The sequence below is a fragment of the Brevundimonas sp. VNH65 genome (genome assembly GCF_049445955.1).
Lineage (GTDB): Bacteria > Pseudomonadota > Alphaproteobacteria > Caulobacterales > Caulobacteraceae > Brevundimonas.
On record NZ_JBMSDX010000002.1, the window covers coordinates 563513 to 620750 of the forward strand.

53 protein-coding genes are annotated in these 57238 nt (G+C 63.9%); 33 read left to right on the forward strand and 20 right to left on the reverse strand.

Features of this window, described 5'->3' with window-relative positions; genetic code table 11:
- Positions 1-38: 38 nt before the first annotated feature.
- Positions 39-290, reverse strand: a complete 252-nt coding sequence (locus ACO2Q1_RS06580; protein WP_423328742.1) for a hypothetical protein — start codon at positions 288-290, stop codon at positions 39-41.
- Positions 291-494: 204 nt separating this feature from the next.
- Here ACO2Q1_RS06580 and ACO2Q1_RS06585 point away from each other — a divergent pair, with 204 nt between their 5' ends.
- The 14 genes from ACO2Q1_RS06585 to ACO2Q1_RS06650 all read left to right on the forward strand — a co-directional run bounded on the left by ACO2Q1_RS06585 (position 495) and on the right by ACO2Q1_RS06650 (position 18313).
- Complete coding sequence (locus tag ACO2Q1_RS06585; protein WP_423328743.1) at positions 495-1469, forward strand: ABC transporter ATP-binding protein; 975 nt, start codon at positions 495-497, stop codon at positions 1467-1469.
- A gap of 272 nt (positions 1470-1741) precedes the next feature.
- Positions 1742-3103: a tyrosine-type recombinase/integrase gene (locus tag ACO2Q1_RS06590; protein ID WP_086490795.1), complete on the forward strand. Its 1362-nt coding sequence runs from the start codon at positions 1742-1744 to the stop codon at positions 3101-3103.
- Positions 3104-3216: 113 nt separating this feature from the next.
- Positions 3217-3810 (forward strand): DUF6088 family protein, encoded by a 594-nt coding sequence (locus ACO2Q1_RS06595; RefSeq protein WP_086490970.1) that lies wholly within the window; start codon positions 3217-3219, stop codon positions 3808-3810.
- Positions 3803-4840, forward strand: coding sequence for a nucleotidyl transferase AbiEii/AbiGii toxin family protein (locus ACO2Q1_RS06600; protein ID WP_086490796.1), 1038 nt, complete (start codon positions 3803-3805; stop codon positions 4838-4840). Before ACO2Q1_RS06595 ends, ACO2Q1_RS06600 begins: the two co-directional genes overlap by 8 nt.
- Before the next feature lie 101 nt (positions 4841-4941).
- On the forward strand, positions 4942-5748 hold the full coding sequence (locus ACO2Q1_RS06605) for a restriction endonuclease (protein ID WP_086490797.1): 807 nt from the start codon (positions 4942-4944) through the stop codon (positions 5746-5748).
- A 14-nt stretch (positions 5749-5762) separates the two neighbouring features.
- Positions 5763-6542 carry a Hachiman antiphage defense system protein HamA gene (locus ACO2Q1_RS06610; protein ID WP_086490798.1) on the forward strand — a complete coding sequence of 260 codons (780 nt, stop codon included), beginning with the start codon at positions 5763-5765 and terminating at the stop codon, positions 6540-6542.
- Positions 6526-10038, forward strand: coding sequence for a DEAD/DEAH box helicase (locus ACO2Q1_RS06615; protein WP_086490799.1), 3513 nt, complete (start codon positions 6526-6528; stop codon positions 10036-10038). The genes ACO2Q1_RS06610 and ACO2Q1_RS06615 overlap by 17 nt, the downstream gene beginning before the upstream one ends.
- A gap of 99 nt (positions 10039-10137) precedes the next feature.
- Entirely contained in the window at positions 10138-11895 is a 1758-nt protein-coding gene (locus ACO2Q1_RS06620) for an SIR2 family protein (RefSeq protein WP_167381815.1), read from the forward strand.
- Positions 11892-12527 carry a hypothetical protein gene (locus ACO2Q1_RS06625; protein ID WP_086490801.1) on the forward strand — a complete coding sequence of 212 codons (636 nt, stop codon included), beginning with the start codon at positions 11892-11894 and terminating at the stop codon, positions 12525-12527. The genes ACO2Q1_RS06620 and ACO2Q1_RS06625 overlap by 4 nt, the downstream gene beginning before the upstream one ends.
- On the forward strand, positions 12524-14944 hold the full coding sequence (locus ACO2Q1_RS06630; protein ID WP_086490802.1) for an AAA family ATPase: 2421 nt from the start codon (positions 12524-12526) through the stop codon (positions 14942-14944). Before ACO2Q1_RS06625 ends, ACO2Q1_RS06630 begins: the two co-directional genes overlap by 4 nt.
- A gap of 148 nt (positions 14945-15092) precedes the next feature.
- Entirely contained in the window at positions 15093-15275 is a 183-nt protein-coding gene (locus ACO2Q1_RS06635; RefSeq protein WP_086490803.1) for a hypothetical protein, read from the forward strand.
- Positions 15276-15421: 146 nt separating this feature from the next.
- Positions 15422-16687, forward strand: a complete 1266-nt coding sequence (gene dcm / locus ACO2Q1_RS06640; protein WP_086490804.1) for a DNA (cytosine-5-)-methyltransferase — start codon at positions 15422-15424, stop codon at positions 16685-16687.
- A 31-nt stretch (positions 16688-16718) separates the two neighbouring features.
- Positions 16719-16916, forward strand: coding sequence for a hypothetical protein (locus ACO2Q1_RS06645; protein WP_423328772.1), 198 nt, complete (start codon positions 16719-16721; stop codon positions 16914-16916).
- Between the two features lie 89 nt (positions 16917-17005).
- Positions 17006-18313: a tyrosine-type recombinase/integrase gene (locus tag ACO2Q1_RS06650; RefSeq protein ID WP_112999662.1), complete on the forward strand. Its 1308-nt coding sequence runs from the start codon at positions 17006-17008 to the stop codon at positions 18311-18313.
- Between the two features lie 42 nt (positions 18314-18355).
- Here ACO2Q1_RS06650 and ACO2Q1_RS06655 read toward each other — a convergent pair whose 3' ends face one another.
- Both ACO2Q1_RS06655 and ACO2Q1_RS06660 read right to left on the reverse strand, forming a co-directional pair.
- On the reverse strand, positions 18356-19105 hold the full coding sequence (locus tag ACO2Q1_RS06655) for a hypothetical protein (RefSeq protein ID WP_146763775.1): 750 nt from the start codon (positions 19103-19105) through the stop codon (positions 18356-18358).
- Positions 19106-19213: 108 nt separating this feature from the next.
- Positions 19214-19732 (reverse strand): hypothetical protein, encoded by a 519-nt coding sequence (locus ACO2Q1_RS06660; protein WP_112999660.1) that lies wholly within the window; start codon positions 19730-19732, stop codon positions 19214-19216.
- A gap of 51 nt (positions 19733-19783) precedes the next feature.
- Between ACO2Q1_RS06660 and ACO2Q1_RS06665 the strand changes: the two genes are divergently transcribed.
- Entirely contained in the window at positions 19784-20068 is a 285-nt protein-coding gene (locus ACO2Q1_RS06665) for a helix-turn-helix domain-containing protein (RefSeq protein WP_258526264.1), read from the forward strand.
- A gap of 17 nt (positions 20069-20085) precedes the next feature.
- On the opposite strand, the gene ACO2Q1_RS06670 is transcribed toward ACO2Q1_RS06665, so the two are convergent.
- From ACO2Q1_RS06670 to ACO2Q1_RS06690, 5 genes are all read right to left on the reverse strand, one after another.
- Positions 20086-20301 (reverse strand): hypothetical protein, encoded by a 216-nt coding sequence (locus tag ACO2Q1_RS06670; protein WP_146763774.1) that lies wholly within the window; start codon positions 20299-20301, stop codon positions 20086-20088.
- 19 nt (positions 20302-20320) lie between these two features.
- Positions 20321-21445, reverse strand: a complete 1125-nt coding sequence (locus ACO2Q1_RS06675) for a helix-turn-helix domain-containing protein (RefSeq protein ID WP_112999658.1) — start codon at positions 21443-21445, stop codon at positions 20321-20323.
- A gap of 48 nt (positions 21446-21493) precedes the next feature.
- Positions 21494-22090, reverse strand: coding sequence for a hypothetical protein (locus ACO2Q1_RS06680; protein WP_112999657.1), 597 nt, complete (start codon positions 22088-22090; stop codon positions 21494-21496).
- 137 nt (positions 22091-22227) lie between these two features.
- Entirely contained in the window at positions 22228-23427 is a 1200-nt protein-coding gene (gene chrA, locus ACO2Q1_RS06685) for a chromate efflux transporter (protein ID WP_112999656.1), read from the reverse strand.
- A 150-nt stretch (positions 23428-23577) separates the two neighbouring features.
- The gene (locus tag ACO2Q1_RS06690) at positions 23578-23853 is read right to left on the reverse strand and encodes a metal-sensing transcriptional repressor (protein ID WP_112999655.1); all 276 of its coding nucleotides are present in this window, start codon (positions 23851-23853) and stop codon (positions 23578-23580) included.
- 66 nt (positions 23854-23919) lie between these two features.
- On the opposite strand from ACO2Q1_RS06690, the gene ACO2Q1_RS06695 reads away from it, so the two are divergent.
- Positions 23920-25251, forward strand: coding sequence for an MFS transporter (locus tag ACO2Q1_RS06695; protein ID WP_112999654.1), 1332 nt, complete (start codon positions 23920-23922; stop codon positions 25249-25251).
- A gap of 67 nt (positions 25252-25318) precedes the next feature.
- Here the strand turns inward: ACO2Q1_RS06695 and ACO2Q1_RS06700 are convergent, their stop codons facing one another.
- The 7 genes from ACO2Q1_RS06700 to ACO2Q1_RS06730 all read right to left on the reverse strand — a co-directional run bounded on the left by ACO2Q1_RS06700 (position 25319) and on the right by ACO2Q1_RS06730 (position 33389).
- Positions 25319-25963 (reverse strand): transmembrane anchor protein, encoded by a 645-nt coding sequence (locus tag ACO2Q1_RS06700; protein ID WP_112999653.1) that lies wholly within the window; start codon positions 25961-25963, stop codon positions 25319-25321.
- 14 nt (positions 25964-25977) lie between these two features.
- Positions 25978-26709: a HupE/UreJ family protein gene (locus ACO2Q1_RS06705; protein WP_112999652.1), complete on the reverse strand. Its 732-nt coding sequence runs from the start codon at positions 26707-26709 to the stop codon at positions 25978-25980.
- A 110-nt stretch (positions 26710-26819) separates the two neighbouring features.
- Positions 26820-30005: an efflux RND transporter permease subunit gene (locus tag ACO2Q1_RS06710; protein WP_112999651.1), complete on the reverse strand. Its 3186-nt coding sequence runs from the start codon at positions 30003-30005 to the stop codon at positions 26820-26822.
- A gap of 14 nt (positions 30006-30019) precedes the next feature.
- On the reverse strand, positions 30020-31273 hold the full coding sequence (locus ACO2Q1_RS06715) for an efflux RND transporter periplasmic adaptor subunit (protein WP_112999715.1): 1254 nt from the start codon (positions 31271-31273) through the stop codon (positions 30020-30022).
- Between the two features lie 2 nt (positions 31274-31275).
- The gene (locus ACO2Q1_RS06720) at positions 31276-32598 is read right to left on the reverse strand and encodes a TolC family protein (RefSeq protein WP_112999650.1); all 1323 of its coding nucleotides are present in this window, start codon (positions 32596-32598) and stop codon (positions 31276-31278) included.
- A gap of 61 nt (positions 32599-32659) precedes the next feature.
- Complete coding sequence (locus ACO2Q1_RS06725) at positions 32660-33073, reverse strand: hypothetical protein (RefSeq protein WP_423328744.1); 414 nt, start codon at positions 33071-33073, stop codon at positions 32660-32662.
- An 88-nt stretch (positions 33074-33161) separates the two neighbouring features.
- Entirely contained in the window at positions 33162-33389 is a 228-nt protein-coding gene (locus ACO2Q1_RS06730) for a hypothetical protein (protein ID WP_258526262.1), read from the reverse strand.
- A gap of 146 nt (positions 33390-33535) precedes the next feature.
- Here ACO2Q1_RS06730 and ACO2Q1_RS06735 point away from each other — a divergent pair, with 146 nt between their 5' ends.
- The 4 genes from ACO2Q1_RS06735 to ACO2Q1_RS06750 all read left to right on the forward strand — a co-directional run bounded on the left by ACO2Q1_RS06735 (position 33536) and on the right by ACO2Q1_RS06750 (position 36492).
- Entirely contained in the window at positions 33536-34108 is a 573-nt protein-coding gene (locus ACO2Q1_RS06735; protein ID WP_220119300.1) for a hypothetical protein, read from the forward strand.
- Positions 34109-34272: 164 nt separating this feature from the next.
- A complete protein-coding gene (locus tag ACO2Q1_RS06740) occupies positions 34273-34584 on the forward strand; it encodes a helix-turn-helix domain-containing protein (RefSeq protein ID WP_112999647.1) in 312 nt (103 codons plus the stop codon).
- Between the two features lie 274 nt (positions 34585-34858).
- Positions 34859-35266 (forward strand): very short patch repair endonuclease, encoded by a 408-nt coding sequence (locus ACO2Q1_RS06745; protein ID WP_423328745.1) that lies wholly within the window; start codon positions 34859-34861, stop codon positions 35264-35266.
- Positions 35263-36492, forward strand: coding sequence for a type II restriction endonuclease (locus ACO2Q1_RS06750; RefSeq protein WP_086490806.1), 1230 nt, complete (start codon positions 35263-35265; stop codon positions 36490-36492). Before ACO2Q1_RS06745 ends, ACO2Q1_RS06750 begins: the two co-directional genes overlap by 4 nt.
- On the opposite strand, the gene ACO2Q1_RS06755 is transcribed toward ACO2Q1_RS06750, so the two are convergent.
- From ACO2Q1_RS06755 to ACO2Q1_RS06770, 4 genes are read right to left on the reverse strand one after another with little or no spacing between them, the layout of a single operon-like run.
- Complete coding sequence (locus tag ACO2Q1_RS06755; RefSeq protein WP_086490807.1) at positions 36450-37298, reverse strand: HNH endonuclease; 849 nt, start codon at positions 37296-37298, stop codon at positions 36450-36452. The two genes, ACO2Q1_RS06750 and ACO2Q1_RS06755, sit on opposite strands and share 43 nt — an antisense overlap.
- A complete protein-coding gene (locus ACO2Q1_RS06760; RefSeq protein ID WP_086490808.1) occupies positions 37288-38895 on the reverse strand; it encodes an ATP-binding protein in 1608 nt (535 codons plus the stop codon). The genes ACO2Q1_RS06755 and ACO2Q1_RS06760 overlap by 11 nt, the downstream gene beginning before the upstream one ends.
- 9 nt (positions 38896-38904) lie before the next feature.
- Entirely contained in the window at positions 38905-39321 is a 417-nt protein-coding gene (locus ACO2Q1_RS06765; protein ID WP_086490809.1) for an EcoRII N-terminal effector-binding domain-containing protein, read from the reverse strand.
- Positions 39322-41214 (reverse strand): DEAD/DEAH box helicase, encoded by a 1893-nt coding sequence (locus ACO2Q1_RS06770; protein ID WP_086490810.1) that lies wholly within the window; start codon positions 41212-41214, stop codon positions 39322-39324. It abuts the gene before it with no gap.
- Between the two features lie 1318 nt (positions 41215-42532).
- Here ACO2Q1_RS06770 and ACO2Q1_RS06775 point away from each other — a divergent pair.
- From ACO2Q1_RS06775 to ACO2Q1_RS06805, 7 genes are all read left to right on the forward strand, one after another.
- Positions 42533-43471, forward strand: coding sequence for an ArdC family protein (locus ACO2Q1_RS06775; RefSeq protein WP_086490812.1), 939 nt, complete (start codon positions 42533-42535; stop codon positions 43469-43471).
- A gap of 177 nt (positions 43472-43648) precedes the next feature.
- A complete protein-coding gene (locus ACO2Q1_RS06780; RefSeq protein WP_086490813.1) occupies positions 43649-45775 on the forward strand; it encodes a ParB/RepB/Spo0J family partition protein in 2127 nt (708 codons plus the stop codon).
- 102 nt (positions 45776-45877) lie between these two features.
- Positions 45878-46291, forward strand: a complete 414-nt coding sequence (locus ACO2Q1_RS06785; protein ID WP_086490814.1) for a hypothetical protein — start codon at positions 45878-45880, stop codon at positions 46289-46291.
- Positions 46288-46512: a DUF6117 family protein gene (locus ACO2Q1_RS06790; RefSeq protein WP_086490815.1), complete on the forward strand. Its 225-nt coding sequence runs from the start codon at positions 46288-46290 to the stop codon at positions 46510-46512. The genes ACO2Q1_RS06785 and ACO2Q1_RS06790 overlap by 4 nt, the downstream gene beginning before the upstream one ends.
- 453 nt (positions 46513-46965) lie before the next feature.
- Positions 46966-51282, forward strand: a complete 4317-nt coding sequence (locus ACO2Q1_RS06795) for a strawberry notch-like NTP hydrolase domain-containing protein (RefSeq protein WP_423328746.1) — start codon at positions 46966-46968, stop codon at positions 51280-51282.
- The gene (locus tag ACO2Q1_RS06800; RefSeq protein ID WP_086490817.1) at positions 51282-52319 is read left to right on the forward strand and encodes a DUF7146 domain-containing protein; all 1038 of its coding nucleotides are present in this window, start codon (positions 51282-51284) and stop codon (positions 52317-52319) included. Before ACO2Q1_RS06795 ends, ACO2Q1_RS06800 begins: the two co-directional genes overlap by 1 nt.
- Positions 52320-52615: 296 nt before the next feature.
- Positions 52616-53539, forward strand: a complete 924-nt coding sequence (locus ACO2Q1_RS06805; RefSeq protein WP_086490971.1) for a DUF2493 domain-containing protein — start codon at positions 52616-52618, stop codon at positions 53537-53539.
- A 257-nt stretch (positions 53540-53796) separates the two neighbouring features.
- Here ACO2Q1_RS06805 and ACO2Q1_RS06810 read toward each other — a convergent pair whose 3' ends face one another.
- Positions 53797-54006, reverse strand: coding sequence for a hypothetical protein (locus ACO2Q1_RS06810; RefSeq protein WP_086490972.1), 210 nt, complete (start codon positions 54004-54006; stop codon positions 53797-53799).
- A gap of 310 nt (positions 54007-54316) precedes the next feature.
- On the opposite strand from ACO2Q1_RS06810, the gene ACO2Q1_RS06815 reads away from it, so the two are divergent.
- The 6 genes from ACO2Q1_RS06815 to ACO2Q1_RS06840 all read left to right on the forward strand — a co-directional run bounded on the left by ACO2Q1_RS06815 (position 54317) and on the right by ACO2Q1_RS06840 (position 57183).
- On the forward strand, positions 54317-54484 hold the full coding sequence (locus tag ACO2Q1_RS06815; protein WP_167381816.1) for a hypothetical protein: 168 nt from the start codon (positions 54317-54319) through the stop codon (positions 54482-54484).
- A gap of 139 nt (positions 54485-54623) precedes the next feature.
- Complete coding sequence (locus tag ACO2Q1_RS06820) at positions 54624-55067, forward strand: hypothetical protein (RefSeq protein ID WP_086490820.1); 444 nt, start codon at positions 54624-54626, stop codon at positions 55065-55067.
- A 568-nt stretch (positions 55068-55635) separates the two neighbouring features.
- Positions 55636-55962, forward strand: a complete 327-nt coding sequence (locus ACO2Q1_RS06825; RefSeq protein WP_086490821.1) for a DUF736 domain-containing protein — start codon at positions 55636-55638, stop codon at positions 55960-55962.
- Positions 55963-56150: 188 nt separating this feature from the next.
- Complete coding sequence (locus tag ACO2Q1_RS06830; RefSeq protein ID WP_086490822.1) at positions 56151-56393, forward strand: helix-turn-helix domain-containing protein; 243 nt, start codon at positions 56151-56153, stop codon at positions 56391-56393.
- Positions 56394-56513: 120 nt separating this feature from the next.
- Positions 56514-56777: a DUF2285 domain-containing protein gene (locus ACO2Q1_RS06835; RefSeq protein ID WP_206046140.1), complete on the forward strand. Its 264-nt coding sequence runs from the start codon at positions 56514-56516 to the stop codon at positions 56775-56777.
- Between the two features lie 118 nt (positions 56778-56895).
- Positions 56896-57183: a transcriptional regulator domain-containing protein gene (locus ACO2Q1_RS06840; protein WP_423328747.1), complete on the forward strand. Its 288-nt coding sequence runs from the start codon at positions 56896-56898 to the stop codon at positions 57181-57183.
- Positions 57184-57238 lie beyond the last annotated feature (55 nt).

Below are 57238 nucleotides of genomic sequence, written 5' to 3' on the forward strand. Positions count from 1 at the left end.
CGCCCACGACTGAACGCCGCCCGGGATTTTTCGACGGTTCAGGCCAGGCGACGACGGCGGAACACCCGGTCGAACATCGCCTTGCGGCCCTTGAACAGGTTCCAGCCCAGGCATCCGGCGGCCACCCACAGGCCGATCTCGCCGACGATGGCGGCCGGGGCGCCGAACAGCAGCGCCTGTTTCAGCGTCAGCACATCCATCTTGGATGCGACGATGAAGGCGGCGAAGGCGCCGTAGCCGATCAGGCAGAAGGCGAAGGCGGTCCATCCGACAAGGCGCGAGCGGGGCATGACGTTATCTCCGTAAAACATGCTGTTCACAATGGAAAGGAAGCTAGACATGCTATGTCGGTATGTCAAGCGTCATTGTCATAATGGAAAGCAGGCGTTTCCTGGAAGGGCGTTCGCGGGTCGCCCGCCCTTGGCGGAAGCGTGGGCGACGCCTAACTAACCGGCGGCACCTGAGCCCTCTCCTCTGACACGCGCATCGCCTTCATGACCGCTTCCACCGCCCTGCCCGCCAACGCCATCGAGGTCCGGGGGCTGGAAAAGACTTATGCAGGCAACAAGAAGTCGGGGCCGAAGACGGCGCTGCACGGTGTTGATCTGGTGGTGCCGCGCGGCTCGATGTTCGGCCTGCTGGGACCGAACGGGGCCGGCAAGTCGACGCTGATCAACATCCTGGCCGGGGTGGTGAACAAGACCGGCGGAACCGCCGCCGTCTGGGGGCGTGACATCGACGCCGATCCGCGCGGCGCACGCGCCGCCCTGGGTGTGGTGCCGCAGGAGATCGTGGCCGACGTCTTTTTCACCCCACGCGAGGCGCTGGAGGTTCAGGCCGGCTTCTACGGCGTGCCGTCGAACGAGCGGCGCTCGGACGAATTGCTGGCGGCCCTCGGCCTGTCCGACAAGGCCAACGCCTATGTCCGGGCGCTCAGCGGCGGCATGAAGCGACGGCTGATGGTGGCCAAGGCCCTGGTTCATGCGCCGCCGGTTCTGATCCTGGACGAGCCGACGGCCGGGGTGGACGTCGAACTGCGTCGCCAGCTGTGGGAGTATGTCCGCAAGATCAACGCCGAGGGCGTGACCATCCTTCTGACCACCCACTATCTGGAGGAGGCCCAGGAGCTGTGCGACACGATCGCCATCGTCAATCGCGGCCGGGTGGTGGCCTGTGAACCGACGCCGCAGCTGCTGCGCCGCCTCGATACGCGCAACGTCGTGGTCACGCCTGAAAGCGAACTGACCGCCCTGCCGAAGCTCAAGGGTTTCGAGGCCGTCGCCCGCCCGAACGGCGCCTTCGCCGTCAGCTACAAGAAGGGCCAGTCCTCGGTCGAACAGGTTCTGGCCGCCGTCCGCGCCGCGGGGGTGACTATCGCCGACATCACCACCGAGGATCCGGACCTGGAAGACGTCTTCCTGGCCCTGACCTACGGCGATCCCGACCAGCCGGAGCCGACGCGCGACTGAGCGCGGCGCGGCCGTTGCCGCATCAGGTCTGGAAGAAGATCAGGAAGTGGCGCACCCGACACGATTCGAACGTGTGACCTTTGCCTTCGGAGGGAATATCGCTGGCTCCGCCAAAAAGCGCAAGGAGCCGCCGATGACCGCCTATCATACTGTAAACAATAAAGAATTTGCATTCTTCCTCCGCCGAACTTACTCTTCTGTCCGCCACGGTTTTCGCCCAAGTGCTTACGTGGTGCTTACGCGAGAGGAAGCTGTAGGGTCGGAGGAAGCCCATGTCTAAGCTCACAAAGCGCGTCGTCGACGCCGCAGAAAGTCGCGCAAAAGATTACGTCATATGGGACGACGACCTGCCCGGCTTCGGCCTCCGCGTTTTCGCGTCCGGCAAGCGCAGCTACGTGATCCAGTATCGGCTCGGCAAGCGGTCGCGTCGCTTCACAATCGGATTGCACGGCGTCTGGACGCCTGAGCGCGCGCGCCAGGAGGCAAAGGTGCAGTTGGGACGGATCGCGCAGGGCGAAGATCCGGCTGAGGAGAAGCAGCTCGACAGCAAGGCGATCACCGTCAAGGAGCTGTGTGAGCTCTACGTTGCCGATCTGAAAGCCGGCCTCATCCTCGGCAAGGGAGGCCGCCCCAAGAAAGCCAGCACCATCTTGTCCGACACGGGGCGTATCGAGCGTCACATCATTCCCTTGCTTGGTACGCGCAGGGTCAAGGATTTGGTGAAGGCGGATATCGCGAAGGCCCTGAAGGACATCATGGCCGGCAAGACTCGTTGCAGCGTCAAGACGAAGAAGCTTCGCGGCCGCGCCATCGTGCGTGGTGGAGCGGGTACGGCGACGCGCACGATAGGGCTCTTCGGCGGAATACTGACCTACGCAGTCGAGGCTGGCATCATCGATCTGAATCCGGCGCACGGTGTCAGGCGGCCGAAGGACAACGTCCGGGCGCGGCGTCTGACCGAAGCAGAATATCGGTTGCTCGGCGAGATATTGGATAAGGCGGTCAAAACAGAGAAATACGAGCTATCAGTTGAGATCATACGCCAGCTCGCGCTCACCGGATGCCGGCGGACTGAGATGGTGACGCTCGCGTGGGCGGAGGCGGACACGAGCGCGAGTTGCTTGCGTCTGGTTGACAGTAAGGAGGGAAGCTCCATCCGCCCGATCGGACTCCCTGTCGTCGAGTATCTCGAAGCAAGTCGGAAAGCTCGCACAGGCACGTACGTGTTTCCCGGACACGGAGACGACAACGCGTTCGGAAGCCTTCCGAACCATTGGGAGCAGATATTCAGAGACACGCCGCTGGCCGACATCACGCCCCATGTCTTGCGACACAGCTTTGCCAGCATCGCAAACGATCTCGGCTTCACAGAGGTGACGATCGCTGCTCTCGTGGGCCACTCAAAGGGCTCAGTCACCAGCAACTACATACACACGCTCGATACAGCGCTTATCATGGCCGCCGACACGATCGCCGGTTACATCCAAGGCTTGCTCGACGGCATCGAGTTCAAGCAAACGGCCTACGCCGTGGACCGCGACTCTCGCCGCGCTGCGCTCGCTCGCTTCCTTCAACAAGCCTCGGCGCCGGATGCGGCTGAGGCGGCAAGCGAGCAGCAACGCGCCGCTGCATAGCAGACAAGTTAGCGGCGCTACCAACGTAGACACGCCGCTACTTGCAAGTCAGAAAAACATGCCCTATTTTCTGACATATGAAGAGGGTAAGCGCCTCCGTTCCGGATCGGGTCATGAAACGCGTTCGCGCTAGCGGACGCGGCAGTGTCTTCACGCCCAGCGACTTCCTCTCTCTCGCCACTCGCTCGTCGGTCGATCAGGCCCTTTCGCGGTTGGTAAAGGGCGGACAGCTCCGTCGACTTGCGCGCGGGCTCTACGACTTTCCAAAGCTGCATCCGAAGCTCGGGCCACTGTCGCCTGCGCCAGACGATGTAGCACATGCGCTTGCTAGGGAGACCGGCTCCCAGGTGCAGATCGCCGGCGCGCGGGCAGCGAACGCGCTCGGCCTTTCGACGCAGGTCCCGGCCCAAAGCACCTATCTCACCGATGGTCCGTCGCGTCGTGTCGTGCTGGGAAAGCGCGTCGTGGATCTTCGCCACGCTTCGCCCAAGCATCTGATCGCGCCGGGTAGCCCCGCCGGAACGGTGGTTCAGGCCCTTCGCCATGTCGGCCCCGTGCGGGCGGCTGACGTCGCGCAGGTTGCGGCGCGCCAGCTGTCGGCCAACGACAAGAAGACGTTGGCCTCAACCGCCCTTCAAGCGCCTGCCTGGATGAGGCCAACGCTCGTCTCGATCGCCAACGCATCGATGGCCAATATCGATGGATGATGTCGCCCGCCTTCCCAGCGCCGATCGCGCAGCTCTCTTCGGGGAGACCGGCGCCAGCCGAGGCGTCGCCGACACGATCATCGAAAAGGACTTCTGGGTCTGCTGGAGCCTGAAGCGCCTGTTCGGCATGCCGAAGGGCACCACGGCAACCCTCGTCTTCAAGGGCGGCACATCGCTCTCCAAAGCGTTCAACGCCATCCGTCGGTTCTCCGAGGACATCGACCTATCGTTCGACCGGGCCGAACTCGGATACACCGGCGAGCGCGACCCCGAGAAGGAGGGGATCAGCAGGAAGCAGGCGGCCCGACTTATCGACGACCTGGTGGGCGACGTCGAGCGGCACATCGCCGGGAAACTTCTCCCGGCGCTGCGCGCCGCGATCGTGGAACAACTCGGCGAGCCAACCGAAGGCGAGTGGTCGCTGGAGATAGACGCCAGCGACGCCCAAACCGTCAACTTCCACTATCCGACCGCGCTGCCTGCCGCCGAATACGAAGGCATGGCCTACGTCACCCCGCGGGTAAAATTCGAGTTGGGCGCGCGCGGCGATCTCTGGCCGACCGAGGAGAAAGTCATCCGTCCCTACGCGGCCGACGACTATCCGGAGTTCTTCGCCGATCCCGACACCAGCATCACAGTGCTTTCAGCGCGGCGGACCTTTTGGGAGAAGGCGACCGCGCTCCATGCGGAAGCGCATCGCCCTACTGAGTCACCTACGCCGCCGTATTTCTCCCGGCATTACTACGACCTCGCCATGCTCCTCGACACGGACGAGGGTCAAGCCGCCGTTGCTGATCTCGACTTGTTAGCGCAGGTGGCGCAGCACAAAGCCATCTTCTTTCGTTCGGGCTGGGCCAGCTACGAAACGGCTCGGCCAAGCTCGCTCCGGCTGATGCCGGACGACAGTCGGGTCAAGGACCTGCGAGCCGACTACCGGGCTATGGCGCCGATGATGTTTGACCAGACGCCGCCGTCATTCGACGACATACTTGCGAAAGTTGCCGCGCTTGAAGAAACGATCAACAGCTAGCTCAAGGCTGTCCGCTGGGGAGGAAGGATATCAGTTCGATTCGATCAATAGACCTGCGCCTCATTGACGACCTGGTCGACTTCGTCCGGGGGCCTGGCTTTGTGCTGGATTTCTCCGATCCCAGCTTCTCGGACTTCTTCGCTTCCGAGCTCAAGGTCAACATCGACGATCCGAAATACGCGGTGAATGGCGGCTCGAAGGGCAAGCGCCTCCGCTATTTCTTGCAGGCGTGCGACGACGCGACCGCCGTCCGTGTGCTGGCCGCTCTTTGGGAGCATCGCAGCGAGTATCTCGCCCGCTCTGGCGGTGCCGACCCGGTGGCCAATGCCGAGGCGCGCTATCAGGGATTGGTCAACCGCCTCTCTGGCGGCGCGGCGTCCCAACGCCCCACTGCGAGCCCGCAGCCTACCGCCGTCGATCGACAGGCGATCGCGAAGATCAAGGCTGACCTGCTTAAAGTCACCGCTCTCGCGCCCCATGCACGTGGCTATGCCTTCGAAGGCTTTCTCAAAGGCCTGTTCGACGCCTTTGGCCTCGCCGCCCAGGAACCCTTTCGACTGCGTGGCGAGCAAATCGACGGCAGCTTCCAGCTCGGAGGCGAGATCTATCTTCTCGAGGCCAAATGGCACGGCCAGCCGATAGGCGTCGCCGAGCTGCACACCTTCCACGGTAAGATCGAGCAGAAGGCGGCTTGGACCCGCGGCCTATTCGTCAGCAATAGCGGCTTCACCGAGGATGGTCTTGCCGCCTTCGGGCGCGGCAAGCGCGTCATCTGCATGGATGGGCTCGATCTCTACGAGATGCTCGACCGTGAACTCCCGCTCACCCAAGTTCTCGAACGCAAAATCCGTCGTGCCGCTGAAACCGGCTCGCCGTTCATCCGCGTCCGCGACCTCTTTCCTCAATGACCGGGGGAACGAGGATGGCGCAATTCAATGACTGGTGCGTGGCGGTCGACGAGCCCGTGGGGGCCCACCATCGCCGCGTGATGACCGGACAGGCCGCGAACCTCGCCACCGGCATCCAGGCCACCGCCGCCATCGTGCCCGCGCATTATGCGTCGGAAGAACAGGTGGCGCGCGCGCTCGCGCGGCTCGGCAAGCCCGCCGCTGCGGCGCTGATCGAGGGCAAGCTACCGACGACCAAGCAAATCCGGTCTGGCGACCTCGGCGAGATTTACGCGACTGAATGGATCGACGCGCACAGCGGCGGTTACCGGGCGCCGATCAAGCGGCTGCGCTGGAAAGACCATCGCAACATGGCAATGCGGGGCGACGACGTGATCGGTATCCTCCAAGACGCACAGTCGCAACGCCTGCATTTCCTGAAGACCGAGGCGAAGAGCCGCGCCACGCTCACCGCCCAGGTCCTGACCGACGCGCGTGTCGGCCTCGACAAAGACGGCGGACTGCCCTCCGCGCACGCGTTGTCCTTCATCTCGGCCCGCCTGCTCGAACTCGACAATCTGCCGCTGGCCGATGCGATCGACGACGCGCTGCTAAAGCACGGGATTCCATCGCAGAACGTCAGGCATCTGCTTTTCACATTTTCCGGCAACGCGCCGGACGCGCTGCTGACCGCCTCCCTTCAGGCCTATCCCGGCCCCATCAACCAATGGGGTATCGGGCTTCGCGTGGAAGGACATGCCGCCTTCATCGGCGCGGTTTATGATCGAGTGATCGCCGATGCCCACAACCCCTGAAGCGATTGCGGCCGACATCGCGGAAGCGGCGACCGCCGGCTTTAGGGGGAGCCTGATCGCGCGCGGTCAGGCCCGCGCGATCATCTGGCGAGACGGCGCCCTCCCGCCCGACGCGCCGGCCTTCGCACCCCAATTGAGCTATGATCTCCATTCGTATGCCTACGCCTTGCTTGGCCTCGGCCTGCGGCTTCGCGAGTTCGGTGGCGACCCTGCCCAGGCGCGCGCCGCCTTCGAGCAGGCGGCGACAGCACTTGAGGCAGTGATGGCCAAAGGCGACCGCCAGGAGGTGGATCGCGACTTTCATTTCGTGATGGCCGCTGCGGCCTATCACTTGGCCCATCTGTCGGCGCGGGCTTATTCGCTGCTCGCGATCGTCGAAACGGAAGAGAACTTTTCGCCCGTCGAGCGGGCCCTCGCGCAGTTGATGCGCCGCAACTTCACCGCCCTGCGCTCCAGCGTCCTCGACTACCGCGCATCCGGCCAAGGCAGCGACGCACGCATCGCCGCGGACATCCAGACTCGTCTCGATCAAGCCGAAGCCGCCGCCGCCCCGCCCGAGGACGGCGACGACTTCCTCTTCGACGGTCTCGACGTCGCGCTCACCGACGCCTTCATGGCCGCCATGTCACTCTTTCTGCTCGCGCTCGAACGGGGTGAGCGGCCGCTGGTCGACCAAGCGCTCGAACGGCTTCGCACCAGCCTCGCGATCTGCAGCGAGATGAACATGCTGCCGCAATGGTGGGCGCATCGCGTTGCGATCCATCTCCTCTCGGACCTCTGGTCAAGCACCTTTCACGAGAGGGTTCCGCTTCAGCCCGCCGGTGGGGCCGCAGCCGACTGGCAGCCACTGCGCGAGCTGTTCATCGCGTTGCTGCAACGTCGCCCGAAGGCGGAAATCGACCTCTGGCCGTCGCAGACCGAGGCGACCGCTCGGGCCGCCGACCAGTCCGACGACCTGGTGGTGTCGTTGCCGACAAGCGCCGGCAAGACCCGCATCGCCGAACTCTGCATTCTACGCTGCCTGGCGGGCGGCAAGCGGGTGGTCTTCGTCACCCCGCTGCGCGCGCTGTCGGCGCAGACCGAAACCACTTTGCAGCGGACCTTCGGCCCGCTCGGCAAGACCATCTCCGCCCTCTATGGCAGCATCGGCGTCAGCGGCTTCGACGAGGATGCGATCCGCGAGCGCAACATCGTGGTCGCGACACCCGAGAAGCTCGACTTCGCCCTGCGCAACGACCCCTCGCTTCTTGATGATGTCGGCCTCCTGGTCTTCGACGAAGGCCATATGATCGGTCCCAATGAGCGCGAGGTCCGTTACGAGGTACAGATTCAGCGGCTTCTTCGCCGCCCGGACGCGCAGGAGCGACGGATTGTCTGCCTTTCGGCGATCCTGCCCGATGGCGACCAGCTCGACGACTTTGCTGCCTGGCTGCGCCGCGATCACCCGGGCGGGTTGATCAAGAACGACTGGCGGCCGACCCGGCTGCGGTTCGGCGAAGTGGTGTGGACGTCGCCCACGGCGCGGCTCAACCTGCGCGTTGGCGACGAGCGACCCTGGGTCCAGCGCTTTCTCACCGGCGCGGCCCCGCCCAGCTGGATTCCGCCGAAGCGCCGCCGCACCCGTCTGTTTCCCGACGACCAGCGCGAACTCTGCCTCGCGACGGCTTGGCGGCTTGTCGATGATGGTCAGACAGTCCTGATCTTCTGCCCCGAGCGGCGTAGCGTCGAGCCGTTCGCGGACGTCATCGTCGATCTGCATGAGCGCGGCGCCCTGCGCTCGCTGCTCGCGGCCGATCCGAATCTCTTGAACACCGCGATCGCGCTCGGTGAGGAATGGCTGGGCGCCGACAGCGCAATCCTGAAGTGCCTGCGCCTCGGTGTCGCCCTTCATCATGGCGCGCTGCCCACCGCCTATCGGAAGGAGGTTGAGCGCCTGCTGCGCGAGAATGTTCTCAAGGTTACCATCTCATCGCCGACCTTGGCGCAGGGCCTCAACCTGTCGGCCACCGCCGTCGTCATGTATTCCCTTCACCGGGCTGGCGAGCGCATCGAGATCAGCGAGTTCAAGAACGTCATCGGCCGCGCGGGCCGCGCCTATGTCGATGTCGAAGGCATCGTTCTCTTCCCCATGTTCGACGAGATCACCAAGAAGCGGCGCAACTGGGAAGCGCTCATCACCGACCTCGGCGCGCGCGAGATGGAAAGCGGCCTCTTGCGGCTGGTCGCGTTGCTATTGACGCGAATGCGCGCGCGCGTCGGCGGCGACCTCAACCAGCTCGTCGAGTATGTCGTCAACAACGCAGCGGCCTGGACCTTCCCCGAAGTCGCCAACGAAAAGCCCGAGGACCGCGAACGCGCGCTCGCCGATTGGGAACGGCACGTCGCAACGCTCGACACAGCGATCCTCAGCCTCATCGGAGAGAACGACATCCCCGACGAGGGCATCGAGGCGGCGCTAGACGACATCCTTCAATCCTCCCTATGGCATCGCCGCCTTCAACGACGGGACGAGCCCGTTCGGCAGGCGCTGAAGGCTGGGCTGGTGTCCCGCAGCCGGCTGATCTGGAGTCAGTCGACAGCCGCACAGCGCCGCGGCTATTTCCTTGCGGGGGTCGGGCTGACGACGGGCCACGCGCTCGATGCTATCGCCGCCGATGCCAATCTTCTTCTCATCCAGGCCAATGGCGCGATCCTCGAAGGGGACGCCGAGGCGGCAATCACCGCGATCACCAACTTCGCCGAACTTGTCTTCGCCTTCTATCCCTTCACTCCCGATCCCTTGCCAGCGAACTGGCGCCACATCTTGCGCGCATGGCTGCTCGGCCAGCCGCTCGCGGCGCTGGGGGCAGCTCAGGCGTCGGAGACCCTGCAGTTTGTTGAGGGCGGCCTGGTCTATCGTCTGCCTTGGGCGATGGAGGCGGTCCGCGTCCGGGCAGCCGCCAATGGCGATACAGTCGGCGTTTTCGATTTGCCGTTGGAGGATCACGAGCTTGGAGTAGCGGTTCCCGCTGTTGAGACGGGTACGTTGAATCGGTCAGCCTCGATCCTGATCCAAGCCGGCTTCAACTCGCGACTCGCTGCGATCAAGGCCGTTACCGACACGGTGGCGACTTTCACGACGGGCCAAGAGCTGCGGCAATGGCTGAATTCGGAGGCCGTGGTCGCGTGGAGCGCTCTGCCCGACTGGCCGACGGCCGAAACGAAAGCGATCTGGATGGAGTTCACGCAGAGCTTCACGCCTGCGGAAAACCGCATCTGGTCCGACCGGCGATATTGGGCATCCGTCAACTGGCTAGGCGTTCCCCCGCCACCAGGCACGCCGGTCCAAGTTCACCATTGGGGCGGCCAGCCCCGCGTGCTGGCGGCAGATGCGACCCCGCTCGGCACGGTACAGGCGGCGCTCAATCCAGCCCGTCTCGGCCTGCTACGGGCGACGGTCGCGCAGGACGTCAGCAAAATCGACATCGTCTACTTGGGTCCGGCAGACATCGGCTAGGTCAAGGTTTCTAGTGTCCTAGTGCTGGACAAGTGCTTGCGAGACAATAGTGTCTTAATCAGGTGCGGCGCGGTCGCGACGCGGGGAAGGAAGGCAACCGTGGCGCTGGCTCCGACAGCGAATGACATTTCAGTGCGCGAGTTGCTGGAGCAGTTCGAGGCAGATTTCGCCGCAGTGGCGGAGGCCATCGAAAACGGCGAATTTGCGCTCTGGATTGGATCGGGCATCTCGCGTCAGGCGCCGAGCTTAGGCACGCTGATCGAGCGGGCCTTTGATTATCTGCGCGAACGCGCGAACGACCCGGCCACAGCAGCGGACTTTGTCCCTGCACTGGAGGAAGCGTTGACCCTAGCTGAGGTCGAGCCCGCCGCCGTTCGCGCCCGCTACGGGGATCCGCTTGCGGCTTGGCCGGAGCATGACGCGATCATCAATCGCCTGTGGAACAAGTATTCGCGAATTCTAGACATTCGCGTGCCCGGCAAGGATGCCGACTTCGTCCTATGGGACGCCATCAATATCCGAGAGGCGTTTGAGCATCCCGCGCCGCCAGCGGCCGAACATCTATCGATAGCGGTGCTCATTCTTGAAGGAGCCGTTCAGGAAGTGGCTTCTGCGAACTGGGACGGCTTCATCGAAGCGGCGGTAGCCCGGCTAAGCGGCGCCGTGCCCGGAGTCATGCAGGTTGTCGTCGATCCCAATCAACTGCGCGGCCCGGCCGGCAGGGCAAAGCTCCTCAAATTTCACGGCTGCATCATTCACGCGACCCGTGAGCCGCTCGTCTTTCGACAGTATCTAACGGGCAGCCACACCCAGATCATGGACTGGCCGGAAACGGCTGCGTTTGCCGCAATGCGCAACGCGATCGTTGGCCTCGCAACCACGCATAAAACCCTCGTGCTTGGTCTTTCCATCCAAGACAACAATCTCCAGACCATCTTCGCTCGCGCCAAGGCGGTTCATGGCTGGCCATGGCCCTGCGCGCCGAACGCGCCTGCCCACATCTTCTGCGAGGACAAGATCCAGCTCGGTCAACGCGACGTCCTGCGGTTGGTCTACGGTGACGCCTACAACAATGCTCCCGCGGCCCTGCACGATGCCACTCTGCTCCGCGCGTGGGGCGAGCAGACCCTGATCGCACTGGTGTTGAAGCTGCTCTGCGAGAAGCTCTCTCGATTGATGGAGCTCGGCCTGACGGCGTCGGGACGGCAGACCATCGCCGTTGCCCTCGCGCCGGCTCTGAAGGCGCTTCGCAACGACTTGGCCGATCATGCCGTTATCCCGGCGGGAGAGCGGAGCAGAACCGCCTTCGCCAATCAGGCGATCGGCCTCTGGTCCCGAATGCTCTCCCTGTTCAGGCGCGGCGTGCTGCCTGACGATCCGGATGCCTATGAGGCGCTCAGCAGTTCGACACCGAACCTCCTCGCGGCCGACCAGAATGCTGTGGCTATGGGACTCGGCACGTTGGGGGTTATGCTCGCGCTTCTCCAGATGGGGCGCGCCGACGGCCATTGGGAGCTGACACCTCCATCCGACAATACGCTGCTGGCGGGAGCGATGACAGCGCAGCCCACGCGCCCGGGAGCTGCGGCTCGTCCCCTGTTCCTGGTCAAGTCGGCGGCTGATGCGATCTCGCTCCAGAGCAACGGCGCCTTCGCGAATGACAACGCGATTGTTGTGCATGCTGACGACGCTTGGCGGCGCATGGTTGGAAGTGGCGCAAGCGCCCGCCGCGTCCGTTCCGCACCGGGTCGCACTGGGCGTGTTGGCAACACACACGTCAGCATCGCCGATTTGTTGAGCCGCTCCACCGATGCGGCCGAACTGCAAAGCGCCTTCGTCGCGGAGATGATGCTGTGAGCACCGCGCCCCTGATCCAAGCTATCCAAAAGCGGCTTCGCGCAGCCGGCTATCACGATTTGTCGACTCCGCTAAGGATCGCCGGCGTCGAGTTCGCCTTCACCGGCGCGATGCGGGGCAGCGATGGACGCGCCCTCGACCTGGTGCTCCTCGTAGATACGACAACGGGGGATTTCGGCGACCGCGATGGTGCGCGCGTTCGGCAACGGGTTGAAGCGCTGAGCCGCGCGCTCGACGTAACCGCGTCGCGTTATGTCGTCACCCTCATACTGGCAGGCGCCGCACTGGCCGAGGGCATCGAGACGCTGTCCGAAACCTGCCGGGTTCTGCAGGTCGAGAATATCGCCCTTGGCCAGGCTGGCGAGCCAGCTGATGAAACGGCGGAGCGGCAACTGGACGATCGAATCCGGGTTCTGCTGCCGCTGACGCTTCCACTCGCGCCTACTAATCCGGAAAATGGGAGCGGACCGGCGATGGACCAGCTCATCAGCGCGCTCCAGCAAGGGACGGATAACGCGCTCCTCGACGCGGTCGTTGAAGCCTCGGCCGTGGGCGAGGCGGCGGTGACGGAAGCCGCAGCCGAAGCAGTAGGGCAGCCCTTTAAGGCCTCGAGCGAAGGAGAACCGTCTTGAGCGACTCCATGCTGAGAAGCCTCGACATTACCAATTTCCGGAGCATCCGCGGCCATATCCATGCCCCGCTGGATGCGAAGGTGGTGCTCGTTCACGGTGAAAACGGCGCGGGCAAGACAAGCCTGCTTTCCGGGATCGAGTTGGCGCTGACCGGGCACGTGCAGTCGTTACAGCGCGCTGATCCCAATTATGAGCGCCAGCTGCTCCACCGATCCGCTGAAGACGGCAGCGTTGTGCTGCGTGCGCTGAACGCGAGCGAACAGACGTTCAGCGCAACGCTCGCTCCGGCCGGGGCGAAATCGGATAACGCGCTTGCTGAACCACTGGCCGCCTTCTTCCGCGAACGCGCATTCCTTCCCCAGTCGTTGCTCGGGCAACTACTCCAGATCTATCAGGACGCCGGCAGCGACGCGGGGTCGCCACTGGCCCAGTTTGTTGGAAAGCTCCTTGGCCTCGACCGCCTGGATGCGCTCGAGGCCGGCCTCAAGCCCCTTGTCGACGTTCGCAACGTTCGGAAGACAGTCGATGGGTGGCTCGCCGCCGAAAATGAGAAATCCCGCCTCGACCGACTGCTGACCGACCAGCGCAAGAGCCGCGGCTTGATCAACGATCGGATCATCGCCGCCCTGGCAGAACTAGCAAAGATTTGTGCCGCCCTCGATGTCGGCGTCGAGGTTCAAGAGGATAGCTTGGACGCGGTGTCCGCCGCGCTCTCGGACGGCCGCGACGACGAGCAATTCGCGACGCTGACCGATCAGGAGCGCCGGTTTGCCGCGATACGTCGCGAGATCGGCCAAGCCCAGAGCGCGGCGTCCGCCGACACGCCATTGCCCGGCAGCGATGCCAGCGAGCAGTACTCCCAATGGGAAGCTACTAACGGTACGAGGGTAGCAGCAACCCGCGCACGCATCGAAGCTCTCCTCCCCGACCTGTCACTGCCGAGCGATCCCGTTCGATTCGCCGACGAGGCGCTGACAAGGCTGCGGACCGAGCGAAAGCAGCTCGAAGATCAGGCGACCCAGGCGCGCGCCGCGATCGTGCGACGTGCCAGCGCTCAGGACGAACGTGATGTCGCAATGCGTCAACGCGAGACGATCGACGGGGAAGTCGAGCGCCTGTCGTCTACCTCCGGAAGCCTAGCCTCGGCGCTGGCGGAACTCACCTCGTTCATCGACGACAACGTCTGTCCCGTGTGCGATCGCGATTTCTCCGAGGTCAGCGCAGACTCTCTCAGCGACCACGTCCACACCAAGGTCCGCACGTTGTCCGCGTCCGCCGAGCGCCTTCTCACCTTGGGCCGGACGAGAAGCGAAGTGCAGGTGACGCTCGAACGCCTCGATCGCGAACTCGAAACCCTTGCGGCGCTCCAGCTCGACGAAGAAGCGCTCGCCGCGCTCGATCGGAGACGTGCAGCGATCGACGCCGTCATCACCGAGCTTGATTCGATGGCCGACGCCCTTCGCGAAGGCGCAAGGCTCAGGACCGCTGACGTTGCAGCGCGTCGTGCGGTCAGCGAGGCGCAGTCACGCCACGTTTCTCTCGCGGCCGCCCGCGAAACCCTGACGTCGTTCGCAACCTCCGCCGGCGAAGCTGGCGTCGCGGAAGGCGAGTCCTTCGACGCTGCAGTCGTGCGGCTCTCCGAGCGGTTCGCCGCGCAAACCTCGCGCCTGCAACTGCGCGTCAGCCAGCGCCGCGATGGTCTCAACAAGATCGCGGCCATCCGCACCGACATCCAAAAGCGCCAGGACGCTGACACGCAGATTTCTGCGGACTTCAGCGCATGGCAGACCGCAGACACCGCCCTTGAGCGTGCGCAGTCGCTACGCGACCAAGGGATCGAGGTCCGCAACGCGGTCGACCGGGTGCGATCGGGGATCATTCGACGCGAATTCAACGACCGACTCAATCGTCTGTGGCGTGATCTGTTCGTGCGGTTGGCGCCAGGCGAGCCGTTCGTGCCGGCCTTTCGTATCCCCGCATCATCCACGCAGAAGCTACAGCCGAAGCTGATCACAGAGCACAGGGATGGTGGTGAGGCAGGCGGCGCGCCAGGAGCCATGCTCAGCGCAGGCAACCTCAACACGGCGGCGTTGACGTTGTTCATCGCGCTCCACCTCTCGGTTCCGAAGGAGCTGCCCTGGCTGATCCTCGACGACCCCGTCCAATCCATGGACGATGTCCACATCGCGCACTTCGCAGCGCTGCTTCGCACCCTTTCGAAGGAGCACGGACGGCAGGTTATGATCGCCGTCCATGACCGGCAGCTCTTTGAATATCTAAGGCTGGAACTGAGCCCTGCGTTTCCTGACGACAGCCTGCTCACCCTTGAGCTGACGAGAGGCGCCCGCCGCGACAGCGTGTGCGTGTCAAAGCGGTATTCGTACAAGGAGGAGACCGCACTTCTGGCCGCAGCGTAGCGACGCCTGTCTGTCCGCGGTGTCCCTGGCTGACAGTCTTTCCTGCCGGCCGCGCTCTCCTCGGAGGCACCTCGGTAAACCGTCGAACACGCCCTCCCAAGACGGGTAAGCCGACGCTGGCGAGCGCCAGCTATGCAATAGGAAGCGCATGGACAATAACGGGTCATCTTTTTCGGAGCGCTTCAATTACAGCGCGCCAGACGCCGAAATCACCGTCCGCGAGGACGCGCCCAAAATCCTGCGCGCCGGCTTGACGCAGCTCGCGTACGCGGCCGAAATCGGCGGCAACCCGCGCCCGGGCAGCCGTCACGATCTTGACCCCCTCGAGTGATTCCTTCCGCCTCCCCCGTGAGGGAGGTGACATTACGAATCATCCTCATGCAGAAAATGTTCGCATTGCGTTCCGCGCGGGGTTGACGGTGGGATTCTCAGGGGACAAAAAGTCCGGTGAGATTCCCCATGCCGAGAGTGCAAAGAATGAACGAAATCCTGTCGGCGTCACGGTTTGAAGTGCTTTTGGAAGCGCGAACTCTCTTCACGCAGCGCGAGTTGGCGGAGCGGTTGGACTATAACCCAAAGCAGATAAGCCGGTGGGAAAAGCGCGAACTTGAGATTCCCTTGGCAGTCGTCCCTGCGCTTCAACGGATTATCGGAGGTCATAACGTCACCGGCCAAGGCGACAGTGATTTTACTTTTATCGACCTGTTTGCGGGCATCGGAGGGATCCGGCTCGGATTTGAAGCGATCGGCGGTCGCTGTGTTTTTACGAGTGAATGGGACGATTATGCCCAGAGGACATATCGCCGCAATTTCGGTGAGGATCATCCCATCGCGGGTGACATAACCAAAATTGATGAGTCCGACATCCCAGACCATGATGTGCTTTTGGCGGGTTTCCCCTGCCAGCCCTTCAGCTTGGCCGGCGTTTCAAAAAAGAATGCTCTCGGTCGACCCCATGGCTTCGAATGCACCACGCAGGGAACTCTCTTTTTCGACGTGCAGCGCATCATCGCCAAGAAACAGCCCAAGGCATTTTTACTTGAGAATGTGAAGAACCTCGTCAGTCACGACAAGGGTAACACTTTCCGCGTGATCATGGACGTGCTGGAGCGGCAGCTGGGATATACGGTCAAGCCAATGGTCGTCGACGGAAGGCGCTTCGTGCCGCAGCACCGTCAGCGCATTCTGCTCGTGGGGTTCAGGGAGGACGTCGGGTTCGAGTGGGAGGAACTGCTGGCGACTTTTCCGGAAGTCGCGGGCGGCCCAAAGCTCAGATCCATCCTCCATGCGGAAAACGGAAGCGAGAAGGATGGCGATCAAGGCCGCTTTCTTCTTCCAAATGGTAAAGTTCAGCCGAAATATGTGCTGACGGACCGACTTTGGGCATATCTTCAGGGATATGCTGAAAAGCATCGTGCGGCAGGCAACGGCTTCGGTTGTAGCGTCGTTGGACCCGACGAAACGAGCAGGACTCTGTCTGCGCGCTACTATAAGGATGGTTCGGAAATTTTGATCTACAGGGGCAAGGGCAAGAATCCGCGTCGGCTGACCCCAAGGGAATGCGCGCGTCTGATGGGATATCCGGAGACGTTCGAAATTCCCGTCTCGGATATGCGCGCATACAAGCAGTTCGGAAATTCCGTTGTTGTGCCTCTGATCGAAGCGGTAGCGCGCGGCATGAAGCCGGGGATCATGAAGCTGGTTCAGTCTGATGTGGAGCGGCTAGCCGTCGCAAATGGCTGACACGGTCGACGCGGCCACCCGAAGCCGGATGATGTCCGGCATCCGGGCGCGCGATACCAAGATCGAGTTGGCGATCCGCAAGGCGCTATTCGCCCGGGGGTATCGCTACAGGACGGCAGTAGTGAAGGTGTTTCAAATTGGCGATTTTAATCAATGTGATCGATCAAAACGGGACACTTTTCATAGGCTTAGTGCAGTTTCATCGAAGGGACCAAAGGTGACCATTTAGGACGACCTACGACCACTTCAGGTGGCTCATCCGGTGGTCCAGCCCTTGCCATTTTCCGAGTCTCACCAACTTGGAAAGTGAATGCCCACATGAAAAAGACTCGCAGTTCTACCCGGCTAAGGCTGACGAACAAATCCGTTGATGCCTTGCTGAAATTGCCGCCGGAGCAGCGCTCCCGTCGGTACTGGGATTCCGAATTTTCGCCTCTGTATCTCCAGTTCAGCCGCGCCGGCGCAGCCAGCTATGTCATGCGCTACACAAAGCGTGACGGTCGGGACGGCGACTTTGCGATTGGCTCGCCAAGTTTCATTTCGGCCGACGCCGCACGGGCCGCCGCTAAAGAGCGGATGGCTGACTTGACCTTGAACGGCGTCGACCCGGTCGAAGCGCGCCGACAAGGACGGCAACAAGCAGTGATTCAGGAAGTGGACAATTCCTTTCGCGCTGTGGCCGAGGCGTACCTGGAAGCCAAGGCGAACCGACGGGTGGGCAAGCGCCAGCTTCCGGAAGGGAATGATCTTCGAAAGCACGTCTATCCCGTCCTAGGAAACATGGACATCGACACCATTAAGCAGTCCGACATCGTTGCACTGCTCGATGAAATTCAGTTGGGCGTTCTGAAACGTCGGGCGCGGAAACGGGCTACTGGAAAGACAACCGCCAACATCTGCCACAAGGCCATCAAGCGAGTTTTCAAGTATGCGATGGCGACGGAACGCGCCTCGCGAAACCCCGCAGCGTTTCAGGGTATGGCGAACAAAGTTCCCAAGCGTAGGGGGCGCCTGAATGAGGAGCGCTTCAAACTCTACTGGGATGAAATGCTGAAGGCGTGTGTGGATACCGATCGCGTGGCCGTGGCGTTGGCAGTCTTGATCTACATGGTCACCCTTCAACGGCCAGTCGATGTCGCGAGAGCGCGTCGGAGCGAAATCAACCTCGAAACCCGAACGTGGCGCCCCTCCGAAACCAAAACCGGCGTCGAGTACTTTGTGCCGCTTTCTGATCTAGCCGTCGCCTTGATGCAAGAAGCCTTCAAGCGCAGTGACAGCGAATGGCTTTTCCCGAAAGCATTCGGACGGAGCGGCCACATGATCCAGGCGTCCATGACGAACTGCTGGTTCCGTGTGCGCACTCAACTGGAACAAAGCTGCATCCTGATGGATACGGACGTCCAACTGTATGATTGCCGACGGTTCGGCCGCACCCAGATTCGTCACAAGCTGGGATATGATCTTGATGTGGCAGAGGCTGTCATTAATCACCACGACAATTCGAAGATGGAAACCCTTTACGATGTCCATGACTTCGATGACCAAGTTCGCGACGCACAGGAATCCTGGGGCCGCGAAATCATGCGCATGGTCGAGATCGACCGCACCGATCTCTTCAATACGTAGCGTTCGTCCGTGATTAGCCGCGTGAATGGTCCCATAAGTTGATCATTCGATCACGGGCATGCCCTTGAAGATCGCCGGCGACGGCGGCGGACCGTCGGTCCAGTGCCAGGTCTCGCGGGTGCGCATCAGCTCCTGTGTGACCTGGGCGGGGACGGCCGGAATATCGACGGGCGTCGGAGCGTAAGTCCCCGACGGCGCCAGGTTTAACCTGAACCGATGAGGGAAGCCCCCGAAGCGCACCTCTATGACCATGTCGCGGATCGTGCCGTCTGGGATGACGATCTGTTCCGCCAGGATGGCGCCGCCGTGGGCCGTGCCGGGGTCGATGGTCGTCGTCTCCAGCATGGTCCGTCCCAAGGTGGAGATGGTCTGGCGCAGACGTCGTTGGATGTGGTCGTGCGACGCCTGCAACTCCCCCGAGGCGCGGCGGTAGGCGATGTCGTGGCGGCGTGGGTGCTCCTCCATCTCCTGGAGGGTCAAGAAGTACTCCACCGCCGCGTCGGCCCAGGCCAGGTTAATCTCGCGTTGGGCGGTCATGCGCGCCGTGTGGCGCAGATAGTCGAAGTCCTGAACGCCGTAGGGTTGCCCGTCCAGATAGAGACGAATGTCTTCCGATCCGATGTTGATCGGATAGCCCGAGGTGTTGAAGGCGGCGACTGAGAAGTAGAACTTCTGGGTGTCGTTGTACCGGACCGGCAACAGCATGATCGCGCCGGATGGCCCGTTCGACACCATCAGGGCGTTGCCGCGCGAGAAGCGAACGCCCACGCCGTGATCGGCCGTGGGGATCATCCGCACCTCCTGTGGCGGCGTGGCAGCGCAGCCGGCCAGTGCAGCCAGGGTTGCGACGACCGCAGCCTTAGGAAACATCGACTTCATCCCCATAACCGCCCCTCTCCGTCAGAACTGAACCGGCGTGCCGGCGATACGGCCGCAGAACTGGTTCCAGGCACCTTCGAAGTAGGTGGCGTTCAGTTCCTCGCTGCCGTCGATCAGCGCAGAGGCGTCGCCTGTGCGATCCACGCCGGCCTCGAACCGCTGAAAGCCGGACATGCCGCCATAGGCGTTCCGGCCGTTCACCTCACCGCAGAACATGGTCGAGCCGTTGGAGTGTTCGATGCGGCGCACATTGCGGAATTGGGCTGATGAGGGATCGCGCAGCTTGTCCGTCACCGCCTGACGCGCGGCGGCGCGAATGCGCGTCGGCGTCCAGTTCACGGGTGGCGTGCGGGCGCGTTGGGCCTCAACGCAGGCCGCATAGGCGCCGCTGGCGATGTCCCGCATCCGCGCCATCACCGCATTGGGGCTGCCGGGCGGGTAGCCGCCATTCGTGGAGCAGGCGTCGGCTTGTGCAGATGCGGTGCCTCCGAACGCAACGACCGCAGTCAGAACCGAAATGGCGAAGACGATCTTCTTCATCAGAACCCTCCAGATTTAATCTGTAGGATATATCCCGTGGTTTAACGAGCGGTGAAGCTGTCGCTTGCCGCCATGAACGGACGGGCGCTGGTGGCGTGGAATCTCAAGAAGCTGCGGACTGAGCGCGGCATTTCGCAGGAGCGCTTGGCTGCTGACGCGGGTATAGATCGTGCCTATCTCAGCGAGATCGAGCGCCAGTTGGGCAACGCGTCTGTCGATCTGCTGGATCGACTCGCGGGCGTGCTGGGGGTGTCGATTTCGGCCTTCTTCATCCTGCCCGAAAAAGGCGAGGCTGCGCCAAAGTCACTGCCAAGCGGTCGACATTCGAAAGCCTAGCCGCCAAGGCATGGGGGCTAGGCATCATCATATCCGAAATAATTAGCGATACCTTCGGCGGCAGCGCAGAACTGTTTGGCATCTTCGTGGGACATGATGATGCGGTGATCGCCAAATGCCAAGAATAGCTGAGGGCCATTACCTGCGTAGCCGGTTGTGCCGAGTTCGATAGTGGTGTCGCGTGCGGTGTCAGCGCATTTAACATCTTGATCGAAATACACAATCGCACCCATTACCCACTCCTAAGTTTGCTCAATTGCTGCCAAGTTTAAACGGAACGACGATGCCATCTTTATAGGCACCGGGTAGGGGCGGAAGCGGCACGCCCGTAACTAACTGGTACATTCCATCTGACAGCCCGGCTTCCTCTGCCAAGGCCCTGGCGCCTAGGTGGTGGACGCTGGCCATAGCCTCCAAGGCATCTACCAGCAGCTCCGGCTGCTCGACTGGCATGGAGGGGTCATCGTCGTACTTCTCGACCTTGGATTGGCCCGTCTTCATCAGGTGGATGTTGGCCGTTCTATATTGGGCAGGGCTCAGAATCCCCAAGTCATAGCCACGTCGGACAATTGCCCGAACGGACATCTTCCATCGAAGCTTCAGAGCGTAGAGGGCGCGCCAATCGATCGCTCTGCTGCTGCGGGGAAACTCACGGAGCACCGCACCGCGCGGAAACAGGAAAGCTCCTGCGAAACGATGGGCCTGGTTCTCCGTTACGGTGTCGCCGGTCTGAATGCCCCTATGCATGATGAGATGGCCGCATTCATGGGCTAAATCAAAACGCTGGCGGCCGAGGCTCTGTTTGAGCGAGCTGCGAACGATGATGGGGCGACGCCGGTCCATTGAGAATGCGTCCACACGCTCGGAGAGATCGCCGAAATAGGTGACGATAGCGCCAGCATTCTCAACGACACGCATCATGCTGGTGATAGGCCCGTTAGAGCCCAGACTCCAAAAAAGACGAGCTTGCTCAGCAGCCTTTTCAATGTCTTCCGACGTATGGACCGGAATGTCCGGAAAGTTCACCACCGGGAGGCCCAGTCGACGTTCGAGCGCTTCGGTGAGGGAATCCAGGATTGTGCCCCGAGCCAATACCTGGCTGGTGATGGAGGCGGGGCGTCCCGCCTGTCCACGAAAGTGGCACTGCTCAGGTCGGACAGTAGAGGGCGTCGCGCGGCAAAGAAATTCGCGCGTTACTCCGAGGACATCGGCCAACGCGGCGATCATTTCTTGAGATGCCGCCTTGGCGCCGGTTTCTAATTGCTGAATGAACTGGCGGGTGGTGCCTACAGCCTCACCCACCTCCTCAAGAGAGCGCCCATGGGCCAGTCGGGCGAGTCGTAGTTGCTCGCCCACAAGATCGAATTTTATCGTCATACAAACCGGCCCCAGACAGCCGTTGTTCCCAGCCCCGCCTCAGAAGAATCAATCGTCCTCCGTGCCGTCCTTTTTGTCCTGATCGACGCCCGGCACAATCACCCGAGGCTTCGAAAGTTCCACTCCTTCAGCGTCGGGAATATCGACTGCAGCGATGCGCGTGACCGGCTCATCCAGCGGGATGCTCCAGGTCAGGATGGGGCTTTCGCCATCAAGGATGACAAACGAAATGGCTGCGACCTGACCGTCGAAATCAGTCTCTACGGCAATTCTGTAGAGCAGCTCGGTAGGCGACATCTCGTCTAGGCCAAACAATGAAGGCTGGTGGAGCTCGGAGAAGGTCTGACGGAGCGTGCGTTTGGTGGGTTCATCCGGCGCGCCCTTGTAAAACCGGACACGAACGTCGCCGATCGCAAAGACAAACTGCATTCCAGGCTGAAGCACTGTCAGCCATTCATGTTCAGGCTCGGCCTGAATAATTTGATGAATGCCGAAGGCGTAGGCCTCGCATCCTACCGTCCAGGGATTGGAGCCTACCGAGAGGTCCTGCCTGTCGAGCGCGTCATTACGCGCCTGGTGGATGAGGCGCGCTATCTCAATGAGGCGGTCGCGCTGCAGGTCGGGATGGTGTTCCCAAGGCGTCATGATTCGGCTCCGATCCATGAACGTATCGTGGGCGATATGGAAAATTTGTCAACTGATCTCAGAAAAGTAAACTGAAAGGCGGGATGTAAACCGAGCGCAGTTGGAGCCGATCACCTAGCTGCACTCCAACACCCTGATCACTTCCAGGCAAACGCCACAAAGCCAGCGATGCCTCCCCCTAGGATCAGCAATGGCGTCCAGCGCGGTTTGATCCGCCAGGCGGCGATCAAGGCGACAAGGAAAATCGCTCCGGCGATCCATAGCGACGGGGCCGAGCGGGCCGTGGTCCAGGCCAGTTGAAGCGAGGTGGCGGCGATCACGCCGACGACAGCGGCCGCTACGCCCGCCAAGAGCCGGTGCAGCGCCGGGTTCTCGACCACGGCCTCCAGGTGATTGAACAGCACCATCGAGAAGGCGAAGGCCGGCAGGAAAATCCCGGCAGTGACCGCCAGGGCGCCGAACCACCCGCCGACGACGTAGCCGGTGAAGGTGCCGAAGATCACCAGGGGCGCCGGCAGGACGCCGGCGATCGCTACGCCGTCCAGAAAGACCCCGTCCGGCAGCCAGCCGCGCCCCACCGTGTCAGCCCGTACATAGGGGATGGCGGTGTAGGCACCGCCGAATGTCAGCAGGCCGCCCTTCAGTCCAGCGATGAAGAGGGCGATGAGTTGTGGCGACGGTTCGGACGAGATCGGGACCGCGGGCGGCCTGACGTCTAAGCCGACGCCCAGCAGGATCGCAGCGAGTACAGCGACGGCAGCGATGCCCACGGCCGTCCAAGGACGTTGCGCCACGGCGTAGATCAGGCCGCACGCCACAAGCGGTATCCAGAAGGGTGCGTGAAGCAAGGAGGCGACAAAGGCGCCAATCGCCAGCATCCACAACAAACGGTCTTCCAGCACATGGGCGCCGATGCGCTGGACGGCGCGGATGATGATGGCGACTACGACAATCTGAACGCCCAGCAGCAGCCCGGTCAGGCCGGTTTGGCCGACAATGAAGCGCTCATAGAACCATGCGGCCGCCAGCATCAGGACGAAGCCTGGCAACATGAAGCCAAGGCCCGCCAGGAGACCGCCGATCCGCCCGCGCGCCATCATGCCCATGTGGACGCACAACTCGTGGGCTTCGGGGCCGGGAAGCGCCTGCATCACGGCAAGGAGGCGGTTGAAGCGCGGGCTGGAAATCCACCGCTCTTCATCGACAAGGGCGCGGCGGATCATGGCGATCTGGGCCACGGGACCGCCGAACGCCAGAAAGCCGAACCGCAGGAACTTGAGGAACAGAGCCGCCAGGGTCAGGCGGGGCGGTCCAACGGCGTCGGAAGAAATGGTCATGGCCTTGTCTCACTGGTCGCGCGGACACTGACGACAAGGCGGCGCCAGATACGTCGCCTCAGAGAGCGGCCGCGACCGCGCGCACGCCCATAGTAGCTTCACCATCGGTGAATTGGCAGGTGGCGTCCGCGTTTTCAGAACGGCGGTTCGCTACAGGTACTTGGTGATCTCGCGGAACTCCCCCATCGCCCGCCGCGCCTCGACGGGGTCGCCGTCGGCAGCATGGGCCAGGCAGTGGTCGATGTGGTCGTGGATCAGGGTCTTCTTCGCCGCCGCGACCGCCTTCTCGATGGCGTGAAGCTGCTGGGCGAGATCAACGCAGGCGCGCTGGTCCTCCATCATCTGAATGACCGTTCGCAGATGCCCTTCGGCTCGCTTGAGGCGCTTAATGACTTCGGGATGAGACGCATGAGAGATGTGTGCCATGGGTTTGACCTATCCCCCCGGTGGGGATAGGTCAAACGTCGAAACGCCGCATGGGAAAGGCCCCTAATGTTCTCCCCGCTTCGGAACACCGCCTATCGCCACCTGTTCATCGCCCAGGTCGCGGCTCTGTTGGGCACCGGCATGGCGACTGTGGCCCTGGGCTTGCTCGCCCATGACCTAGCGGGGGCTGGAGCCGGCGAAATCCTCGGCGTCGCCCTAGCGATCAAGATGATCGCCTATGTCGGCGTGGCGCCCTTCGCCAGCGCCCTGGCCGCCAAGCTGCCGCGCAAGACCTTGCTGGTTTCGCTGGATGTGGTGCGCGCCGCTGTCGCCGCCTCTCTGCCGTTCGTGAACGAGGCATGGCAGGTCTATGGCCTGATGACGGTGCTTTATGTCGCCTCCGCCGCCTTCACGCCGGCGTTCCAAGCCATGATTCCCGACCTGCTGGACGACGAGGGCGAGTACACCAAGGCGCTGTCGCTGTCCCGGCTGGCCTCCGATCTGGAAAGCGTCGCCAGCCCTGTGCTGGCGGCCGTCCTGTTGTCCGTCATCAGCTATCACAACCTGTTCGTCGGCACCGCGCTCGGCTTCATCCTGTCCGCCGGCTTCGTCGTGACGGCCATCCTGCCTCATTTGTCCGTTGCTCCGACCCTGCCGTTCCTGCGCCGCCTGACCGGAGGCGTGAGGCTGTTCGCGCTGACGCCGCGTCTGCGTGGATTGCTGGCGGTCAGCCTGGCGACAGCGGCGGGCGGCGCCATGGTCTTCGTCAACACGGTCGTCCTGGTGCAGTCGAACTTCGGCCTGTCGCAACAGGCGACCGCCTGGGCCTTGGCGGCGTTCGGAGGCGGGTCGATGACGGCGGCGGTGTTTCTACCCAAGACCCTGGAACGTGTCACCGACCGCAGCGCCATGGTTGCTGGCGCACTGCTGATGACTGCGGTGCTGATCGCAGGCGCTCTGTTCGCGCGCAGCTATCTGGTGCTGATCGCGCTCTGGATCATCATGGGCTTCGGCTATTCCCTGACCATCACGCCTGCCGGTCGCGCTTTGCGGCGCTCATCGACGGCAGGCGAACGTCCCGCATTGTTCGCGGCCCAGTTCGCTCTGTCACACGCCTGCTGGCTGATCGCCTATCCGATGGCGGGACTGGTGTCGGCTGAGGCCGATCCCCAAGCGGCTTTCGTCGTGCTTGCGGCGCTGTGTGGTCTTGGGGCGCTACTGGCGCTGATCGTCTGGCCCGCCCATGATCCGCTGAACCTGCTGCACCACCACGATGAACTGGAACCGGACCACGAGCATCTCAATGAAGGGATGCGCCCCGATGCAGCCGGTGTTTCGCACGCCCACCCTGTCGTGATTGACGACAATCACCGCCGGTGGCCGAAGCAACGTCAGTAGGCGCCGTAAAGAAATGAGGGCGCGCCGCAGATCGGCGCGCCCCTCGTCGTGTCGGTCGTGATTACCGTCAGACGACGCGTTTGACCTCAGTGTAGGCGCCCTCGGTCTTGAGGGTGATGGTGACAGGCTCGCCAGTCCTATTGCGCCAGAACCAGCCGTGGCTGCCGGTGAAGGCGGCGGTCAGGACGCCTTCCTCACGCTGGGACGAACCCTTGCCGTAGCCGTGGTAGGACACCCCCGGTCGATCGGCGTGGGTGTCGAAGTTGATCTTTCCACCGCTGCTGATCCAGGTGAACCGCGCCGTGGCACCTTCTTCCATGACCAGTTTGATCTCGGCGCCCTGATCGGGCTGAAGCGTCAGGACGGTTTCGTCGGTACGCGCCGCGCCCGGCGTCGCAGCGGGGGATGCAGGTGTTGCGGCTGCAGTCGTGGGAGGCGTCGTGACGGACGGCGTCGCTGCCGGCGTTGCCTTGACCGCCGCCGCGTCGGCTGCGGCGTCAGCCGCCGCTTCTTCGGCGAGTTGTCGCTTGATGCGGCCCATTTCCGTCAGGCCGAACACCGAACCGATGCGGGTGGGATCGACGCCGTATTCGGCGGGCAGGACGACCGTGACCAGCAGGGCGGAGGCGACGAGCGCGGCGACGCCGGTGGACTTCAGCAGTTGGCCCGTGGACGGCAGGTCGGCTTTGGAGGGACGGTTTGCGTTGTACATGAGGGTGTCTCCGATCACATGACGAAGAAGCCGCCGAGCTGATAGCCCGTCAGGATGAAGCCGAGCGTCATCAGCACGACGTTGGTGAGGTAGGCGTGCTTCCAGAAGCCGTTCGTGCGGCGCCAGAAGCCCATGAGGATGAGGATGCCGCCCAGGGCGAGCAGTTGTCCGATCTCCACGCCGATGTTGAAGGCGACGAGGTTCCAGAGCAGGCCGTCGGGCGACAACTGGAAGTCCTGCAGCTTGGTCGCCAGTCCGAAGCCGTGGAACAGGCCGAAGATCATGGTGGCGGCCTTGGTAGAGGGCTGGAAGCCGAACCACCTCTGATAGGCGCCCATGTTGTCCAGGGCCTTGTAGACGACCGACAGGCCGATGATGGCGTCGACCAGATAGCTGGAGACGCTGATGTTGGTCAGGACGCCCAGCAGCAGGGTCGAGGAGTGACCGATGGCGAACAAGGTCACATAGATGCCGATGTCCTTCATCCGGTAGAGGAAGAAGATCACGCCGAACAGGAACAGCAGGTGGTCGTATCCGGTAACCATGTGCTTGGCCCCCAGGTAGACGAAGGGCCAGAACAGGAAGCCGGAGGTTTCCTGGATGTAGCCCTTGTCGCCCTCGGCGACGCCATGGGCGAGGACCTGGCTGAGCAGGCCTTCGAGGAAGAGGAAGCCGACCACCAGGACCGCCAGGGTCCAGGGTGATCGAAGCCACGACAGTCGGTCGCGGCAGGGTGCGGAAGTCATGGGCATCCTTGCGATTGGAACAATGAGACGACACCCGCCGTCATGGCGGCGGTCGCGTAGAGGAAGCGGCGCTGAAGACCAGCCGCCCCTGAACGGGGCGGCCGATCGCGTCAGAGAGCGCGGCGACGACGGAAGGGCAGATGGTCCAGCCAGGCGGGTTTGGGGCGGTCGCTCGGGGCGTCGCGTCCATGCACCAGGCTGTAGAGGGCCGGCAGAACGAGCAGGGTCAGGATGGTCGAGGAGACAATCCCGCCGATGACCACGGTGGCCAGCGGGCGCTGGACCTCCGCGCCCGCGCCGACGTTGACCGCCATCGGCACGAAGCCGAGGCTGGCGACCAGCGCCGTCATGAGCACCGGACGAAGACGCGTCAGCGCCCCTTCCCGAATGGCCTGTCCGACGGGCTTGCCCTCTTCGATCAGGCCTCGGATGAAGCTGACCATGACCACCCCGTTCAGCACGGCCACGCCCGACAGGGCGATGAAGCCGACGCCGGCCGAGATCGACAGGGGCAGGCCCCGCAGGGCCAGCGCCGCCACGCCGCCGGTCAGCGCCAGGGGCACGCCGGAGAAGACGATGGCGCTGTCCCGCCAGGAGCGGAACAGGGCGAACAGCAGGCCGAAGATCAGCAACAGCACCCCCGGCACCACCAACTGCAGCCGCTTGGCGGCCGAGATCAGTTGCTCGAAGGTGCCGCCGTAGGAGACCCAGTATCCGGCGGGCAGGTCGATTTCCTGATCCACCCGTTCCTGCACCTCTCTGACGAAGGAACCGAGGTCGCGGTTACGGACATTGGCGGTGACGACGATGCGACGCTTTCCGTCCTCGCGACTGATCTGGTTCGGACCAGTCTCCAGCGCGATCACGGCGATCTCGCTGAGCGGCACGAAGCCGCGCGGCTGACCGTTGGCGCCTGGCAGCGGCACCTGGATGCGGCCGATGGCGTCGGTGTTGCGCCGCAGGTCTTCGGGCAGGCGCACGACGATGTCGAAGCGTCGGTCGCCTTCGAAGATTTGTCCCGCCGTGGCACCGCCCATGGAGGTCGAGATCACCGACTGAACATCGTCGATGCTCAGGCCCAGACGCGCGATGGCGTCGCGGTTCGGCGTGATCAGCAGCATGGGCAGGCCGGTGACCTGCTCGGACTGCGGGTCGGCGGCGCCGCGAACGGAGCCGACGATCTCCTCGATCTGGGAGCCCAGGGCGACGAGTTGGTCCAGATCATCCCCGTGGACCTTGATGGCCACGTCGGCGCGAACGCCGGACAGCAGTTCGTTGAACCGCATCTGGATGGGCTGGGTGAACTCGTACTTGCTGCCCGGAATCTCGTTCACCGCCTCTTCCATCTCGCGAACGAGCTGGAGCCTCGGCTTGCGGGGATCAGGCCAGTCCTTGCGGTCCTTCAGCAGGATGAAGGTGTCCGCGACCGACGGCGGCACAGGGTCGGTGGCGACCTCGGCCGTGCCGATCTTGGCGACGACGCGCTCGACCTCCGGGAACTTGGCCAGACGGGCTTCGAGCGCGGTCTGCATCTCGATGGCCTGGCTCAGGCTGGTGCCCGGAATGCGCAGGGCGTGCATGGCGATGTCGCCTTCGTCCAGGTTCGGCACGAACTCCGAACCCATGCGTGAAGCGACCAGGGCCGCGCCGGCCACCAGGGCGATGGCGACCGCCACCATGGCGACGCGGGCCTTCAGAGCGAAGTCGAGCGCCGGCTGGTAGCCGGTGCGCGCCCAGCGCATCAGGAAGCTGTCCTTCTCCTGGACCTTGCCCGTGACGAACATGGCCACGGCCGCCGGCACGAAGGTCAACGACAGGACCAGGGCGGCGGTCAGGGCGATCACCACGGTGATCGCCATGGGATGGAAGGTTTTGCCCTCCACGCCGTCCAGGGCGAAGATCGGCACATAGACCAGGGTGATGATCAGGACGCCGAACAGGGACGGCCGGATCACTTCGCTGGAGGCGCGCGCCGCCAGGGAGAAGCGTTCTTCTCGGGTGAGCAGGCGGCCCTGCTGGTGCTGGGCCTCGGCGAAACGACGCAGGCAGTTCTCGACGATGATGACGGCGCCGTCGACGATCAGACCGAAGTCCAGCGCGCCCAGGCTCATCAGATTGCCCGAGACGCCGGTCCGCACCATGCCGGTGATGGTCATCAGCATGGTGATCGGGATGACCGCCGCCGTGATCAGGGCCGCGCGGAAGTTCCCGAGCAGCAGGAACAGAACCACGATCACGAGCAGCGCGCCCTCGACCAGGTTCTTCTCGACCGTCTTGATGGCGCGCTCGACCAGGTCGGTGCGGTCATAGACGGGCGAGGCGACGACCCCGTTCGGCAAGGCCTTGGCCGCTTCCTCCAGACGAGCCGCCGCCGCCTGGGCGACGACGCGGCTGTTCTCGCCGGCCAGCATCAAGACGGTCGCCAGCACGGTTTCCTTGCCGTTCTCGGTCGCGGCGCCGGTGCGAAGTTCTTCGCCCAGACCGACCTCGGCCACCTCGGCGATGCGGATGGGCACACCGCCGCGCGTGGTGATGACGATGTTGGACAGGTCCTGCGCCGTGGACGCCTGGCCCGGCACCCGGATCAGCCACTGCTCGCCGTAGCGTTCGACGTAGCCGGCACCGACGTTGGCGTTGTTGCGTTCCAGCGCCGACACGACCTCGCTCATCGTCACGCCATAGGCGGCGAGACGGTCAGGGTGGGGCGTGACGTGATACTGGCGCTCGAAGCCGCCGATGGTGTTGACCTCGGTGACGCCGGGCGTGTTGCGCATCTGCGGGCGGATCACCCAGTCCTGCAGGGTCCGAAGATCCTCAGGCGTGTAGGACGTGCCGTCCGCCTTGCGCGCGCCCGGCTTGGCCTCGATCGTGTACATGAAGATTTCGCCGAGGCCGGTGGCGATCGGCCCCATTTCGGGCGACAGCCCGGCGGGCAACTGGTCTCGCGCGGTCTGAAGCCGTTCGTTGACCAGTTGGCGCGCCCGGTAGATGTCGGTTCCGTCCTCAAAGACGACCGTGACCTGGCTCAGGCCGTAGCGCGAGACCGAGCGGGTGTAGGAGAGCCCCGGCACCCCCGCCACGGCCGTCTCGACCGGGAAGGTGATGCGCTGCTCGGCTTCGAGCGGCGAATAGCCGGGCGCTTCCGTGTTGATCTGAATCTGGACGTTGGTGATGTCCGGCGTGGCGTCGATCGGCAGCTTCTGGAAACTCCAGACGCCGATGATCGCTGAGGCCAGGACCAGCGCAAGCACGATCCAGCGATGCCGGATCGACAGGCTGATGATGCGTTCAAGCATGGTGACGCATCCTCCTAGTGGTCATGGCTCGCGCCGGACTTCTCGATGTCCGCGCGAATGAGGAAGGCGCCGTCGACGACATAGGTCGTTCCCGGTGCGATGCCGCCCAGGACCTCGGTCCACTCTTCGGTGCGCCGGCCCAGGTCGAGCATCCGCACCTCATAGGTGTCGCCGACCTTGGCGTAGACCACGGTAAAGTCGCGGAAGGGCTGCAGCGCCTTGGTGCGCACCGCCAACGGAACCTGGCCTTCGCCGACCTGAACCATGCCCGACACGCCAAGGCCCGGCCGCCAGACGCCGCCCTGGTAGGGCAACTCGACGTGGGCGACGAGGGTCTGGCTGAGGACGTCGTCCGACGGCAGGATCGCCTCGATGACGCCGCTGGCCGAGTGTTCGCCGGCCTGACTCTTGATCTCGATCCGCTGACCGACGCGAACCCGTTCAGCGTCGCGCGGATAGAGGAAGAACTCCGCGTGCAGTCGGGTCGGGTCGCCGATCACCAGCATGGGCGCGCCGTTGCCGGTGATCGAGCCGGGGTTGACGTTCTTGGCCGTGATCACGCCGGAGATGGGCGCCGTGACGGCGTAGGTCTGCAGGCTTTCGCTGGATTCCACGCGGGCGACGACCTGACCGCGCGAGACGCGTTGGCCGAGTTGGACGGTCAGGGACATGACGCGCCCCGGATAGCGGGCGTGGACCTCAGCCTGGCCCTCGGGCGTGATCTCGACCCGGCCGCTGAGCGGCAGGGTCTCGCCCAGGACGGCGGGGCCGACCTGCTGGGTCGTGACGCCGCCGTCGCGCGCGGCGTCCGCGCTGATGACCGTCCGCCCCTCATAGGACTGATAGGACCAGGTCGAGCGCTTGCCCGCCTGGACAGCGGCGACCGAAACGTCGAACGAGTGGGGCTCGGACACGACGCCCGGACTGGCCAGGTAGTCGTTCTCCGGCGTGAAGGTGAAGCGATCCACCTTCGGCCCGAGGCGGGTCAGGGCGATGCTGGCCTGAACCAGCTTCGGGTCGACCGGCTTGTCCTTGAGGTAGGGGTAGAGGCGGAACAGAGGCTCCGGCCCTTCCTCATAGATGGTCACCTCGATGGCGAAATCGCCGTCACGAAGCAGTCGGCCGTTGTGCGGCCCGCGCTCGTAGTCGGCGGCGGCCGCCGCTTCGCCTTCCGGCTTGGCGGCCTGATCGCCGCCGCTGCAGGCGCTCAACGTCAGGGCCACGGCGGTCAGGACGCCGCCCAGCGCGGTCGCTGAAGTGCGAGACATCTTCATGGTTGGGTCTCCAGGCCGAGCAGGTCGGCGTGCGCGCCGGTCAGGCGGTCCAGCCGCGCGCGGTCGTTGTGGAAGGTCTGCAGCACGGCCACGCGGCGGGCCTTGGTCTGCAGCAGCGCCGTGTGAGCGCTCATCACGTCGTTGTAGGTGAAGCCGCCGCGCGCGAAGCCGTCCCGGACCAGGGTCACGGCCCGCTCCGCCTGCGGCAGGGTTTCCTCGGCGATGCGACGAGCCTCGTTCGCCCGCGCCAGCAATTGAACCTGCAGGCGGGCGATCTCGCGTTCGCGTTCCTGGCGCAGGGCGTTCTGGTCGGCCTGGGCCGCCAGGCCTTCGGCGCGGGCGCGGTCGATGGCGCCCTGGTTCCGGTCATGGCGCTGCAACGGGATCGATCCGCCGAAGACGAAGGCGACCTCATTGTCCCAGATGTGCCGGACGCCGACGCTGACCGTGGTGTCAGGCACGGCGCGGGCCTCCTCCAGCCGCGCCTGGGCGTCGGCGATGGCCTGACGGGCGCGGAAGGCCTCCAGGTCGGTCGAGGCCACTTCGCCGGCGGCGACGCGCGAGGCGCTGGTGTCCTCGAAGTCGGACTGACCCAGGTGGAAATCGGCGGTCCCGTCCCAGAACTTGGCCAGGACGATCCGCGCCACGCGGACCGCGATCTCGGCCTGGTCGAAGTCGATCTGGGCCTGGGCCAGTTCAGCCTCGGCGCGAGCGCCGGCGAACAAGGGATCGCGGGCCGCGTTGACCCGACGTTGCACCTCAGTCTGGAAACGCTCCGCCAGCGAAAGCCGCTCGCGCGCGATCTCCAGCGTGGCCTGGGCGGCCATGGCCTCGGCCCAGGCGCGCTGGACCGATTCCATACGGTCCAGTTGCGCGATCCTGGCCTGGGCGACGACCAGAAGGCCTTCGCTCCGCGCCAGGGTGGTCCGCGCCGGACGATCGCCCCCGCGTTCCAGTTTCTGCTCGTAGGACAGGGTGGTTTCGGTGCGTCCCAGGATGTCGCCGCCACCCAGTGTCGGCAGGTTTTCTACCGTCAGACCGAGCGTGGGATTGGGCTTGAGGTCGGCCTGGCGAACACCGGCATCGACCGCGCGCAGTCGCGCATCGAGGCCCGCTTTTGCGGGGTCGGCTTCGACGGCGCGTCGAAGCGCGGCGTTCAAGGTGAGCGGCTGCCCGCCGACCGTGACCCCGGCAGGGGACAGCGATTGGGCGAGCACGATTGCAGGCGGCGACCAGGCCGCCGTCAGGACGAGCGCGAAGGCGGATGCAGCCGCGCCTCGCCCTCGCCATCCGGCATAGCCGGACTTGGAAGGTTTCAAGGGATGTCTCCAACAGGACGCGCACGGCCGTGAGGCCGCGCAGGATCAGCTTTTCAGGCGATCAGGCGTTCTGTCTGGGAGGTTGGTGCGGCGCATCGAGGATAGCGCCAGGCGGCACGGCGTCGGGCGCCGGGCCGAGATCGAGCGTGGTCACGACCCCTGCGCCGGTCGGATGGACAGGCGTCGCCAGTGCCACATGAATGTCGCCGCCGTTGTGATGGTGATGGCTGAGAGGGGATTTGCCGCCGTCATCGGCGACATCAACCGCCAGGACGGCCGTCGATGCGTCGTCGCTCGTCACCGCGTCGTGGCTTTGACTGTGGTCATGGTCGTGAGCCAGGTCGGCCGCATCTTCATAGGAAACGCCGGGGAACTGGAGGCCGTGTTCAATTCTGTGCTGGTTGTTCTGCACGCCATGCATCTGCACCGCGACCATGACGGTCACGCCCAGGCAGACGCAGAGAAGGCGGAACAAGCGTGGCAAATCGAAAATTCCCCGATCGAATTCCGTTACGGGGAAACCGCCCACGATGCAACGGCATGAAGGTCGCAGCCGGTTGGCCCTATTCGCCTTTAGAGTCGCGCCGTCGCTTCAGCGGTTCCTGGTCTGGGAAGCGTAGTTGCACGCCAGCGCCGAGCGTTCCCGCAGGAATGAACACGACGCCTGCGTCTTCCAGGGTCGCAACGAGCAACCGCGCATTCGCCGTCGTGACGGGAGCGGCGGCGTTGGTGCTTTCGGCTTTTCGGACCGTGTTCAGCGCAAGTCCAGTGCGCTCCGCGAGATCGGACACGGACATGTTCAAGAGCCCACGCGCTGCGCGCAACTGCGCCCCGGTAACGGCGGCGCCGGAGGGGCTTGTATCGCGCTCAGAATTCATGATTGACCAATAGCACCATGTTTGATAAATAGCACCAATAAGTGAAAGGAGGTGCCTCTATGAATGACGTTAAACCGGATCAACCGGCTTGTCCGCTCCATGGAAAGCCGAGTCATCGCCGGACCTGCCGAAGCTGCAACGCTGCCTATATGCGCGGCTATCTTAGCGTTGCGCGTAAAACTCGCCCAACATCCGCGCTTTTGACGCGGGCGCGTCAGCGCGCTGTCCGCCAGGGCGTGCCCTACACGCTTCGTCGGCAGGACATCTCCATGCCGCGCCGTTGTCCCGTCCTTGGTCTGCCCCTGACCGTGGGTGCGGCTAGGTCTGCCAGTTCTCCCTCGCTTGACCGGATCAATCCCGCCGAAGGGTACCGACCCGGCAATGTCAGGGTGATCAGCGATCAGGCCAACCGTCTGAAAAGCAACCGCAGCCTGGAACAGGTCGTCCAGCTGAGCCAACGAGGGGCGCCTGAACGACGAGCGCAATACGCCGCCGTTGCTGCCTATATGGAGCGGGAAGCCCTCTTGGCCGAGGTGAAACGAAAGGCGGCGATCGACCCGTCGCCGAGCAAGCCCTGGCAGGTGATCGCTGACTTCCTGGAGAGCCGCTTTCGCGAATACATGCCTCGATAGCCGCGAAGAGTTGCAGATTTCATTTACACTAATACTGAATTAACTAAGGAAATATTCTGATTTTGCTATTTTTTCTTGACTAACTTTGTCGGTTAAGTTTTCGTAAATCTCACTATCAACTCGCACTGACCCACAGGAGATGTGCAACGAAGCAAGGAGAAGCCATGAAGAACGACGAACGTGATACGCCCAGCTTGAGCCCGCTGGAGAACCGTTGGCTGACAGCCGAAGAAGCCGCCGCCTACATCGGGGTGAAGGTCGAGACGCTTTCGAAATGGCGTCTTCGCGGCCACGGTCCTCGCTACTCGGCTGCCTTGCGGCGCGACCCGCGCTATCGCCTGTCCGACCTGATGGACCACATGGCCGCTCAGATGGTGTCAAACACCCGTGAGGCGCGGACCGTTCGCATCTCCTACGCCTCCGAGCATTCGCCGATGACGCTGCGCCGACCGACGCGCCCGTTGCGGTTGGCGTGAGATAGACCGTCTAGCTGTCGGTCCGCTTGCTGACCGATCCTCGTCCCCATTCCAGCTAACCCGACACCGCCTCACGCGCATGCGTGAGGCGGTGCAAGCAGGTGGGGGGCGATCGATCAATCCAGCATGAAGCACTTCGTCGCTTCCTCGACCTGAACGGACGTCTCCATTAGACTGGCCTAGGCCGGCAACGGCCATAATTCTCGGGAGGTGGCTCAGGCGGTGGTTCGCCTTTTTCAGCTTCAACAATCAGCGTTGGTTTTCCACAAGGCTGATGATTGAATTTCCTTCGGTTTTCCTGATTTTTCCCCTAGGGAGCGCGTTTGCCACAAGGGAAGAAAACGGTCCTGCACTGGACGTTCGGCGCCTTCCGGGCCGACCAGATATAGTATTGCCGCGCTGGAAAGCCGTCATCCTCGTCCATGGGTGTTTTTGGCATGCACATGACTGCGGCCTTTGTCGCATTCCAGCAACACGGCCAGAATTCTGGAAGGCGAAGCTGGAAGGAAATTCGGAGCGTGACCGCCGGAACGAAGCTGCGCTTATGGATGCTGGGTGGAGAATTGCCACCGTTTGGGAATGTGCCTTGCGGTCCAAGGGATCCGAAGCTGTAAAGGAGGTGGCGGGAGAGCTGGATGTCTGGATCAGGGGGCCGGAACAGATGATAGAGATCCGCGGGTGAGGAGCGGCCACCTTTCAGATTATTTTCGCCAAGTCGCCTGGAAGCGACTGACCGCGGTTGACGCGGATCAGCATCGTTCTCATCAACACGAGTTCGGGGGTGTAGGCGCACTACGCACCATGCTTGGCGAGGAAGATCGCCGGAATATCCCAACCACGTTCATTTATCTCGCCGACGACGATCCAGAGCCGCTCAGAGAGCAGGCGTGGCTCAGCTGGTACGACACGCGCCGAAAGCAGAGCCATCGCGGTCCGGAGTATCGCCTGTATTTTCCGGACACGGTCGTTTCAGACAATGCAACCGAGGGCGACCTCCTCATCATTGGAGTGCGGCCGGACGATTCGCTCATGGCCATCATCGCAGAGAGCGGATCGACGATCGCTGGCCAGCTGCTTTGGCTCTTCGGGGTGGACCATGCTCACCCGGGTTATTCGGTGAAGGGGGAGATTGAAACCAACCAGCTCCGCTTGGAATTCGCTTCGCGTTTCATCCTCGAAGAGCTCGGTGTGGATGTCGAGTCCGCTGACGACGACTACCTCGACCAGATGAATAAGCGCTTTGGCTCCAGCTTTCCCGGCACCCGAGAATTTTCTAATTATACGCGCGAAACGCTCGGCGATCTCGACATCAAGGGTGACCCTGACGGAGCGCTGATGGCGCTAGTGGAACGCGAGGAGGTATTGTTCCGCACATTCGAGCGTCACCTTATCGGCGACCAACTCCAAGAAGGTTTTGACGAAGTCGACGAATTCGTCAGGTTCAGCCTCTCAGTCCAGAACCGTCGCAAAAAGCGCATGGGTACGGCGTTAGAGAATCATCTTGAATATATGTTTCAGGAGTTGGGAATCAGGGCAGACCGCAATCCGGTCACAGAGGGCAAGTCAAAGCCGGACTTCATATTCCCCGGCATTACAGAATATCATGATCCCGCCTTTGAGACCCAGCGGCTGACAATGCTGGGGGTGAAGAGTACCTGCAAGGATCGCTGGAGGCAGGTGCTATCCGAGGCAGACCGCATTCCAGACAAGCATCTGTTGACGCTCGAGCCCTCGATCAGTCTGGCCCAAACCGACGAAATGCGCCGGCAACGGCTCCAGCTGGTCCTGCCCTCTCGATTGCACCTCACTTACGCGCAGAGCCAGCAGTCATGGCTCTTGTCCATTTCGACATTGGTTGAGCTTCTTCACGACCGGGATAGCATCGCCCGCAGTTCTTCGATCGAATAGGGCGGCGCGCGTCGATGGGCGACGCTGTGGCAGTTTGGGCAGAGCGGCGCAAGATCATCCCGCGGATTGATGATGTAGCCGGGGCCCAGCTCAGAAACCGGCGTGAGGTGATGGACCTCGATCAGCCCGGTGGCGGCATCGCCGTAAAGGATGTCCAACTGCAGATCGCAGGCCTTGCAGGCATAGCCGTGGATGGCAAGGGCTGCAGCGCGGTTGCGCCGGTCGCGTTCGTAGCGGTTGACCTCGATCCGAGTCTTGGCGCCTTCGGGAAGGCCCTCGGCATCGGTTTCTGGAATGTCCTCTTCGTGCGGTTCCAGGGGGAGCAAGGCGAGAATGGCGGCCGCAATCCGCGCCGTCCACCGCTCGATCAGACGGCTGTCGCCCTCTTCGTCGCCCTCATTGATTGCCAGCATGCCTCGCCGGACGACAAGCCCCATGCTGCGCCAAGGCGACGACCACGCTGCTGGGCCGTCAGGCGCGACCGCACCACCGTTGACCGTGAAATCAACTTCCGCACCATCGGACCGGCATTTCTCCAGAACGGCTGAGAAGGTCGCGCGTCCCGTCTCATCGGCAGCGCCCATTGCCTCGACAAGAGCGCCGGCGAAGGTGCCGGGCAGGAGTTGGACATCGAGACGGCGCCAGCCCACCGTTGCGCGGATCGCAAAGGTATTGGCTTTTGGATGGCCGGCAGGATGTAGCTCCAGCCAGCGCCGGCCCTCGCCATCGCGGCCCTCGCTCCCCTCGAAATCCAGCCCGGCCTCGGCCGATACCCGGCCGGCCAGCGTGTGCGGATCAGGCGACATCCTTCTCGATCTCTGGATCCGGGAGCGTTTCGACCAGCTTCTCTAGGATGCGCGAGACCTCATAGCGCAGATCGCGGAATAGCTCGTTAGTGTTATCGCGGACCGTCGAGTGCTCGGCCACGCAGAGCGCCCACAGCAGGGAATCGAGGCCCTGCATGGTGACGCTTTTCGAGAGGTTCGGGACATACACCTTGCTGTAATAGGGATGGCTCGTGTTGATCTGCACAGCGCGATGCTGCTCGATCATGACCGGCTGGAACAGCAGGCCGTTGGTGATCCCGTCGACCGGCTGCACGAAGACCTCCCCGGGTCGCTGAGCCTCGGCCATCGGCAGCTTTAGCCGGAACTTGCCGTGCTGGTTCTTGATGACAACCTCGCCCGTATTGGGGTCGGCGACGTTGACCTCGGCCCCGCCGGCGTCGGCCTCGCGGTTGCGGATATTGTTGTTGGAGTTGTCGTGCGCACCCTCGCTCTTCTTGGCGATCTTTTTTTGCTCGCCCTCGCGCCGCCGGCGATTCGCCTCGCGGCGCGGCGCGGGCAGAAACTGATCCTCCAGCCATTGCGCCAAATCTTCGTTGAGGATGATCTGCGACTTCTTGATATCGAGATGAAACGCATCATCGAGCTTATTGTCGAAGGAAAATTCAACGCGGATCAGGTTGTAGTGCGGTTCTCTGCGATAAATTCCGAGCCAGTCGGCCGCGTGAATCAGGCGCTCCTCGCGGTAGATGTAGATGCCCTGAGTATCGTTCCCGACCCGGGCTAAGGCCGCCGCCTCCTTGGACGGGAACTCCTCCTCGCGGGGCAGGATATAGGCCTTGACCGTGAACTCGGCCGTGCTGCCATCAGCCAGCTCGGCCGGCACGGTCTGTTGCGCCACTAGCTCCGAATAATGCCGCTGGAATGGGTCCCAAGCCTCGACAGGCTTGCCGTTCAGCTCGATCTCGACATGCGGCGCCCGCTTGTCCTTGGCGTCGAGAAACCGCTGATAGATCATGCCGAGATGCTGGCGGAGGTCATCCTCCTTCGACTGCAGGGCCTTCTTCGCCCACCCTGCCTTCTTGTCCTCGAAATCCTTGACGAGCCGGTCGACCTGTTCCCAGAGAACGACGGTGCCGGCGCGGCCCGCGGCCACGATGTCTAGCTGTTCGACCGCCTCGGGGTCACAATCGGCTGTCAGCAACAGCTCCCACGACTTCGCCTCGGCAACATGGTTCAGGTCCCACGTCGCCATCAGGGGCGCCGTGTTCCCATCGGGCCGGGAAATCACCGAAAGCCGCTTGCAGAAGGCGGTAGATGCCGTTTTCAGGCCAAGGCCGTACTTGCCGAGGCTGGCCGCGCTTGGCCGCGCGGCGGAGCCGTATTGCATCGCGTTGATGAGGCCCTGCCGGTTCATGCCATCGCCATTATCGACGATCAGCAGCCTGATCTTCCGCTGCATGTCGGCGCTGAGCCAGAGCTGGACCTTCGTCGCATGCGCGGCGATTGAGTTGTCAACGATATCGGCTACGGCGGTATTGAACTCGTAGCCTGTGTCGCGCAGGCCCTCGATCATCCGCTCCGGATTGGGCGGCAGGTTGATTGGCTCGATTGTCATGGTTCCCCCTTAAATCTGTACGACGCGCCAGCCCGACCCGAGCTTGAGGACGCCTGCCTCATTCAATGCAGCCTGCCGCTGCCGGCGATGCGAGATCATGTAGCGGTCGCCGTCATGCGATAGGACCACCTCATCCCCGACGACCAGCCCGGCCTGCCGGATGTATTTGGTCATTCGGGTCAGCCTATACTCATTGCGGGTCCCCTCAAAGAACCTGCCGTTGTAGTAGATGAAAGCAAATTCCCAGAACGTTCCGCTGCTGTCGAGAAAGCGCAGGTGGCAGCGCGGATTGTGTTGCGAGGCATCGAGCTTCGGGAAAAAGGACAGGATGCCTTCTTCCTTGGGAACGAGGATGCCTGCCTGATGGCCGCCCGTCTCGCCCGTGTCGTTCTTGCTCAGGAGCTTGGCGATACTGCGCTTGGTCATTCAGGTTCCCTGCTTCGCAAGTGGTGATCGGCCCAAGGCCGCCACGATGTCGGCATAATCGTCGTCGCCGCCCTCCACGCCGATTACGGCCGTGCCGGAGATCGCGCGCTTGCGCGTCAGGCGCTCGTCGATCACGTCCTCGACTGTATTGGCCACGAGCAGCCGGTGGATCGTCACGGGGCGCTCCTGCCCTCGCCGGTGCGCACGGGCGGAAGCCTGGTCCTCAAGAGCCGGGTTCCATTCCGGATTGTAGTGGATGACGTGGTTAGCGGCAGTGATGTTAAGCCCCGACCCACCTGCCCGCGGGTTCAGGATCAAGGCCGCTCCGCCCTTCACGGCGCTGAATGCGTCGATCAGCGGCTGGCGGGCGTCGATCGCTAGGCGACCGTCAATAATGCCAGTGAAGGCATTGTGCCGGCGCGCGATATACTGCGCGATCAGGTCGGCCATACCGGTGAAGGAGGTGAAGATGATGACTTTCTCGCCGAGGGCGAAGATCTCCTCGACCAGTTCGTCAAGCCGACGGAATTTCGAGAAGTCCATCGGATCGCCTGTGTGGCGATCGCTATCGACAAGGGCCGGATGCGCGCAGAAGCGGCGCATCGCGGTTAGGGCGACGAGGGTTGCTGCGGCACCATACTCGACCGCGATGCGGTCGCGCAGCTCGTCATAATGCGCGGCTTCGCCGTCATCCAGCTCGACCACCTGCGGAATGTCGATGCGCGGGGGCAAGTCCTTGGCGACATCGGCAACACGCCGGCGCAGCATTAGCGGGGAGACAAGCGGCTCCAGCGCGGCCGCGCCGTCGACATCATCCTGGAAATGCGTCTGGAAGGTGCCGGCGTCACCGAGGTGTCCGGGCAGCACAAAGTCCATGATCGACCATAGGTCGAGCAGCTTGTTCTCGACAGGGGTGCCGGTGACAGCGAGGCCCACCTTGCGCGGCAGGGCCTTGACGGCCTTCGTGCGCTGCGCAGTCGGGTTGCGGATATATTGCGCCTCGTCGAGAACGATCACCTGCCAGTCGATCATCCCCAGCAGGCTGTTGTCCCGCACAACGCTGTCATAGGAAGTGACGACGACATCATAGCCCTGCAGGTCCGCCGGCCGACCTGTGCGATCGGGACCGTGATGCTTCAGCACCTTTAGGTCGGGAGCAAACTTTCCTATCTCCCGCCGCCAGTTTTCAAGCAGCGAGCCGGGCGCCGCAATCAGCGCCGGGTGCAGCGGTCCCGAGCCGCAATCGCGCAGGGCGCTGATGATCTGGAGCGTTTTGCCCAGCCCCATCTCGTCGGCCAACAGCCCGCCGACCTGTTCTGACAGCAGGAACTTGAGCCAGCGCCAGCCCGAGGCTTGGTAGGGGTAAAGAGTGGCATGCACGCCCTCCGGCAATTCTTCGCCGTCCGGCGCGAAAGCCAAGGGCGATATATTGCGGTCGGCAAGCTTGTCCTCAATCAGGCCGCTGGCGGTGGCCTTCCTGATAGCAAGGAACGACCGGAGCGATCCGGCCCGGCCGAGCGACGCGCCGGAGGATTCCAGCATGCTCATGATGTCGGCGCTCTGGTCCGGCTCGACCGGATACCAGACGCCATCCGCAACGACATGGCCGCGCGCCAGATCATCCGGCTGCAGCGCGATCGTTTTGCCGCGGCAGGAACCAGAAAGCGAAAAGACCGGAACGCCATCTCCTTGGGAGTCGTCAATCACGACAAGAGGATCGAGCGGATACCGGGACAGACGCAGTCCCTCCACATGCGCAGGAATCCAGTCCTCGCTCGGTTTTTTCTCAATCAGCGCACGATAGACTTCGTCGACCTTCGACACGCGGGCGTTGCCCTCTGGATCGAGCAGCCAGAGTTCTCTTCCCCTGATATCCCACGCGCCTTCGCCCATAAACCTTATATGCCAACTCTTTAGTTCCGCGTTGCGAGACGAATCGTGCTTTGATCTGCAGCATGCCCCTCATCCAGCACCTTATGAGATTTGGCTGAGGTTAGCAGTCAATTTTGCTTCCGCGTTACGATTCGCTTGGGCCGGCGGGGCAGTGTCCAAGATCCTCGATGGTCAGCTTGACCGCCATGCTAGCCGCAACTCACCTTGACGACACGCCGCGTACCCGCGTCGAAGTCGATGTTCAGGCGATCCGCCCTATAGTCCTCCGTTCGGGCGCAGGTCGTGCAAACCACGCGCCGGTTCTCGCCGTCCAACGCCGCAGGCAGACTGTCGATCGACCGACCCACCCAGCTTTGCCGCTCCGCAGCTCGGCATTGGTCGGGGTGGGGCACATCGACCGTAGCAGTTTCTGATGGCCGCGTAGGCTCGCGTGACACAGAGGCGGCTGGCCCCTCTGGCGAAGCCGTACAGGCGGCCAGCGCCAATAATACGCCGAATGTCACGAGCGTTTCGTGCACCTTGCTGAGCCCCGACATCTAGCCGCAGGCCACGCTAGCGACCCGACGGCTATTCTCGTCGAATGAAATGTTTAGCCGTTCGCGCCGCAGGTCTGATGTTTGGGGCGACGTTGTGGTCCCGATACGCCACACCGCGTCAACGGGAGGCTTAGGCAGCGTCTCGACGGGCTGTCCAACCCAATCCTGGCGTTCGGACGCACGACACTGGTCGCCGAAATAGTAGGTCTTCGACCCATCCACGCCTTCGGCGATCCATATGTTCGGATCTCGCGGATGATTTCGGATCGTCGATCCCTCTGGCGCCCAATAGGTGAAGGCCGGCGGCGGGCTGGCCTCCATCTTCACTACCGGGGTGGCGAGCGCGACGGAGCGCGGCGCCGTGTCAGCGACGGACGCTTCGGGCTCTGCTGCGCAAGCTCCAATGGTCATCGCACCTAAGAGCAAGCTGCAAGCCGCGCCTCGCGACCGGATCGTGTCGAGTATCAGCGACCGCGCTGGTCTGTAATATTCTCGTTGCGCCATGCGATGCTCATGATTGCTATTCATGTCGTTGTTGATAGCGCCGATGACGTCTGAACACGAGGGTCGCTTAAACCGCGACGATTGCTGGACGGCTGCGATATTCACGGAGAACCGAAAAGGGGAAGGCCTTCCCCTGCGGCCGAGCCCAGTCTCGGCCGACCCCTTCTGCGGGGCTTGCCGCCCCGCAACGCCCCGCGAGAGTGAGAGTGCGGACGGGTTTTCCGTGACGGGTTGAGGGCTGGGAGAGTGGCTCCCGGCGCCCGTCGCGGAGATCCGCGATGTCAAAGCAACGCACCACACGCCCCGCTACCGAACGGGTGAACCTTTATGATGAAATCACCAGCAAGATCATCGCCGAGCTGGAGGCCGGCCGGCTGCCCTGGGTCCAGCCGTGGGGCGCGACCGGCGCCAATGCGCCAGTCGGCATGCCAGCAAACGCAGCGACGGGCCGGCCCTATTCGGGAATCAACGTCCTCATTCTTTGGGGCGCAGTCGTAACTCAAGGCTTTCCCGGGCAGCGCTGGCTCACCTTCCGGCAGGCGCTCGCGCTTGGCGGCAACGTTCGCAAGGGAGAGAAGGGTACGACGGTCGTCTATGCCGATCGCTTCGTCCCTGACGACGAGAAGCGGCGAGCCCGCGAAACCGGAGAGGACGCCCAAGCCATCCCCTTCCTCAAGCGCTTCACCGTCTTCAACACCGCCCAGTGCGAGAACCTGCCCGAGGAAGCCGGCGCCGCTGCGACACCGCCGCCCGCCAGCCTTATCGAGCCCCAAGTAGAGGCACTCATCGCCGCTACGGGCATCGACTTCCGTATTGGCGGGCCGCGCGCCTATTACCATCCCGCGCTGGACTATGTGCAGGTTCCGCCGCCGCAGGCCTATTTCGAGCCGATCAACTGGCATCGCACGGCCCTGCACGAACTTGGGCATGCGACAGGGCATGCCACGCGAGTCGGCCGAGACCTGAGCGGCGGCTTCGGCACGAAGAAATATGCGTTCGAGGAGTTGATCGCCGAAATCAACGCCGCTTTCTGCTGCGCGACGCTCGGCATTGTGCCGACCGTTCGGCATGCCGACTACATAGGTTCGTGGTTGGAAGTGCTTCGCGAGGACAATCGCGCGATCGTCCGGGCCGCCAGCCAGGCGAGCAAGGCGGCGGACTGGTTGCTCGCCCACGCACCGGTGGCCGCGGTGGAGCCGGCAAGGCGCGCAGCGTAGGCCCCATTGGTCAAACATGGCACGCAAACCCGCAAAGGCGTGAAGCCGGATCGTCGGCTTTACGCCTTTGCGTATGTCCAAGCGGCGAGGTCCTAGAGGGAGAGAAGGGACGGGATTTCGTGACGGGTTGGAGATCGAGAGAGAGTCTTTCGGTCGCCCGTCGCGGAGTACATTCCGATGGCTACTGCGGTTCAGAAGATCACTCTCGCGTCCTCGCGCGACATTCCCTTCAACAAGCTGGTGCTCAGCCAGTCGAACGTCCGGCGTGTGAAAGCCGGCGTCTCGATCGAAGACCTGGCGGCCTCGATCGCCCGGCGCGGCCTGATCCAGAGCATCAGCGTCGTGCCCGTCGCTGACGCTGACGGCAACGAGACCGGCATGTTCGAGGTGCCCGCCGGAGGCCGCCGCTTCCGGGCGCTGGAGATGCTGGTCAAGCAGAAGCGCCTCGCAAAGATCGCGCCGGTGCCCTGTGTGGTGCGCGAGCGCGACAGCGCCATCCTCGCCGAAGAAGTCTCGCTCGCCGAAAATATCGAGCGCGCGCCGCTCCATCCCCTCGACCAGTACCGCGCCTTCCAGGACATGCGCGACAAGGGCATGAGCGAGGAGGAGATCGCTGCGGCCTTCTTCGTGCCGGCCCCGGTCGTGAAACAGCGGCTGCGGCTCGCCTCCGTGTCGCCTGTTCTGCTCGACGTCTATGCCGAGGACGGCATGACGCTGGAGCAACTCATGGCGTTCACCGTCTCGACCGACCATGCCCGCCAGGAACAGGTCTGGGAGGCGATCAAGGACGCCTGGTCGAAGGAGCCCTATCAGATCCGGCGCATGCTCACCGAGACCACGGTGCGCGCCTCGGACAAGCGAGCGGTGTTCGTCGGCACCGAGGCCTATGAAGCTGCCGGCGGAGTTACCACGCGTGACCTCTTCCAATCCGACGACGGCGGCTGGCTGGAGGATGCAGCCCTGCTCGACCGTCTTGTTGCCGAGAAGCTGAAGGCTGCGGCTGAGACGATCGCGGCGGAAGGCTGGAAGTGGATCGAGGTCGCTGCCAGCTTCCCCTATGACGTGACGCACGGCCTTCGTGAGCTGCAGGGCGAACCGATCGATCTCTCGGCCGAGGAACAGGCCACCATCGAGGCGCTCAACGCCGAATATCAGAAGCTCGAAACCGAATATGAAGGCGCCGACGAGCTGCCGGATGAGGTCGATCAGCGCCTCGGCGAGATCGAAACCGCGCTTGCCGCGTTCGAGACCCGGCCGGTGCGCTTCGAGGCGGATGACATTCAACGCGCGGGCGTGTTCATCAGCATCGCCCATGACGGCAGTCTCGACATCGACCGCGGTTACGTGCGGACCGAAGACGAAGCGCGGATCGAACCCGATGGCGAGACCGGCGCGGAAGCCGCCGGTGATCCGGCCGAGCCAGCGGTGCAGCGGGCAGTCATCACCATCGGCGGACAGCCTGCAGAGCCCGACGACGACGAGGACGACGGCGTCATCAAGCCGCTGCCGGAACGCCTGGTCGTCGAGCTGACGGCCTATCGCACGCTCGCGCTGCGCAACGCCGTCGCGGAGAATCCGCACGTCGCCATGACGGCGCTGCTCCACAAGCTCGTCTCGGACACCTTCATGACCCGGATGTACACTGGCGCCATGGAAGCCGGAGTGAAGCATATCTTCTTCCCGGCCCAGGACGATGCGCTGAACGACAGCCCGTCGGCGCGCGCGGTGCAGGACCGCCATGCCGCCTGGGCGGGCGACATCCCGAAGGACGACGATGCGCTTTGGAACTGGCTCGCGGGTCTGGACGATACGAGCCGGATGGCGCTGCTCGCCCATTGCGTCAGCTATGGCGTGAATGCCCTCTACGAGCGTCCCAACCCGCACAGCGCCAGCGGCATATCCCAGCATACGCTCGACATGAGGCTCGCTCAGGCCGATCGCCTGACCAAGGCGACCGGGCTCGATCTGGTCGAGGCTGGTTGGCGTCCGACATTCGGCAACTACCTCAACCGGGTCACCAAGCCCCGCATCTTGCAGGCAGTCCGCGAGGGCGCCGGCGAGCAGGCCGCGCAGCTCATCGACCATCTGAAAAAGGGGGACATGGCCAAGGAGGCGGAGCGCCTGCTGGCCGACACCGGCTGGCTACCCGAACCGTTGCGCCTGGTCGCGGAGGTCGAGGCGTCCACGCCGGATACCGAGGTCGACGTCGGGGATGACGGCGCGGCGCTGCCTGACTTCCTCGCGGGCGAGGACGAGGAATCCGTCGGCGACGATGAGGAGAATCACCTGGTCGCGGCTGAGTGATCGCCAAGGCGGAGCGGCTTCGGCTGCTCCGCCCATCCTTCGAACCAACGATCCTTTCCGAGCCCGGCCCAGCGCCGGGCATTTTCGTTTCAGGAGCCAGACATGACCGATTTCTTCACCCGCTTTTCCTGCCTTCTCGACGTCGGCACCCCCGCGAACGCCGTGCGCGCCTTCGACATCTACACCGCGCTGATGGCCGAGAACGCCAGCGAGGATCCGCCCGCCGAGCCGTTCCTGCTCTCGCTGACGCCAGAACATGGGCCCGCTCGGCTCTGGCTCCGCGACCCGGGCAGCGCCGACCAGCAACTTCTCATCACGTTCGTGACGCGCTGCGCCGAGGCGTTCGGGCTGACCGGGCGCTGGGGATTCCAATGGGCCAACATCGCGTCCGATCCCGTGGTGAACGGCTTCTACGGTGGCGCCCATGTGCTCGACCTCTCGACCGGCGCCACTCTTGAATGGATGAGCACGGGACGCTGGCTGGCGGACCGCCTGGCGGACGGGGACGCGCGATGAGCATTCCCGACCACGCCCGCACCAATTTCCAGACCTTGCTGCGCGCCGCGACGGGCGGCGACCTCGCGCTGATGGAATGCGTAGAGGTCGCGACCGGCGAGACCCGCTACGTCATCTGCGCCGTCGGGCGCGACGGCGGCGAATTCGTGTTCACGCCGTTCGGCCATCTGGCCGACGGCAATCCTTTCGAGCTCTACCGCCCGCCGGAGGCATCGGCATAGGCATCGGGGCGCTGATCGCCGGCGAGCACCGCTTCAACCTCAGCTCTGATGCTCCTGGGGACCTCGCGGCAAACACAAGCTCGAGCATGCGCCACATGCCATGCGATCCTCTGATCTTTCGACGGTCGTGCTGGCATCGGGTTGTCCTCGTGCCATGCCTTGTTCACAAGCCTTGTCCCCTCTGAGGCCGATCCTGGCGTAGAACCTCTGCCAGACCGCCACTTCCCATTGCCCGTCGACGCGGGCGAAGCCGCTCGGCCGGTGCTTTGGCTTGGCGTTCGGCTTGTTTTCCTACGAGAGCTTAGCCTCCCATCCGCACCTCCGGAAGCCGGTGCGACAGGCCGGGTTACGCCCACGTCAGAGTGAGAGGGTGGCCGGGACGGGTTGAGCCCGTCCGGTCGAGAGAGAGCGCCGGGCAGGCTCGTTCCTATCCCGCTCTCCGAGGTTCCCCTCATGCTCCATGCTCCGATCCCCGCCGCCAAGGCGACCTCGCTTCCGCTCGCGCCGGACGCGCCTCCGGCCGCCGCCATTCTCGCCGCCGCCGCCCATCTCCTTTCTCATCTCGAACAGGGCCGCGCGATCGACGCCGCGATCCTGCGCTCGGCCATGGAACAGGCCTTTGGCGCCTCTGACGCCACTGGCGCCTGGGACTGGAAGACGGCCTATGACGCCTGCGAGGCGGCGACGGTGCTTTTCCTGCGAAAATACGGAAAGCCGCTTTTCCGCAAAGCCTCGTCTCCGGCTGCACGGCTCGCCGCGCTCGGCAAGATCGCCGGTTTGCTGCCTACGCACACGCGCCGGTCCGAGGAAACCCAGGCCTTCCAGCAATTTTCCACGCCGACGCCGCTCGGTCTCGCGGCCTTGACCGCCGCGGCACTCACACCCGCCGACCGTGTGCTGGAACCCTCGGCCGGCACGGGCCTGCTCGCGGTCCTCTCGGAGATCGCCGGCTGCGATCTCATCCTAAACGAGCTGGCCGAGACCCGGGCCGATCTCCTCGCCTCTCTCTTTCCGGCCATTGCCGTCAAGCGCTTCGACGCCGCGCAAATCGACGATCATCTCGACCGCGCCGCCATTCCCAGCGTCGTCATCATGAACCCGCCATTTTCAGTCATGGCGAACGTCTCCGGTCGCGTCGCCGACGCCGCCTATCGCCACATCGCTTCCGCTCTGGCGCGGCTCGCGCCCGGCGGCCGACTGGTCGCGATCACCGGCGCGAGTTTCTCGCCCGAGCTGCCAGCTTGGCGGGACAGCTTCGTCCGGCTGCAGGCGAGCGGCCGCATCGTGTTCACCGCGCCGATCGCGGGCTCGGTCTATGCCAAGCACGGCACGACCATCGAAACTCGCCTCACAGTCATCGACAAGGCGCCCGCCGAGGATGCTGCGAGCTTCCCCGCATCCCCTGGCATTGCGCCCGATGTGGCGACGCTGCTCGCCTGGATCGAACGGGACGTGCCCCCGCGCATCGCCGGCGCACCGCCCAAGGTCACGCCCGACACCGCGCCGCGCACCGTTCGTGGCTATCTCGCCCGGGCCGCGGCTGCCACGCCCGTCCGCCGCATCGCTCAGGTCGAGGGCGTACCGCTCGACTATGAAACCGTGGACTGGACGCCGCGCGACGGCGGCCTATCGGACTCGATCTACGAGGCCTATGCGCTCCAGTCGATCCGCATCCCGGGCGCGCAGCCCCATCCCACCAAATTGGTGCAGTCGGCCGCCATGGCATCGGTCGCGCCGCCAAAGCCGAACTATCGCCCGACGCTTCCGGCCGCGATCGTCACCGATGGTCTGCTGTCCGATGCCCAGCTCGAGACGGTGATCTATGCCGGCGAGGCCCATGGCGAATATCTCGCCGGCGCCTGGTCCGTGGACGCAACCCGTGATCTGGTCACCGCTGCGCCAGACGATGCGCCGAACGCCATCCGCTTCCGCCGGGGCTTCATGCTCGGCGACGGCACCGGCGCCGGCAAGGGCCGCCAGTCGGCGGGCATCATTCTCGACAACTGGCTCCAGGGCCGTCGCAAGGCGGTGTGGATCTCGAAGTCGGACAAGCTGCTGGAAGACGCGCAACGCGACTGGTCGGCGCTCGGGATGGAGCGCCTGCTGGTCACGCCGCTGTCGCGTTTTCCGCAGGGCACGCCCATCCGCCTGAACGAAGGCGTCCTATTCACCACCTACGCTACGCTACGGTCCGACGACCGCGGCGAGAAGCTTTCGCGGGTCAAGCAGATCGTCGAATGGTTGGGCTCCGATTTCGATGGAGTGATCATCTTCGACGAGAGCCACGCGATGCAGAATGCCGGAGGCGGGAAGGGAGAGCGGGGCGACGTTGCGCCGTCGCAGCAAGGCCGTGCGGGGCTCCGGCTCCAGCACGCGCTCCCGAACGCCCGGGTGGTCTACGTCTCGGCGACCGGCGCGACGACCGTCCACAATCTTGCCTATGCCCAGCGGCTCGGCCTGTGGGGCGGCGAGGACTTCCCCTTCGCCAATCGTGCCGAGTTCGTCGAGGCCGTGGAGAATGGCGGCGTCGCGGCCATGGAAGTGCTCGCCCGCGACCTGCGCGCGCTCGGCCTCTACACGGCCCGGTCGCTCTCCTATGATGGCGTCGAATATGAGCTGGTCGAGCACCAGCTCACGCCTGAGCAAACCCGCATCTACGATGCCTATGCCGGCGCCTTCGCCATCATCCACAATCATCTCGATGCGGCGATGCAGGCCGCCAACATCACCGGCTCGACGGGGACGCTGAACCGGCAGGCGAAGTCAGCCGCGCGGAGCGCCTTCGAGAGCGCCAAGCAGCGCTTCTTCGGTCATCTCCTGACCAGCATGAAGACGCCGACGCTGATCCGGTCGATCGAGCAGGACCTCGCTAACGGCCACTCGGCGGTGATCCAGATCGTCTCGACTGGCGAGGCATTGATGGAACGCCGACTGGCCGATATCCCCACGGAGGAATGGAACGACGTGCGCGTCGACATCACTCCGCGCGAATATGTCCTCGACTATCTCGCCCATTCCTTCCCCGTGCAGCTCTACGAGCCGTTCTCCGACAGCGAGGGCAATCTGTCGTCGCGGCCAGTCTTCCGGGACGGCCAGCCCGTGGAGAGCCGGGAAGCCGTCGCCCGCCGCGACGAACTGATCGAGCGGCTCGCCTCGCTTGACCCTGTGCCCGGCGCGCTCGACCAGATCGTCCAGCGCTTCGGCACCGATCTGGTCGCCGAGATCACCGGTCGGTCGCGCCGCGTGGTGCGCAAGGGTGAGCGCCTTGCAGTCGAGAAACGGGCAGGATCAGCCAATCTCGCCGAGGCGGCCGCCTTCATGGATGACCAGAAGCGCATCCTCGTCTTCTCGGATGCCGGCGGAACGGGGCGGAGCTATCACGCGGACCTTGGCGCGAAGAATCAACGCCTGCGCATCCATTATCTGCTGGAGCCTGGGTGGAAAGCTGACGCGGCGATCCAGGGACTCGGTCGTACCAACCGCACCAACCAGGCGCAGCCGCCGCTCTTCCGGCCGATCGCCACCGACGTGAAGGCCGAGAAACGCTTCCTCTCGACGATCGCGCGCCGGCTCGACACGCTGGGCGCCATTACGCGCGGGCAGCGCCAGACCGGAGGCCAAGGCCTGTTCCGGCCTGAGGACAATCTCGAAAGCCCCTATGCCCGCGACGCATTGCGTCAGCTCTATCTGCTGCTCGTTCGCGGCAAGGTCGAGGGCTGTTCGCTGCACCGCTTCCAGTCCGCCACCGGGCTCAAGCTCACGGACGACAACGGCATCAAGGACGAGCTGCCGCCGATCACCACCTTCCTCAACCGCCTGCTGGCCCTGACCATCGACCTGCAGGGCGTGCTGTTCACGGCGTTCGAGCAGCTCCTGACCGCCAAGGTTGAGGGCGCGATCCGCAGCGGTGTCTACGACATCGGGCTTGAGACGCTCCAGGCCGAGAGCTTCATCGTCACCGACGCCCAAGTGATCCACACCCATCCGAACAGCGGCGCGGAAACGCGGCTCCTCACCATCACCCGCCGTGAGCGCAATCGTCCGACGAGCTTGGCCGATGCGCTCGATCACCTCGCCGATCCACGGACACAGCTGCTGGTCAACGGCCGCTCGGGACGCGCCGCCGTGCAAGTTCCCGCACCGTCAATGATGCTCGATGATGGCGAAATCGAGCGCCGTGTCTGCCTGATCAGGCCCATGGAGCAGCACCACGCGCCGCTGCGCATGATGGGGGAGAGCCATTGGGAGGAAGTCGATCGCGCCCTCTTCGCCGCAGCTTGGTGGGCGGAGCTGAACGACGTGCCGGAGTTCTCCGACAGCACGATCCATATTGTCTCCGGCCTGCTGCTGCCGATTTGGAAGCGGCTGCCGAACGAATCGACCCGCGTCTACCGGCTTCAGACCGATGCCGGCGAGCGCATCATCGGCCGGCGCGTGTCACCCGCGTGGGCGGCGAACGCCGTCACCACGGGCACCGCATCGCTGACCCCGGAGCAGGCCTTCAGCGCCCTGATGGATGGCACGGCGATCCTCGATCTCGCCGATGGCCTCCAGCTTAGGCGGGCCCGCGTGATGAACGCCCAACGACTGGAACTGACCGGCTTCACCGAGGCTATGCGAGACCGGCTACGGGCCTATGGCCTGTTCAGCGAGATCATCTCCTGGAAGCTGCGCTTCTTCGTCCCGGTCGACGGCACCGGGCCAGTCATCCTCGCCAAGCTGCTCGACACCTTCCCGGTCGCGCGCATCTCCGAGCGGGAGGCCGCGTGATGACACGTCTGGACGCCTCCGATCTTGCACATCGTCTCGGCCGGCAGGCCGAGGCGGTATGCCGGCACTATCTCTCGAGCGGCCGCCGCGAAGGCAACTACTGGCTCGTGGGCGACGCGCGCAACACGCCCGGCCGCTCGATGTACGTCCGGCTGAAGGACACGCCGAAAGGTCCAGCCGGCAAATGGACCGACGCGGCGACTGGCGAGCATGGTGACCTCCTCGACGTCATCAGGGAGAGCTGCGGCCTCATCGACTTCAAGGACGTCGCCGGTGAGGCCCGGACCTTCCTCTCGATGCCGCCGCCCGAGCCGGAAGCCCGCGAGCATCAGCGTCAGAGCCCAGCACCGCATGGCTCCCCCGAGGCGGCGCGACGGCTGGTTCGGATGTCGCAGCCTATCCGCGGCACGCTCGTACAGGCGTATCTGCGGGAACGCGGCATTACGGATATACGCGGAACCGGAAACCTGCATTTTCACCCGCGCTGCTACTATCGGCCTGACGAACATTCGCAGACCGAGACCTGGCCGGCGATGATTGCGGCCGTCACCGACCTCGACGGCAAGATAACCGGGGCGCATCGCACCTGGCTCGATCCCCGCCGCCGCGACAAGGCGCCGATCGATACGCCGAGGCGGGCAATGGGCGATCTGCTCGGCAACGCGGTGCGCTTCGGCATCGGCGGCGAGGTAATGGCGGCCGGCGAAGGTATCGAGACCGTCCTGTCGCTTCGGCAGGTCTTGCCCGACCTGCCGATGCTGGCTGCGCTCTCCGCAGCACATCTTGCCGCCATCCTGTTCCCCGAAACGCTGCGGCGGCTTTACATCGTCCGCGACAACGATCCGGCCGGTGACGGCGCACGAGATACCCTCGTCGAACGGGCCAACGCGGCCGGGATCGAGGCAATCGTCATTTCGCCGGAGCTGGGCGATTTCAACGAGGATCTACGCACCCTCGGCCTGGAGGCACTTCGCATGGAAGCCCGGTTGCAGGTCGCGCCGCAGGACGTCGCGCGCTTCATGGCGTTGGCGGCATAGCCGGCAGGCGAACGACCGTACGGATCGCCGACGTGCTCGGCGGATGCACCAATCCGTCAGAGAGGACCACGCCTCGGCCTTCGAGAGGGCGATCGGCCCACAAGCCGGCCAACCGGGCAATGGCGGCGGCCGACTATTTTCCGGCGCGGCCTGAAGGCCGCTTTCCATCGCGAGGCAAAATAGCCGGCCTTAGCCATCGAGCCCTACGCTTGCGCTCCGGGTGCCCGGCCGTCCGGCCCGTGGGCTTCGTCGCCATGAAGGCCGCGACGGTCGCGGTCCAACCGACGGAGCATCCCATGCGCGATCACGACGACTACGAACCGCACCACGAATCCTCACCAACCGACCATGTCCTCAACGAGCTCCAGCTCCACGGTTACCGCCCCTTCACCGACGAGCCCGACCAGCGGCTTCTGCCTGACGGCAACCAAGTCGCAGGGGCTGTCGCCGACATCTTCGACGCCCTGATCGGCACCCTGGAGGACACTCGCCTCGAACCCGACCTCGACGATCTCCTCTGGTCGACCGTCAACGTGTTCCACCGCGCGACCGATCGGATCGGCCGGGAACTGGACGACAATGAGCAGGCCCAGAAGCGAGCGCAGCGCGAACAGGACGGCAGCGAGGTGAAGTCGGTCGAGCTGGAGCGCCTGATCGCCGAAGGCATGACGCTCATCGAGCGGCAGAACGCCTTCGAACTGATGCGCGACCAGGCCGCCGAGCACTACGAACGCCATGTCGGCAAGCCATGGCTCCCGCGCAGCGGATCGAAGGTCAACCATCGCAATCTGACTTCGGCGATGATCGACAGCCGCGACTTCCTGATGGCGAAGAAGCGCGCCGACCAGGAAGTGCTTCTGCCACCCGGTCCCAAGATCGTTGTCACCGGCGGGCTCGACTATGACGATCATCGGCTGATCTGGGCCAAGCTGGACCAGGTTCATACGAAGCACCCCGACATGGTGCTGGTGCACGGCAAGTCGCCCAAGGGCGCCGAAAAGATCGCCTCGCTGTGGGCCAAGAACCGCGACGTTCCTCAGATTGGCTTTGCACCCGACTGGACAAAGCACGGGCGCTCTGCGCCGTTCAAACGCAACGATCAGATGCTGGAGATCATGCCGAAGGGCGTGCTGCATTTCCCGGGGACCGGCATCAACGACAACCTCGCCGACAAGGCCAAGAAGCTCGGCATTCCGGTGTGGAAGCACGGCGGCGCGTAAGCGCCGCCACGCACGCGGTTCGACTTAGCGTTTCATCTTGGTGACCTTGTAGACGCACCCGGAGCTATCGTACGTCGTCCATTCACCGACTTGTTGGCCTCGATCGAAGTAGCCGGACCGCAGCTTCGAGCCATCGCGGCGAAACCACTCCCAATATCCGGTAGGTTGCCCATCCATCGTCTGGCCCACGACCCACAGGCTGCCGTCCTTGTGTAGCTTCTCGAAGGGAACCGTCGCCGCCATTCCGCGCCTCGCGCTCAGTCCGGCTCGCCGGTAACGGCGATCCGAGCGGAACGCGCGTAAAAGGCAAGTTCGGTATCGTTCTCGATCAGCACGTCTAGCAGACCCTTCATGTCCGCCTGATCGGAGGCCGACTGAAAAGGTCCCGGTTGCCGCTCGATCGCCAGCACCGCGATCGTCAGAGCTTTCTTCACGAGGTGCAGATCTCTGCCTGTGAACTCGGCCATCATCAGTCCTTCGCGACTCCACGCCCGTCACTTCGAGCATAGCGCAAATATCACCCTCAGAAGACCCCGGGGCGAACTAAGCAATGCGAGCATCAAGACTATGGGATGCTCTCCCGACGCGAAACCACCTCCGCCTATCAGCGCTGATCCTTGGTCCATCCGCGGACTTCGCGCCATCAACCCGTGAAGGGTCGGCTATGCGAGCATGCCGCCGCTTCGGCTGCGCCTATGCGGTGATTGCAGTCCACGGCCGGACACTTCGGGCGCCTGTCGGCGGGGGATGGTCCCCCGCTCCAGCAGGAGCCGCAACATGTCCCTCAATGACGCCCACGCCTTCGCTTTCAGCCTCGCCACGACACTGATGGCGGCGATCGTCATCTTCCAGGCCGGCGACGGCACCCTCTCGGTGACGCCCGCGAGCGAATATGACGGCGACACGGCAGCGATCGTTCACGAGATCGATCCCTTCGCCCCTTAACCGGGGCGAACCGGCGTCGCCGTGCGCAAGGCACTCGCGTTTTCCGCTGCCGCCAAAGCCGATTTTCGGCTATAGTTCGAGCGCGCCGTGGTGGTGGTGGAGGCGCGACCGTCAGACTTATCTTACGGAGGCCACCACCATGATCATTCTCGCAATCCTCGCCTCGCTGGCCGCCATCGGCGCGCTGTGCTGGCTGCTATTCACCCTGGCCGTGTTCGCTCTGCCGGCCTTCGTCGGCGTGACCGTGGGCGCTTGGGCCCACGGGACTGGCGCGGGCGTGCCGGGCGCAATTCTTATCGGCTTGGTCGCCGCGGCCGTCACTCTAGCGGTCGGCCAGCTCGTGATGATATTCGGGCGGCCCGTCTGGCTGAAGCTGATCGTCGCGATCGCTTTCGTCGCCCCAGCCGCACTCGCCGGGTTCCACGCCACACACGGCATCGTCAAGCATCTCATGCCGTCCGAAGCTTGGCAGATCAGCTTCTCCGTCATCGGCGCCATTGCGGTCGGCATCACCGCCCTGATGCGGGTCGCGGGGATGGCAGCGGCTCCAGCCTCGTCCGGCCAGGGCCTTGCGCAGGCCTGATTGCGCTCGACACCTATTGGCGGACCGGAACAGCGTCTGCTCGACACGTCCGCGTTGTCCGACGCGGTTGCAGATGGGGAGTAGCGCGAGGATCGATGCTAGACCCGGCTTCAGGCGGCTATCATTGGAGTGCGGGCGGCCGTCCCAACGGGACCAGGGGCCGACCGACGGCGACCGAGCGGGACGATCTTTCCGGTCGGGGCGACAACGAGGATGCGACACGCGGGCCGGGAGCGGGAGCGAAGGCCGGTGTAGCCTCAATCGATGCCGTTTTGTCGATGCGGGACGGCCGCCATCTTCCCCGATTTCTGACCGTGACTCGACCGCTCCAAACGGCCTCTTCAATGGCCTGATCTGACCGAAGGCCGGCTTCGCCTCGATCGCCTATGACGCAACAGCGGCGTCAAACTTTCTTCCCCTGCCGGCTGCGCCGCCATTCCTCGCGAGACAAGAAAGCCCTCCTTTGCTGTCAGGCCCCTACGGGGTGCGCCGTCGACCGCCTCCGGTCAACCGATCGCCATCGAGGCCGCAATGGTGCGGGCTCGGATACGGAAAACGGAGATTTACAATGGCGACCATCGGCACCTTCAAGAAGACCGGCTCGAACGAGTTCACCGGCGAAATCGTCACCCTCAGCGTCCAGGCCAAGGGCGTGCGCATCGTCCCCGACACCCGCGCTACCGGCGAGAACGCCCCAAGCCACCGGGTTCTGGTCGGCCGCGCCGAGATTGGGGCCGCCTGGTCCAAGCGTTCCAACGAGGGCCGCGACTATCTGGGCCTCAAGCTCGACGATCCGAGCTTCAACGCTCCGATCTACGCCAACCTCTTCGACGACGAGGACGGCGACACCTTCTCGCTGATCTGGTCCCGCCCCAACGGGCGGCGCGGCGACTGAAGCTACGCGCAAGGCCCCGGCCGAAAAGGCCGGGGCCTTCGGCGTCTGAGGCGACCGAATCAGTCAGCGGCTCCAATGACGCCAAACCGGCTTCCCGCAGACGCAAGGTGCTGGAAGCGAAGGCCAAGAACGACTATTATAGTCGTAGTTCTGGCGTGTGCGTAGGTCCGAGTGGGAGGTGATCATGCATGATCACCGCCCGACAATCGCGGGCCGCACGCGCGTTGCTGGGTTGGACACAGGAGACGCTCGCTGACAAGGCTCGGGTCTCTCTGACCGCGCTCAAGCGCCTCGAGTCGGAAAGCGGCTTGCAGGTGTACGAGAGTACGCGAGACGAGGTGAGACGCGCTTTCGAACATGCAGGGATCGTACTTCTCAACTCCGACCACGGCGTGGGAGTGATGCTTGTTGATCGTAAAGGGCAACCCTGACGCTCCGATCCGCGTACCAGCGACACGGCCGGTCGCGCATCGATCTTGCGCAGCGGTCGGAGCTCGAACATCGTTAACAATCAGTTCCAATTCGGATACATGCGCCCGCCGGGGGACGTATTGACGACCAGCGAGTATCTCGACGAGCCGCCGAGTGGTGTGGCGTTGACCGCCTACGATCAGGCGAACGTGAAGCTGTATCTGCGACTTCTCGATGCTGATGCGCAAGGCGCCGCTTGGACGGAGGTTGTCGAGACGCTTTTCGGGATTTCCGCTAACGACGAGCCCGAGCGCGCGGCTCGCGTGCATGGTTCTCACTTGGCGCGCGCACGGTGGATGACACAGAGCGGCTTCGCCGGACTGTTGGCCGACCGAACGCATTGAGGTGATGCGCCTTCCGCATCACGTTCCCCGTCCTTCGTTGTTCCCAGCCCTCTCACAACTTGGAATCGTCATAGCCGCATAACTCGCGTTGAACGAAATTGCGCGGAGGCGGCGGAGGATGTCCAAAGACGATAGCTGGCGGTCCGAAGCCGCTTACGAATACATCGATACGTTAGGCCCCAGTGAACTGGCCTGGGAATTTTTGCGCCGAAACATCGATTACAGATCGAGCTTCCAAGACTTGCTGTCTGATGGCGAAGCATCTGAACAGGAAGCTCAGAGTTTCGCTTCCAAGTGGGGTTTACGATTTCGCCGCAGATCCAAATCTCTCGGCGTTGGATCAGCCAGTCTTCTGGACGCCTCACGTCGACCCGGCGGTCATAGTTCTCTGCGTCCGTCCTGCTGACGACCCCACCGACGCGATCACTTCCGACCGACTTGCAAGATATGTCGTCAGCGAG

Coding starts and splice junctions, on each gene's coding strand:
- ACO2Q1_RS06580 (WP_423328742.1), bottom strand. CDS start 290: ATGCCCCGCTCGCGCCTTGTCGGATGGACCGCCTTCGCCTTCTGCCTG.
- ACO2Q1_RS06660 (WP_112999660.1), bottom strand. CDS start 19,732: ATGAAGAAGATCGTCTTCGCCATTTCGGTTCTGACTGCGGTCGTTGCG.
- ACO2Q1_RS06695 (WP_112999654.1), top strand. CDS start 23,920: ATGTTCTCCCCGCTTCGGAACACCGCCTATCGCCACCTGTTCATCGCC.
- ACO2Q1_RS06760 (WP_086490808.1), bottom strand. CDS start 38,895: ATGACAATCGAGCCAATCAACCTGCCGCCCAATCCGGAGCGGATGATC.
- ACO2Q1_RS06800 (WP_086490817.1), top strand. CDS start 51,282: ATGACACGTCTGGACGCCTCCGATCTTGCACATCGTCTCGGCCGGCAG.
- ACO2Q1_RS06820 (WP_086490820.1), top strand. CDS start 54,624: ATGATCATTCTCGCAATCCTCGCCTCGCTGGCCGCCATCGGCGCGCTG.
- ACO2Q1_RS06700 (WP_112999653.1), bottom strand. CDS start 25,963: ATGTACAACGCAAACCGTCCCTCCAAAGCCGACCTGCCGTCCACGGGC.
- ACO2Q1_RS06805 (WP_086490971.1), top strand. CDS start 52,616: ATGCGCGATCACGACGACTACGAACCGCACCACGAATCCTCACCAACC.
- ACO2Q1_RS06790 (WP_086490815.1), top strand. CDS start 46,288: ATGAGCATTCCCGACCACGCCCGCACCAATTTCCAGACCTTGCTGCGC.
- ACO2Q1_RS06635 (WP_086490803.1), top strand. CDS start 15,093: ATGGACAATAACGGGTCATCTTTTTCGGAGCGCTTCAATTACAGCGCG.
- ACO2Q1_RS06680 (WP_112999657.1), bottom strand. CDS start 22,090: ATGACGCCTTGGGAACACCATCCCGACCTGCAGCGCGACCGCCTCATT.
- ACO2Q1_RS06755 (WP_086490807.1), bottom strand. CDS start 37,298: ATGTCGCCTGATCCGCACACGCTGGCCGGCCGGGTATCGGCCGAGGCC.
- ACO2Q1_RS06765 (WP_086490809.1), bottom strand. CDS start 39,321: ATGACCAAGCGCAGTATCGCCAAGCTCCTGAGCAAGAACGACACGGGC.
- ACO2Q1_RS06615 (WP_086490799.1), top strand. CDS start 6,526: ATGCCCACAACCCCTGAAGCGATTGCGGCCGACATCGCGGAAGCGGCG.
- ACO2Q1_RS06810 (WP_086490972.1), bottom strand. CDS start 54,006: ATGGCCGAGTTCACAGGCAGAGATCTGCACCTCGTGAAGAAAGCTCTG.
- ACO2Q1_RS06740 (WP_112999647.1), top strand. CDS start 34,273: ATGAAGAACGACGAACGTGATACGCCCAGCTTGAGCCCGCTGGAGAAC.
- ACO2Q1_RS06670 (WP_146763774.1), bottom strand. CDS start 20,301: ATGGGTGCGATTGTGTATTTCGATCAAGATGTTAAATGCGCTGACACC.
- ACO2Q1_RS06825 (WP_086490821.1), top strand. CDS start 55,636: ATGGCGACCATCGGCACCTTCAAGAAGACCGGCTCGAACGAGTTCACC.
- ACO2Q1_RS06745 (WP_423328745.1), top strand. CDS start 34,859: ATGATTGAATTTCCTTCGGTTTTCCTGATTTTTCCCCTAGGGAGCGCG.
- ACO2Q1_RS06595 (WP_086490970.1), top strand. CDS start 3,217: ATGAAACGCGTTCGCGCTAGCGGACGCGGCAGTGTCTTCACGCCCAGC.
- ACO2Q1_RS06655 (WP_146763775.1), bottom strand. CDS start 19,105: ATGATCCCCACGGCCGATCACGGCGTGGGCGTTCGCTTCTCGCGCGGC.
- dcm (WP_086490804.1), top strand. CDS start 15,422: ATGAACGAAATCCTGTCGGCGTCACGGTTTGAAGTGCTTTTGGAAGCG.
- ACO2Q1_RS06705 (WP_112999652.1), bottom strand. CDS start 26,709: ATGACTTCCGCACCCTGCCGCGACCGACTGTCGTGGCTTCGATCACCC.
- ACO2Q1_RS06710 (WP_112999651.1), bottom strand. CDS start 30,005: ATGCTTGAACGCATCATCAGCCTGTCGATCCGGCATCGCTGGATCGTG.
- ACO2Q1_RS06840 (WP_423328747.1), top strand. CDS start 56,896: ATGTCCAAAGACGATAGCTGGCGGTCCGAAGCCGCTTACGAATACATC.
- chrA (WP_112999656.1), bottom strand. CDS start 23,427: ATGACCATTTCTTCCGACGCCGTTGGACCGCCCCGCCTGACCCTGGCG.
- ACO2Q1_RS06775 (WP_086490812.1), top strand. CDS start 42,533: ATGTCAAAGCAACGCACCACACGCCCCGCTACCGAACGGGTGAACCTT.
- ACO2Q1_RS06795 (WP_423328746.1), top strand. CDS start 46,966: ATGCTCCATGCTCCGATCCCCGCCGCCAAGGCGACCTCGCTTCCGCTC.
- ACO2Q1_RS06770 (WP_086490810.1), bottom strand. CDS start 41,214: ATGGGCGAAGGCGCGTGGGATATCAGGGGAAGAGAACTCTGGCTGCTC.
- ACO2Q1_RS06585 (WP_423328743.1), top strand. CDS start 495: ATGACCGCTTCCACCGCCCTGCCCGCCAACGCCATCGAGGTCCGGGGG.
- ACO2Q1_RS06785 (WP_086490814.1), top strand. CDS start 45,878: ATGACCGATTTCTTCACCCGCTTTTCCTGCCTTCTCGACGTCGGCACC.
- ACO2Q1_RS06780 (WP_086490813.1), top strand. CDS start 43,649: ATGGCTACTGCGGTTCAGAAGATCACTCTCGCGTCCTCGCGCGACATT.
- ACO2Q1_RS06650 (WP_112999662.1), top strand. CDS start 17,006: ATGAAAAAGACTCGCAGTTCTACCCGGCTAAGGCTGACGAACAAATCC.
- ACO2Q1_RS06645 (WP_423328772.1), top strand. CDS start 16,719: ATGTCCGGCATCCGGGCGCGCGATACCAAGATCGAGTTGGCGATCCGC.
- ACO2Q1_RS06690 (WP_112999655.1), bottom strand. CDS start 23,853: ATGGCACACATCTCTCATGCGTCTCATCCCGAAGTCATTAAGCGCCTC.
- ACO2Q1_RS06610 (WP_086490798.1), top strand. CDS start 5,763: ATGGCGCAATTCAATGACTGGTGCGTGGCGGTCGACGAGCCCGTGGGG.
- ACO2Q1_RS06830 (WP_086490822.1), top strand. CDS start 56,151: ATGATCACCGCCCGACAATCGCGGGCCGCACGCGCGTTGCTGGGTTGG.
- ACO2Q1_RS06735 (WP_220119300.1), top strand. CDS start 33,536: ATGAATGACGTTAAACCGGATCAACCGGCTTGTCCGCTCCATGGAAAG.
- ACO2Q1_RS06590 (WP_086490795.1), top strand. CDS start 1,742: ATGTCTAAGCTCACAAAGCGCGTCGTCGACGCCGCAGAAAGTCGCGCA.
- ACO2Q1_RS06815 (WP_167381816.1), top strand. CDS start 54,317: ATGTCCCTCAATGACGCCCACGCCTTCGCTTTCAGCCTCGCCACGACA.
- ACO2Q1_RS06600 (WP_086490796.1), top strand. CDS start 3,803: ATGGATGATGTCGCCCGCCTTCCCAGCGCCGATCGCGCAGCTCTCTTC.
- ACO2Q1_RS06715 (WP_112999715.1), bottom strand. CDS start 31,273: ATGTCTCGCACTTCAGCGACCGCGCTGGGCGGCGTCCTGACCGCCGTG.
- ACO2Q1_RS06675 (WP_112999658.1), bottom strand. CDS start 21,445: ATGACGATAAAATTCGATCTTGTGGGCGAGCAACTACGACTCGCCCGA.